A 54,127-nucleotide genomic window follows, 5' to 3' on the forward strand; every position below is an offset into this window, starting at 1 on the left:
TTCACGTCGTTGAACGGCGCCGAGGTGACCGACATCTGGATGGCGACCTGGCGGTTGCTGGGGGCCGAGATGACCTTGATCCCAGGCGTCTTCTTGAGGTCCTGGATGTCGCGCTGGCTGATGCCGAGGGCGACGTCGACGTCACCGGCCTGCAGTTGCAACCGCTGGTTGGACGCGGCCGGCACGACCGAGATCCGGATGGTCGGCGTCTTGGCCGGGTCGGGACCCGGGTAGTCGGTGTTCGCGCTGAGCTCGATCTCCTGGCCCTGGGTGGCCTTCGCGACGTTGTAGTAGCCGCCGGTGGGCGGGTTCTTCGCGAACCACTCCTTGGCCCAGGGGTCGCCGGCGGTGGCGTGCTTCTTGGCCTCGACGGAGTCGAAGACGTACAGCGAGATCGCCTGGATCTGCCGGGTGAGGGCGCTGGGGAACGCCTGGTGGAACTCGACCGTGTAGTCGTCGACGACCTTGACCTGGTCGGCGCTCGTGAGGCCGATGGTGCGGTAGACGCCTGCCACGTTGGCCTGGGCGGCGAACGCGCGGTCCTTCGACCACTTCACGTCGGCGGCCTTCATCTCGTTGCCGCTCGCGAACTTCACGCCGCGACGCAGCTTGAGCGTCCACACCTTCTGCTCGGCGTCGGGCTCGAACGACTCGGCGAACGTCGGGGTGACGTTCTGGGTGTCGAGGATCTGGCTGCCGCTGGCTGTGGTGACCCCGTAGTCGATCAGGTACGGGAAGACGTTCTTGTAGAGCATCAGCGCGGTCAGGTCGAAGCCGACGAAGTCCTGGTCCCAGCTCGACAGGTAGCTCGAGACAGCGATGCGCAACGTCTTGGCGGCGGGGCCGCCCGACGCGCCGTCCTTCGGCTTGTTGCCACTGTCCGCAGCGCAGGCGCCGGTGGCCAGAAGGAGCGCGACGCTGCCGCCCAACTGCAGAACCCCGCGGCGGGAAAGCGCGGGCGAGGAGGCGCCCGAGCGGTGTGAACGAGCCATGAGTAGTCCTCCTAGAACCAGAGGGAGACGGGCCGCCCAGCGGACCCACCCCGAGTTCTACAGGATTAAGCGAGAGTGAACAAGCGGGTGAACGGTGTTCACGGGCCGTCTCTGCACCTTTGCCCGAAACCCTTCTCGAAGTGCGGGATTAGCAGGTAGGAAGCGTTCACACGGTTCACAGAATCGTTACCAAACCTGTTCACGGCGAGCCGCCTGAATGAAGGGCTCCAGCGGTTCCCCCGGTCGCCCCGTGTGCGACCCGACGCCCTGTGAGCGCTCACACGCGTCCGGGCGACCACACCTCTGGAATTTGCGGTCGGCGGCGCGATAGTTACGGCGGAGGAACGTGCCGCCAGGATGCCCTGGACCGGCTCGGCGAGGCGGTGCCGCGTCCCCGGGAGACAGCAGCCGTCACCCTGCTTTCCGCAAGACGACGGCTGGAGATGTTATCGATAAACTGCTATCTTTCGGCGCGGGAGCGCAGGGCACGCTCCCGTCACCCCAGTCAATCGGCAGGGCGCTCGTGGGCACCACCACCGCGCCGCCTGGCCGGTCGGCGACAAGTCCGGGCCGCTCCGCCGATGTTGGCTGACCGCAGGCGGCCGTCGGGCGATTCCGACCCGGCCACATGCCCAGCCTCCCCCCGCCCGTACGGGCGCCCCCGCATCGACGGAGAGCCCGGGCACGAACCGGCTCGTCGACGGCGGGCGAGCCGCACACAGCCGGCGGGTCGTTCGGTCGACGTCGTGCGCACCACCGGCCCAGACGAACAAGGGCAAGGAGGCAAGCAATGGTCAAACGTACACAGCTGTTGTCAACGATCGCCGCTGCGGCCGTTCTCCTCGCGGCGACCACCGGCGCGGCGCTGAGCGGCGCACTGGGCGCCACGGCGGAGGCCGCGACCAACGGCACGCTCGCGGCGACCGCCGGCTGCGGCAAGGCGCCCACGCTGACCAGCGGGACGCGCACCATCTCCAGCAGTGGGCAGAACCGCACCTACATCCTGCGGATCCCGGACAACTACGACCGGAACCGCCCCTACCGGCTGATCTTCGGCTTCCACTGGCTGAACGGGTCGGCGAACAACGTCGCCTCGGCCGGCTACTACGGTCTGCTGCCGCTGTCGAACAACAGCACGATCTTCGTCGCGCCCCAGGGCATCGACAACGGCTGGGCCAACACCAACGGCCGCGACCTGACCCTCTTCGACGACATCTCCCGGCAGGTGGAGAACGACCTCTGCGTCGAAACGACCCAGCGCTTCGCCCTCGGCTGGAGCTACGGCGGGGCGATGAGCTACGCGGTGGCCTGCGCGCGACCCACCGTCGTCCGGGCGGTCACCGTGATCTCCGGCGCGAACCTCAGCGGATGCAACGGCGGCACCCAGCCCGTCGCCTACTTCGGCATCCACGGCACCTTCGACAGCGTCCTCAACATCTCCATGGGTCGATCGCTGCGGGACACGTTCGTCCGGAACAACGGTTGCACCGCGCAGAGCCCACGCGAGCCGAGCCGAGGCAGCCTCACTCACATCACCACCACCTACTCCGGCTGCCGGGCCGGATACCCGGTGCAGTGGGCGGCCTTCGACGGCGACCACACCCCGAGCCCTGTCGACGGGTCGTCCAGCCCGAACGACTCCCGGACGTGGACCTCTGCGGAGATCTGGCGGTTCTTCACCCAGTTCGAGACCACGCCGCCGCCCACCACCGCGCCGCCGACGAGCCCGCCACCCACGTCCACGCCGCCCACCACGCCCCCGCCCACCACGCCGCCACCCACCACCCCGCCACCCACCACCCCGCCACCCACCGGCGAACCGGGCGTCTGCACCGCCACCTACCGCACCGTGAACACCTGGCCCGGCGGTTTCCAGGCTGAGGTCACCGTGGCCAACACCAGCACCGCCCCGCTCAACGGCTGGACCGTCCGCCTGGGCCTGGCCTCCGGCCAGGCCATCAGCAGCCTCTGGAACGGCGTCAACACCGGCACCACCGGCACCGTCAGCGTCCAGAACGCCGCCTACAACGGCTCGTTGGGCCCGAACGCCTCCACCACCTTCGGATTCACCGCCACCGGCAACGGCGCCACGCCGCCCAGCGGCGTCACCTGCACCAGCCCCTGACCGACAGCGACACGTGTGCCCGGGGCCAGCCGGCTCCGGGCACACGGCGCGGCAGGTCTGTCCGACATGGACAACGTGTACCGCGAGTACGTCCGATCAGAGACGACGACCGGCGACGCCACCTGAGCGAACGCGGGCAGCGCACAGCCCTCCGGCGACGCCTCCTGACCGATCGGCCACCGCCACCCGCCCAGGTCTGCACCGGCCGGTGTACGCCAGTGCCGACCCACCCGTGCGTTCGGTGCAAGAGGCCCTCAGCCACCGGTCGAAAGGGCGATCGGCGGCGGCGAATCGGTGTCCAAGACTCGCTTTTCGCAGGTGGCGGGGGGTTGCTATGGTCGCCGCGACGCCGGACCTCGGCGCCGACGGGAGGGTGTGCGATGGGGCTGATGGACAAGCTCCGGGGCGAACTCGTCGACATCGTTGAGTGGCTGGATGACAGCCGGGACACGATCGTCTGGCGGTTCCCCCGGTACCAGAACGAGATCAAGATGGGCGCCCAGTTGGTCGTCCGGGAGTCCCAGACGGCGGTCTTCGTCAACGAGGGGAAGATCGCCGACGCCTTCCCTCCGGGAACGTACACGCTGGAAACCCGGAACATGCCCATCCTGTCCACGCTCAAGGGCTGGAAGTACGGCTTCAACTCGCCGTTCAAGGCCGAGGTGTACTTCGTCAACACCCGGCAGTTCACCGACATGAAGTGGGGCACGCAGAACCCGATCATCCTGCGTGACGCCGAGTTCGGCGTGGTGCGCGTGCGGGCGTTCGGCGCGTACGCGGCCCGGGTGGTGGACGCGTCACAGCTCCTGCGGGAACTGGTCGGCACCGACCCGCAGTTCCGCACCGAGGAGGTGCAGGAATACCTGCGGCAGCTCATCGTGGGACGACTGGGCAACGCGCTCGCCACGGCGGGCGTGCCGCTGCTGGACCTGGCGGCGCACCAGGACGAGATCGGCCGCCGCCTCGCGGGCGTGTTGACAGCGGAGCTGGCCGAGGTCGGTATCGCGATCCCCAAGTTCGTCATCGAGAACGTCTCCGTGCCGCCAGAGGTGGAGCAGGCGCTCGACAAGCGAACCAGCATGGGCGCGGTCGGCGACCTGGGCCGGTACACCCAGTTCCAGGCGGCCAACGCCATGGAGGCCGCCGCCAAGAACCCAGGCGGCGAGGCGGGCGCCGGCATCGGGCTGGGCATGGGCATGGCCATGGGCCAGCAGATGTCCCGGGCGATGGCGGGCGGCTCGGGCGCGCCGCAGCCGGCACCGGCCGCCGCGCAGCCGGCCCCCGCTCAGCCGTCCGCCGCCGAGCCGCCGCCGCTACCGAACCAGGCGCAGTGGTACGTCGGCGTCGCCGGGCAGCGGCAGGGCCCGTACGACCTCGGTGGTCTGGCCGAGCAGGTCGGTGCGGGCACGTTGGGCCCGGACACGCTCGTCTGGCAGGCCGGCATGGCCCAGTGGCAGCCCGCCGGGCAGGTGCCGGAGCTGGCGGCGGTGCTGGCAAGCGTCCCGCCACCGCTGCCGCCGCAGTGAGGAGGCGAGTGCCGGCATGAGCGAGATTGCGGTTTCCCCGCCCTCGTACGGGTGCGGGGGCTGTGGCGCACGCGTGGAGTACACGCCGGGCGCGGCAGCGCTGAGCTGCCCGTACTGCGGGTACCGGCAGGAGGTCGCCGGTGCCGGCCGGGAGGTGCGCGAGCACGCGTACAACGAACTGGCGAGCCTGCCGCGCAAGCCGGTGGCGAGCGTCGCCGCGCACGCGTACGTCTGCCCGGCCTGCGGCGCTCACACCGAGAGCGACGCTATCGCGAAGCGCTGCCAGTTCTGCGCCACCCCGCTTGTGGCGGAGAACGTGACCGGCGAGTTGATCGCGCCGGAGGCGGTGCTGCCGTTCGCTGTGGACCGGGCGGGCGTGCGCACCGCCCTGGGCACCTGGTGCCGCAGCCGCTGGTTCGCGCCGGGGAGCCTGAAGAAGGTAAGCGAGGCGGAGACCCTCAAGGGCACCTACCTGCCGCACTGGACGTTCGACGCGCGAACCGTGTCGGACTACCAGGGTCAGCGCGGTGAGCACTACTACGTCACCGAGACGTACACGGTGACTGTGGACGGCCGGCAGGAGACGCGCACCCGACAGGTGCGCCACACCCGGTGGCACCCGGCGAGCGGCACCGTCCGCCGGGACTTCGACGACGTGCTGGTGCCCGCCACCACGCACCTGCCGGCGAAGCAGCTCGACGAGCTGGCCCCGTGGCCGCTGACCGAGGCGGTCGCCTACCACAGCGACTACCTGGCCGGATATCACGCGCTGCGCTACGACACCGAGCCCGAGGCGGGGCTCGTCGAGGCGAAGTCGCGGATGGCACCGGTCATCGAGGGGGACTGCCGGTCGGACATCGGCGGGGACGAGCAGCGGGTCTCCTCGGTGGACACCGCCTACTCGGACGTGGCGTACAAGTTGATGCTGCTGCCGGTGTGGATCGCCGCGTACCTGCACGCCGGCAAGTCGTACCAGGTTCTTGTCAACGCCCGGACCGGTGAGGTCATCGGTGAGCGTCCGTACAGCGCGGCGAAGATCGCGGCGGCGGTCCTGGCTGCGCTGGCGCTGGTCGCGGCGCTCGTGGTGGCGTACGTGATGAGCCGCTAGCGCCCCCACAACGCGGCACGGGCCACCGGGAACGGATACCGGTTGCCCGTGCCGTTGGCGCTTTCCTGCCGCCGCGGTGATTCGGCGGGCGCGGCGAGGATTGTCCGAGTGGGCGATTCGCGACCGCCGCGATCCGCAGGAGGGTGACGGCATGACCACAATCGATTGAGCGGCAGCGACGGGAAGGTGCCCCGATGGATCCACTGCGAAAGACCTCGCTGACCGCGGGCGTGTTCTACCTGCTCACCTTCGTCTCGATCCCCACTCTCTCCCTGTACGCGCCAGCGCGCGAGGCGGACTTCATCGTGACCGCCACGTCGGACACCTCGGTCGCCGTGGGCGCCGCCCTCGAGGTGATCGTCGCCCTCGCCTGCATGGGCACCGCCATCGCGCTGTATCCGGTGCTCAAGCGGCAGGGTGAGGGCCGTGCGCTGGGTTTCGTCGGCGCCCGGGTTCTCGAAGCCGCAGGCATCTTCATCGGCGTCGCGAGCCTCCTGACGGTCGTGGCCCTGCGGCGGGCCGACGCCGGAGCGGACGCGCTCGTCACCGGTCAGATGCTTGTCGCCTTCTACGACTCGGTCTTCCTGCTCAGCCAGAGCTTCCTGCCGGCCGTGAACGCCCTGCTGCTGGGTTCCCTGCTGTACCAGTCACGCCTCGTGCCACGGGTTCTGCCGCTGCTCGGGCTCGCCGGAGCGCCACTGCTCGTCGCCGCCGACCTCGGCATCCTGTTCGACCTCTGGGACCGGCTGTCCCCGGTGACGGCGGTCGCCGCCCTCCCCATCGCCGTATGGGAGTTCTCGCTCGGCGTCTATCTGATCGTCAAGGGTTTCAAGCCCTCGCCGGTCACCGCCGACCTGGCTGTCAACGGCGTCCGGCCCGTCCAGGACGCCACCGTCTGACCGAGGGGCAGCGGCTGCCGCCGGCCGCGGTTCAGGCCCGCGCGCCGCCGGACCTCGCTCATCGGCTGGCTTGTCGAATCAGGTGGCCCGCTCCGCCGACGTGGGTGGCGGACGGGTCGGCACCTGCCCGGGTGTGGCCGCCCCGGACGTCCTCCTCGATGCGCTTCGCGGCGGCCAGCAGCGGCGGGAGCAGGTCCCGACGGATCGTCTCGAACGACCCGCGGCTGGCGTGCGCGGAGACGTTCACCGCGGCGATCACCGTCCCGTTCTCGCCGTGGATCGGCGCGGCGAGCGACCGCAGTCCCTCCTCCAACTCCTGGTCCACTATCGCGTACCCCTGGGCGGCGATCTTCGTCAGGACGGCGCGTAGCTTGGCCTGGTCGGTGATGGTCCGCCGGGTCAACGGCCGCAGGTCCGCCGTGGCGAGGTAGGCGTCCAGCCAGTCCGCCGGCTGCGCGGCGAGCAGCACCCGGCCCATCGACGTGGCGTACGCGGGGAAACGTGTGCCGACGCTGATCCCCACCGTCATGATCCGCTTGGTGGGTACGCGGGCCACGTAGACAACCTCGTCGCCGTCGAGCACCGACATCGAGCAGGACTCGCGCACCTGCGCGACAAGCGCCTCCATGTGCCGCTGCGCGACCTCGGGCAGGCTCAGGCTCGACAGGTACGCGTAGCCGAGGTCGAGGATCCGCGCCCGCAGCGAGAAGAGCCGGCCGTCGGTGTGCACGTAGCCCAACTCGACCAGGGTGTGCAGGAACCGGCGCGCGGCGGCCCGGGTCAGCCCGGTCCTGCGGGACACGTCGCTGAGCGTGAGCTGCGGGTGGTCGGCGTCGAACGCCCGGATCACCGCGAGCCCGCGCTCCAGCGATTGGACGAACTCCGGCGATCTCGTCGCCTCCGCGCGTACGCTCACCCGGCCTCCTGCCGCAGGGCCTCCCGGGCCACCTTGAACGCCCGGTTGGCCGCCGGTACGCCAGCGTAGACGCCGACCTGGAGCAGGACCTCCGCCACCTCCGCCGGGCTCAGTCCGTTGCGCAGCGCGGCGCGGACGTGCATCGCCAACTCCTCGTCGTGGTGCAGGGTGGCGAGCACGGCGAGGGTGATGCAACTGCGGGTACGTCGGTCGAGGCCGGGCCGGCTCCACACCTCCCCCCACGCGTAGCGGGTGATGAAGTCCTGGAAGTCGGCGGTGAACTCGTCGGTGCCGGCCACCGCGCGGTCGACATGCGCGTCGCCCAGCACCTGCCGGCGTACCGTCATGCCTGCCTCGTGCCGTTCCCTGTCGTTCATCGGTCTCCCGGTCTCTTGTCGAAGTGGTCCAACAGGAGTCGGCTCACCTGCTCGGGTTGCTCGACGTTTGCCAGGTGCGCCGCCGCGCCGACCACTGCCAGCCGGGCGCCGGGGATGCGCCCGACGATCTCGCGCGCGTGCTCCACGGGGGTGGCCGGGTCGTCGGCGCCCGCGACGACAAGTGTCGGCACGTCGATGCGGGCCAGATCGGGGCGCAGGTCCATTGTGGCTATCGCCTCACAGGACGCGGCGTAACCGGCGGGCGACGTCGCGGTGAGCATGGCACGGTGGGTGGCGACCACGCCCGGTTGGTCGGCGGCGAAGCCGGGAGTGAACCAGCGGGCCACCACAGCGTCGGCGACCGCCTCCAGCCCGGCGGCTCGTACCGTCGCCGCCCGATCCCGCCACTGCTCGGGTGGGCCAAGCGACGCCGACGTGCAGAGCAGCGCCAGCCGCCGCACCCGGTCGGGCGCGTGTACGGCAAGCCACATGCCGACCATGCCGCCGAGGGACAGGCCCGCGTAGTGGACCCACGGCACGTCGAGGTCGTCAAGCGTCCGCAGCACCTCACGGCCCAGAAGATCCATCGTGTACGGGCCGGACGGCACCGCCGAGCGGCCGTGGCCCAGGTGGTCGTACCGGATGACCCGGAACCGCTTTGCGAGGGCCGCCACCTGGGGCTCCCACATCGCGCCCGTGGTGCCGAGGGAGCTGCCGAGCAGCAGCACCGGCGCGGCGGCCGGACCATCCTCAGAGTTGTGTAGTCGCGATGTCACGTCTGCGGCCCTCGCACGGCGGCCAGGGCGCTGTCGACGAACCGGCCGGCCGAGCCGAGCCAGTGGTGCGGGTCGAGCGCCTCGTCGACCTGCGCCTCGGACAGGTGGGCGCGAACCTGCGGGTCGGCGAGCAGTGCCGCCCGGAACGAGGGCGCGGCGGCGGCGCGGGTGACCAGGTCGTGTGCGGCGCTGCGGCCGAGGGCGGGCGCCAGCCGCGCGGCGACTGCCTCGGCGAGAACGAGCCCACCCGTGGCATCGAGGTTCCTGCGCATCCGCTCCGGGCGGACCTGGAGCTCGGCCAGCATCCGCGCACACCGGCTGGCCGCGCCGCCGGCAAGGTGCAGCAGGTCGAGCAGGGGCTCCCACTCGGCGTGCCACGCGCCGGCGGCCCGTTCGTGCTCCTGCACGGCGGCGGCGAACAGCGTGGCGACGAGGCCTGGACCGCGCCGCGCGGCGGAGCCGATGAGCACCGAGTCCACCGGGTTGTGCTTGTGCGGCATCGCCGAGGAGCCGCCCCGCCCGGCCCCGCCCTCGGCGACCTCGCCGATCTCGGTCTGGGCCAGCAGCCCGACGTCGAGCGCGACCTTGCCGGTGGCCGCGAGGAGCCCACCGAGGGCGGCGGCCAGGTCGAGCCGGGGCTGCCTGCGGGTGTGCCAGGGCAGCGGGCTGGCTGGTAGACCCAGGTGCGCGGCGAACCGCTCGGCGATGTCCGGGCCGGCCGGGCCGAGCGCGGCAAGGGTGCCTACCGCGCCGCCGAGTTGCGCGGGTTGGGCGGCACCCGCCTGCCGGAGCCGGTCCCGGACGTCGACAAGGCCTGTCATCCAGCCTGCGGCCTTGAGCCCGAACGTGGTGGGTGCCGCCTGCTGCCCGAGGGTCCGGGCGACCAGGACGGTGTCCCGGTGGGTGTCGGCGAGCCGGACGGCGGCATCCACTGCGGCGTCGAGGTGGCGCAGCAGCGGTCCGAGCGCCCGTACGGCCACCAGGCTCAGCGCGGTGTCGAGGATGTCCTGGCTTGTCGCGCCGATGTGCACCCAACCCTGGGCGTGCTCCGGCACTGCTGCGGTCAGCTCCCGCACCAGCGGGACGACAGGGTTGCCGGCGGCGTCGGCCGCCCGGCCGAGGGACGCCGCGTCGTACCGTTCGGCGCGGCACTGCTCGACTATCGCGTCGGCCGCGGTAGCGGGTAGGACACCGGCGTCCGCAGCGGCGTGGACGAGCGCGGCCTCCGCGTCGAGCAGGGCCCGCAGCACTGCCGCGTCGCCGAGTTCCAGGTCGACGTCGGATGCGCCGGAGAGGCTGCTCAGCAGCCCGTCAGACGGCGAAGAAGACTGTCTCACGGTCACCCTGGAGGCGGATGTCGAAGCGGAGCCCGTCCGGCGCGGGACTGGCGATCAGTGTGCCCCGGCGGTCGGCGTCGACGCTGCGCAGCACGGGGTCGTCGCCGTTCGCCGCCGGCTCGTCGGGAAAGTAGAGCCGGGTCGCGAGACGGTGCAGCAGCCCTCGACCGAGGACCGACAGGGCCAGGTGGGGTGCCTCGGTGCCGCCGTCCGGGTCGGGCAGCGGCCCCGGCTTCACGGTCAGCAGCTCGTACCACCCCTGCCCGTCGGTTTCGCTGCGCCCGAAGCCACGGAAGCCCGCCAGCGCTGGCGGTCGTGCCCCGCGCGGGTCGTCCGGGTGGTCGAAACGGCCGTCCGGGTCCGCCTGCCAGCTCTCCACGAGCGCGTCGACAACCGGCTCCCCGGCGCCGTCGAGGATCCGGCCGCGGATCCAGAACGCCCCGGGCGTGCCCTCGGGGACGGCGTACGGGCCGTCGGGCCAGCGCAGACCGATGTGCAGGTACGGCCCGACGGTCTGCGCCGGCGTCACACCCAACCGCTCACTCATCGTCGTCCTCGCCCTCGAAGGGAGTGCTCGCCCGGCCCCGCAGCACTATGTCGAACTCGTACGCCAGCGCCCACTCCGGCACCGTCGTGGCGTGGTCGTACCGGGCGACCATCCGGTTGCGGGCGTCCGGGTCGCGGACCGAGTTGAAGATCGGATCCTGGAAGAAGAGCGGGTCACCCGGGAAGTACATCTGCGTCACCAGGCGCTGGGTGAACGCGCGGCCGAAGAGAGAGAAGTGGATGTGCGCCGGCCGCCAGGCGTTGTCGTGGTTGCGCCAGGGGTAGGCGCCGGGCTGCACTGTGATGAACCGGTAGCGCCCCCGCTCGTCGGTGAGCGCCCGGCCCACCCCCTCGAAGTGGGGGTCGAGCGGTGCAGGCCAGGTGTCGCTCGCGTGGCGGTACCGGCCGGCGGCGTTTGCCTGCCAGATCTCGACGAGCGTGTGGGGCACCGGTTGCCCGTCGCCGTCCCGGACCCGGCCGTGCACGATGATCCGCTGCCCCTGCGGCTCCCCGTCGTGTTGCCGGGTCAGGTCGTGGTCGAGGTCGCCGAGCCGACCCTCCCCCAGGAGCGGCCCGGTGATCTCGGTCAGCCGCTGCGGCAGGTAGGTGAGCGGCTGCTTCGGCGCGCGCCCCACTGTCGACTTGTAGCCGGGACTGAGCAGCGGCGGGTGGGCGTCGATGTCGTCGCGCCGGTACTGCGGCAGCACCAGGCCGGCGTCGGCAGGGTGGACGGAGTTCTGGGTCATTGTCGTCTCCCGTCAGGCTTCCGGTGCCACGGCCTGCCGCTGCGGCAGTGGCTGCTTGGTCGCCTCCAGCGCCCGCAGCACCGCCAACTCGTGTGCCGTCGGCGGCTCGCCGGTGGTGAGCGGCTCCGCGACGGCGAGGTCCCAGCCGGTGGCCGCGCGCGCCTGCTCCCGGGTCACGCCGGGGTGCAGGCGGGTAAGCGTCAGCTCGCAGGTGACCGGGTCGGGTTCGAGGACGCCGAGATCGGTGATCACCAGGCGTGGCCCGCCGCCGCGTAGACCGAGACGTTCCCGGTCACCCGGGCCCGAGCCGTAGCCGACCGAGGTGACGAAGTCGACGCGTTCGGTGAACGTCCGGCGGTTCTGCCTGACGATCACCACGACCTCCCGGCAGGAGGCGGCGATCTCCGGGGCTCCCCCGGCGCCGGGCAGGCGGACGTCCGGGGCGTCGTAGTCACCCCCGACGACAGTGGTGTTGATGTTGCCGTACCTGTCGAGCTGCGCGGCCCCGAGGAAGCCCACGTCGATCCGGCCGGGTTGGAGCCAGTAGTTGAACACCTCCGGCACCGACACCACCGCGTCGGCCGTGTCGGCCAGCACGCCGTCCCCGATGGACAGTGGCAGCCGGTCCGGCTTGGCGCCGAGGCAGCCGGACTCGTAGACGAGCACCAGGTTCGGGGCATGGGTGGCCCGGGCCAGGTTCGCCGCGGTGCTGGGCAACCCGATCCCGACGAAGCAGGCGGCGCCGTCGCGCAGTTGGCGGGCCGCCGCGACGGTCATCATCTCGTCAGCGGTCCAGGCCGCCGAGCCGTCACTCACGCTGTCGCCCCGGCCCGGTGCACGTGCTGGTCCAACCAGTCGCGAAAGGTGTCGCGGTGCCGGCTGACGGCGTCCCACGCCCGGTAGAAGTCGTTGTCGCGTACGGAGTAGCCGTGGGCGTAGGAGGGGTGTGCGCCGCCGGGCACCTCGGCCACTGCCGTGATCGCCCAACCCGGCAGGACCACCTGCCCCGGGACGGGCGGCAACTCGTCCACGATCTCCTCGACTGTGACAAGCGAGCGGTGGGCGGCGAGCACCGCTTCCTTCTGCACACCGGTGATGCCCCACATCTGCACGTTGCCGGCCCGGTCGGCGCGCTGCGCGTGCACCACTGTGACGTCGGGGCGCAGGGCGGGAACGGCGGTGAGGGTTTCGCCGGTGAAGGGGCAGGTGATGGGCCGGATGTTGGTCGTGTGGCGGAGCAGGTCGGTGCCCGAATAGCCGCGCAGGACGGCGAACGGCAGCCCGGACGCCCCCGCCACGTAGCGGTTCGCCATGCCCGCGTGGCTGTGCTCCTCCAGCTCCAGCGGACGCGGCCAGCCGTGCTGCACGGCGTCGCGGAAGCGGTGCAGCGACCCGACCCCGGGGTTGCCGCCCCAGGAGAAGATCAGGCGGCGGGCGCATCCTGCGCCGATGAGCTGGTCGTAGATGACGTCGGGTGTCATCCGCACCAGGGTCAGATCCTGCCGCCCCTGACGGATGATCTCGTGACCGGCGGCGAACGGGATGAGATGCGTGAACCCTTCGAGGGCCACCACGTCGCCGTCGCGGACCAGATCCGCAACGCCGTCGGCCAGCGAGACGAGCTTTGCCATGACCCTCCCCGACCCGCCGACTGTTCGCTATACGCACTGTCGTACTGATGTCGAACGTACGGCCGGGACCGGCATCCGTCAACGGCACGCCGTTGACGCGAGCGGGACCGCGTGCCACCGTTCTACAAGAGAACGGTCGTTCGGCAAGCGAACACGCTGCCCAGCGACCGCGCCATCGCGCGTCACCCGTTCTGACATCTCGAAAGAGGGGAGGATGCCGCGGATGCGTACCCAGGTCGGCATCGTGGGAGCCGGGCCGGCAGGACTTCTGCTGTCGCACCTGCTGCACCTGCACGGAATCGACTCCGTGGTGTTGGAGAGTCGCAGCCGTGACTACGTCGAGCACCGGGTGCGGGCGGGCGTCCTCGAACAGGGCTCGGTCGACCTGCTGACCCGCGCCGGCCTCGGTGGACGCCTGCACCGGGAAGGGCTGCGACACGAGGGCATCGAGCTGCGGTTCGCCGGCGAGTCGCACCGGGTGCCGATGACGGAGCTGACCGGGCGGGCGATCACCGTCTACGGCCAGCAGGAGGTGGTAAAGGACCTGATCGCCGCCCGACTCGCGGCCGGCGGCTCGATCCTCTTCGACGCCGACGTCGTACGCCTTGACGGCCTCGACTCGGACTCGCCCGTCGTCCACTTTCGACGGGACGGGCGCGACGAGGAGCTGCGGTGCGACTTCGTGGCCGGCTGCGACGGGTTCCACGGTGTGAGTCGTGGCGCGGTGCCCGACGGCGTGCTGACCACCTACGAGCGGACGTACCCCTTCGCCTGGCTGGGCATCCTCGCCGCCGCCGCGCCGGCGGTGGAGGAACTCATCTACGCCAACCACGAGCGGGGTTTCGCCCTCTACAGCATGCGCTCGCCGGAGATCTCGCGGCTGTATCTCCAGGTAGCGCCCGACGAGGACATCGCGGCGTGGCCGGACGAGCGGATCTGGGCGGAGCTGCGGGCGCGGCTGGAGACGGTGCCGGGTTGGTCGCTCAACGAGGGGCCGATCCTGGAGAAGTCCGTCACCCCGATGCGCAGCTTCGTTGTCGAGCCGATGCAGTGGCAGCGGTTGTTCCTGGCCGGTGACGCCGTGCACATCGTCCCGCCGACCGGCGCGAAGGGCATGAACCTGGCCCTCGCCGACGTCGCGCTGCTCGGGGACGCCTTCGCCGCGTGGTACGACAAGGGGCGCACCGACCTGCTGGAGGCCTACTCGGCCACCGCACTGCGCAGGGTCTGGCGGGCCCAGCACTTCTCCTGGTGGATGACCTCGATGCTGCACCGGCTGGAGCGCGACGACCCGTACGAGGCGAACCTCCAGACCGCCACCCTGAGGTACGTCGCCACCTCACGCGCCTATGCCACGAGCCTCGCGGAGAACTACGTGGGCCTGCCGGAGGTCTGATCACCCGACGGGAGCACCACCCGCCGATGTGGACGCTGGAGGTGCCGGTTCGGCTACGGGCGACGCCCTCGGGGCGCAGCATTATTCAACTTATTTCTGACGGGCGTCAGAAATTCTTGACATTCAATGCCGAGGTGACTGACCATGGCCAGCACAGCGGCGTGCCCCCACGCAGCGGTAGTCCACCTGCAGATCCGAGGCATCCGCCGGCTCTTGACGCACCCCACCACCCCTGCCCAGGAAGGGCCTCGTCAATGAAGAAGGTTCTGGCTCTCGGGCTGATCGCCGCTACCGCGATCGCCCTCACCGGATGTACCGACTCCGACGCGTCCAACCCGTCCGAACAGACCTCTGGCGAGCTGCGCAAGGTACGGGTCGCCGCGCTGCCCATCACCGAGACCGCCGCGCTGTGGGGCGGCATCAAGGCGGGCATCTTCGCCGAACGCGGGCTCCAGGTCGAGGTGCTGCCCGCCCAGGGTGGCGCGCAGGCCATTCCCGCCCTGCTCAACGGCGACATCGACTTCGCGATCGGCCAACCCTTCGGGCCGTTCCGGGCCGACCTGCGCAACCTCGGCGTCGTCATCATCGGCAACTACGCCTCGTCCTACGCCAGCGGCGACGACATCAACGCAGTGGTGGCCTCCGCGAAGTCCGGCATCAAGCGGCCGGCCGACCTCGCGGGCAAGCGGGTCGCCGTCAACAGCCTCGGCGCGGCCGGTGATGTGACGATCATGGCTGCGGTCGAGAAGGACGGCGGCGACCCATCCAAGATCAAATTTGTCGAGGTCGCCTTCCCGGACGCCCCGGCCCAGCTCGAAGCCGGCAACATCGACGCCGCCTGGGTGCCGGAACCCTTCGTCACGCAGCTCAAGAGCCGCGGTGACACCTTCGTCGTCGCTCCCTACCAGGCGGTCGTGCCCGGTCTCACCACCCTCACCACGATCACCACGAAGGAACGGACCGAGAAGGACGCCAAACTGGTCGAGGACTTCACGGCGGCGATGAAGAAGACCCTGGAATGGGCGAAGGACCCCGCCAACGAGGCAGCCGTCCGACAGGCCATCAAGGACAATCTTCAGCTGCCGCCGCCGGTGGCCGACTCGGTGAAACTCCCGGAGTTCGGTTGGGAGATCGACCGTTCCAGCCTCCAGACGCTCGCCGAACTCGCGCAGAAGTACAAGGTGCTCGACCAGCAACCCAACCTCGACCGCCTCATCCAACAGCAGTAGCCGGCGCGCTCCCGCCCTCCCCGACTCCCGGGCCCGGGAGGGCGTCGCCGGTCGCGCGACACCGGAGGTGACATGCGCGTCCATTCCGCCCGACGTCTGCGCACGTTACGCAAGGCGTCACTGGGCGTCGCCGGCCTGGCCGGGTTCCTCGTCGTCTGGCAGATGGTCCCGACGCTGGGTCTGATCAACCCGCAGTATCTGCCGTACGTGACCGACGTGCTGGCGCGACTTGTCGAGCAGATCGTCGACCTCGCCTTCTGGCGGCGACTGGGCAGCACCATGACGTCCTGGGCGATCGGCCTGACGGTGGCGACGGTCGCCGCGGTCGTCCTCGGCACGATCGTCGGCCTGGTGCCGTTCCTGCGGCGCGCGACCCACACGGTTGTCGAGTTCCTACGACCGATCCCGTCGGTCGCCCTCATTCCACTCGCCGTCCTGATGTTCGGCATCCAGATGCGGGCCGCCCTCGTCATCATCATCTACGCGTCGTTCTGGCAGGTGTTCGTTCAGGTGATCTACGGCGTCGCCGACGTCGACGCGGTCGCCCGGGACACCGCCCGCAGTTTCGGCCTGACCCGGCGCGAACAGTTGACGCACCTCGTGCTGCCGACCACCCTGCCGTACCTCATGACGGGCCTGCGGCTCGCGGCGGCGGTCGCGCTCATCCTCGCCATCACGGCGGAGATGGTGATCGGCAACCCCGGTCTCGGGCGCATGATCGAGCTGTCCCGGTCCGCCGGAGACGCCACCGGCCTCTACGCCCTCGTCGTGGTCACCGGCCTGCTCGGGCTGCTGGTGAACCTCGTCTTCCGGTTCGTCGAGCGTCGGGTGCTGTCCTGGCACCAGTCCGTACGAGGGGAGGAGGTGCTGTGACCGCGTACACCGGTCGGATCGCCGCGACGCCGCGCGGCCGTACCGTCGGATCCCGCCTCGTGGTGAGCCTGCTCAACGCGTTCGGGCTACCGATGCTGCTCCTGGTGATCTGGGGGCTGGCGTCGACGAGGGCGACGAGCGGGTTCTTTCCCGACCCGTTGACGATCGCCCGGGCGTTCCTGGACACGTGGGTGGGCCCCGCGTTCGTGGAGGACGTGGTGCCGAGCCTCGCCCGCCTCGGCCTCGGCGTCGCCGCGTCGGTAGTGCTCGGCATCGCCGCCGGCACCGTCATCGGCCTGGCCCAATGGTTGCGCGAACTCCTCGAACCTCTGCTGGAGTTCGTCCGGGCCATCCCGCCGCCGGTGCTGATCCCCGTGGCCATGCTCCTGCTGGGCATCACGGACACCATGAAGGTTGTCGTCATCGTCTCTGGCGCGGTCTGGCCGATCCTGTTGAACACGATCGAAGGCGTCCGGGCCACTGACAGCGTCATGAAGGAGACCGCCGACTCGTTCCAGGTCACCTGGTGGGAACGGCTCTGGTTCCTCGTACTCCCGGCCGCCAGCCCGCGCATCATGGCCGGGGTCCGCCAGGCCCTCTCGGTAGCGCTCATCCTGATGGTGATCTCCGAGATGTTCGCGTCGTCCTCCGGACTCGGCTACCGGATCGCCTACTTCCAGCGCAACTACCTCATCGCCGAGATGTGGAGCGGCATCCTCCTGCTCGGTCTCGTCGGCATCCTGCTCGCCGTAGTTTTCGGACTCGTAGAACGGCGCGTCCTGCGCTGGTACCACGGAATCAGGGAGGTCAACCGTGCCTGACCGGAGCACCCTGCTGCGGGTGGAGCACCTGCGAAAGGTCTACGAGTCGACGACAGGCGACGTCGAGGCGATCGGGGACATCAGCTTCACGATGGAAGCCGGTCAGCTCGTCTGCATCGTCGGGCCGTCCGGCTGCGGCAAGACCACCCTGTTGAAGTGCCTCGCCGGCCTGCTGCGGCCGACAAGTGGCGTGGTCGAGATGGACGGCTCACCGGTAACGGGGCCGAGCCCCGCCATGGCCGTCGTGTTCCAGGAGTACGGCCGCAGCCTCTATCCGTGGCTGACGGTGCGCGGCAACGTCGAGCTCCCGCTGCGGCACAAGAAGCTCTCCCGGACGCAGCGCAACCAACTGGTCGTCGACGCGCTCGACGCGGTGGGTCTGGCGCACGCCGCCCGCAGCCACCCGTGGCAGCTCTCCGGCGGGATGCAGCAGCGCGTGGCAATCGCCCGGGCCCTCGCCTACCAGCCGGAGATCCTGATCATGGACGAGCCGTTCGCCGCGGTGGACGCGCAGACCCGGGCGGACCTGGAGGACCTGGTGCGTGAGCTGCACACCAGCCGCGAGATATCGGTCCTCTTCGTCACGCACGACATCGACGAGTCGGTGTATCTCGGTCAGCGCGTTCTAGTATTGTCCAAGTCGCCGACCTGGATCCAAGAGGATCTCACGGTCGATCTGCCGCCGGAGCGCGATCAGATCACCACCCGCGCCCTACCCCGTTTCACGCAACTGCGGACGCACGTCTACGACCAGATCCAGCGGGCCAAGCGCGGGCAGGCTGTGGCACCGGGGGCCACGTCGTGATCGCGCCAGGGCAACGGCTTCGTCGGAGGGAGGGCCGTGGGTAGTCGGCAGCCGAAACAACTGCTGCTCGCCTTCTTCGGTGAGCATGTCGTCGACAACGCCACGGGACCGATCCGGGCGAGCGCCCTGATCAGCGTGCTGGAGGGCGCCGACGTCGCGGCACCGGCGACCCGTGCGACCCTCGACCGTCTCGTGCACAGCGGCATCCTGGCGCGCACCAGAAGTGGTCGGGAGACGCTGTTCTCGCTGACCGAGCACGGGGCCGCTGTGCTCCGCGAGGCGACGGACCGCGTACGTGGCCCACGGCCGTTCGACCCACAGGGCAGCGGGTGGACCCTCGTCACCTTCTCGATCCCCGAGGGCCAGCGGACGCTGCGGCACCGGCTGCGCTCGATCCTCACCTGGGAAGGCTTCGCGCCGCTGCGCGACGGGCTCTGGCTGGCACCCGGAGAGGTCGACCTCGCCGGGTCGCTGGAGCCGCTCCAGCAGGATCTCGCGCCCAACGCCGTCGTCGCCTTCCACGCCCGCGAGCTCGCCGGGTTTCCGATCGCCGAGAGCGTGCGCGCCGCCTGGGACATCGAGGCGATCCGGCGCGCACACCTCGCGTTCATCGAGGTGTGGGACGACCCGGCCGCCGCGACAATGGCACTGAGCGCCCTGACAGTGCGCACGATGCTGGTGGCCGACTGGCTGGCGCTGCTGCGCGCCGACCCGAGACTGCCGGCCGAGTTCATGGACGCACAGTGGCCAGCCACCCGGTCGGCGGAGACCTACCGCCGGATGCACGACAGGCTGGCCGAAGCGTCCGCAGCGGAGTTCGCCGAACTCGTCGCCGCCCGTCCGACGGCTAGGCGCCGAAGCGGGCCCTCAGGTCAGCCTTCCGCACCTTCCCCGAGGCGGTCCGCGGCAACTCGTCCACGATGACGACGTTCTTCGGCAGCTTGTAGCGCGCGATCCTGCCGTCGAGAGCAGCCCGTACCGCGTCGGTGTCCAGAGACACCCCCTCCCGTACGGTTAGGATGGCCCACGGCACCTCCCCCCAGCGGTCGTCCTGCACGCCGATGACCGCCGCCGAGGTGACGCCGTCGATCTCGCCGAGCAGGTGTTCGAGTTCGGCCGGGTAGATGTTCTCGCCCCCCGAGATGATCATGTCTTTGAGGCGACCGGAGATGTAGAGGTAGCCGTCGTCGTCCAGATGGCCCAGGTCGCCCGAGCGGAACCACCCGTCGGAGGTGAACGCCTCGGCGGTCGCCTCCGGGAGCCCGTGGTAGCCGGGGAAGACGTTGGGCCCGGCTATCTCGATCTCACCGACGACGCCGGTGGGCACCACGGCACCGGTGCCGTCGGTGATTCGTACGTCGGTGAAGAAGTGCGGCAGGCCGACGCTGCCCTGCTTGGCGCGGGTCATCGCCGGTGGCAGCGCTGTCGCACCCGGTGCGGCCTCGGTCATGCCGTAGCCCTGCGAGAACGACAGGCCCCGCGCCTCGTACGCGTTGAGGATGCGGGCCGGCACGGCCGAGCCTCCGCAGGTGAGCTTGGCAAGCGTCGACAGGTCGGTGCGGGCCCAGGCGGGATGGTCGGCGATCAGCTGGTAGGTGGTCGGCACGCCGCTGAGCATCGTGACACCGTGCCGCTCGATCTGCGCGAGGGCGCGGCCCGGCTCGAAGTTCTTCTCCAGGACCATCGTGGCGCCCTTGAGGATGACGGGGAGGGCGCCCATGCCGAGCGAGGCGACATGGAACAGCGGCGAGATCATGAGCGCGACGTCGGTCGAGACGACGTCGTAGTCGACAACGCAGTTGAGCGCGACCCAGGTGAGGTTGCCATGGGTCAGCACTGCCCCCTTGGCCCGGCCGGTCGTGCCCGAGGTGTAGACGATTGCCGCTGGATCCTGGTGGGTGGTGACGGCATGGTCGGTGAACCCGTCAGCTGCCCGCGCCAGATCGGCGAGCCCCGGGCTGGTCGCCGTGCCCTCGCCGGTGACGACGACGTGCGGGGTCCCGGCGGCCGGCGCGGCGGAGGCCACCGGCGCCGTGAAGTCCGGGTCGTGGATCAGCACCCGCGCGCCGCAGTCGCCGAGGATGTAGGCCATCTCCGGTGGTGCCAGCCGGGTGTTGACAGGCACGAAGACGGCCCCGATCTGCGCCGCCCCGAACATCGTCTGGAGGAGGTCCGGGCTGTTCTCGCCGAGGTAGGCGACGGCGTCGCCCTTGCCGACGCCTCGCTCCCGCAGCACAGCCGAGATGCGGTCCACGCCGTCGGTGAACTGCCCGTACGTCATGGTCGCCCCCTCGCCGTGGATGAGGGCGACCTTGTCCGGGGACTTGAGGCGGCGCTTGGCCATCCACGCGCCGATTCCGTGCTCGTGCATCAGCAGTCTCCTGGTGGTGGAGGTGGTGTGCTCACGCAGCTCGGTGCACGCCCGGGTTCAGGCGTAGAAGCGGTACAGCCCTCGCGCCACGACGGCGGGCTTGGTGCCACCCTCGATCTCGATCGTCTGGTCGACGACAAGCTGGTAGCCGCCGCGGACCTCGACGACCTCGACGACCGTCGCCTGCATGCGCACCCGCGACCCGACCACTACCGGCGCGGGGAAGCGCACCTTGTCCAGGCCGTAGTTCACCTTCGTGGACACGCCTTTGACCTCGAGCAGCTCGGTCCAGAACGGCACTGCCAGCGAGAGGGTGAGGAAACCGTGGGCGATCGGTGCGCCGAACGGCCCGGACTTGGCCCGCTCGGGGTCGACGTGGATCCACTGGTGGTCGTCGGTGGCGTCGGCGAACAGGTTCACCTGGTCCTGGGTGACAGTCCGGTATTCGCTGTGGCCGAGGTCGGTGCCGCCGAGGTGGGCGAGCTGGTCGTAGGTGATTGTCGTCGTCATGGCGCTTCCTCTCGTCGTTCCCGGGCAAGACCCAGCAGCCGCGCCGCGTTGTCCTTCAGGATGCCCGGGAGCACGTCCGGCTTGAGGTCGGTGGTTGCCACGTCGCGCAGCCACCGGTCGGGGGTGAGCAGTGGGTAGTCGGTGCCGAAGAGCACCCGTCGCTTCAGCACCGAGTTGGCGTAGCGCACCAGCTCGGCCGGGAAGTATTTCGGGCTCCAGCCGGACAGGTCGATCCACGTGTTGTGCTTGTGCGTGGCCACCGACAGGGCCTCGTCCTGCCAGGGCACCGACGGGTGGGCCATGATGATCTGCAGGTCGGGGAAGTCCGCCGCGATCGGGTCGAGCAGCATCGGGTTCGACAGGCCGAGCCGCAGGCCGTAGCCGCCCGGTGTGCCAGCCCCGATGCCGGTCTGCCCGGTGTGGAAGAGCGCCGGAACGCCCGCCCGCTCAAGGAGGCTCCACAGCGGCGCGTACTCGTCGTGGCTGGGGTCGAAGCCCTGCACTGTGGGGTGGAACTTGAAGCCGCGTACGCCCTCCTCCTCGATCAGCCGGGTGGCGAGTTCGACTGCCGCTTCGCCGGTGCGTGGGTCCACCGACCCGAAGGGGATGAGCACGTCGGCGTGCTCGGCTGCCGCGCGGGCGATGTCGGCGCTGGACAGCGGCTGGTGCCTCAGTTGCGTCCGCGCGTCCACTGTGAAGACCACTGCGGCCATGCTGCGCTCGCGGTAGTACTGCGCCACCGCGTCGACGGCAGGTCGTGGCCCGTCCGTCCGGAAGTACGCCGACACGGCCGCCACGAGCGGCTCGGGCAGTGAGCTGTGACCGTGGTCGTCGACCTCGATGTGCACGTGCATGTCGATGGCGGTGACGGTGTCGAGGTCGATCGCGGGCTGGTACATGGGCGGCAACCTTCGTCGGGCGGGCCTCGTCGCACGGCCTCGTCGGGCGGGTCAGTCGGTCGCGGGCTTGAACTCCTCGGGGAGTTCGGGGAAGTGCTCACCGACGCTCTGTGTGGCCCCGGCGAACGTCGTCGGCCAGGCCTCTTCCAGCGCCTCGTAGGTCCAGCCGCCCTCGCGGTGGGCGGAGAGCGCCGGCTCGGGGTGGGTCCAGATCTGGATGCGGTCGCCTCCCACACCGATCACCTGGCCGGTCACCGACGCCGCCGCGTCGGAGCCGAGGAAGGCGATGAGCCCGGCCACGTCGTCCGCGGTGCCGAACCCGAGTTCCTGCCGGAAGAAGGTGGGCATGGGCTCGCCGTTGGCATCGGCCCGCACTGCTGCGGCGAAGTAGGGGACGGTGGCGGTCATCGCGGTCGCGGCGACCGGAACGACAGCGTTGGCGGTGATGCCCGCGCGTTTGAGTTCGAGCGCCCAGGTGCGGACCATGCCGACGATGCCCGCTTTGGCGGCGGCGTAGTTGGTCTGGCCGAAGTTGCCCCGCTGCCCCGTGGGTGACCCGATGCAGATGATCCGGCCGCCCTCGCCGGCCTGCCGCATGTGTTGCGCCGCCTCGCGCACTGTGGTGAAGGTGCCGCGCAGGTGCACGTTGACGACGGTGTCGAAGTCGTCGTCGCTCATCTTCCACAGCACGGTGTCGCGGAGGACCCCGGCGTTGGTGACGAGGATGTCCAGCCGCCCGAAGTGCTCGACAGCAGTGCTGACGAGCGCCTTGGCGGTCTCGGTCGGGCCGACCGGTGCGACCACTGCGACGGCTCGGCCGCCGGCGGCCTGGATCGCCTCCACGGCGGCCGTGGTGACCTCGGCGTCGACGTCGTTCACCACGACGGACGCGCCCCGCCGGGCCAGCTCCCGCGCGTAGGCGAGGCCGAGACCCCGCCCGGAACCAGTGACGATCGCGACTTTGCCGGCAAGTGACATGGGGCAACGTTATGCAGAATTTGATCGGGCGTCAACGATTTGCAGTATGTCTACACCAGACCCGCGCCTGAGCCGCCAAGCGCCCGCGACAGCGCCCGGCCCGCTGCCTGGACCAGTGGGGCAAGCGCCACCGGATCGGCCCGGTCCTGGGCGACCACCAGCGAGAGCGCCGCCACCACACCCTCCGGCGCGCGGATCGGAGCGGCCACCGAGAGGGCGTCCATGGTGACCTGACGATCGCTCACCGCGTACCCGGCCCGCCGCACCTCGGCCAGACAGCGACGCAGCCGCACCGGGTCGGTGATCGTCAGGTCGGTGTACCGCTCCAGCGGCGCGGCCAGCACCTGCTCCTGCACGTCGACTGGCGCGTGCGCGAGCAGGACCAGCCCGACGCCTGTGGCGTGCAGCGCGAACCGGCCGCCGACCCGGGTGAGCACTGGCACCGCGTGCCGTCCGGCGATCCGTTCGATGAAGACGAGTTCGAGGTCCTGCCGGACGGCGAGCTGGACGTTCTCGTGGGTCACCTCGTACAGGTCCTCCATGACCGGAAGGGCCAGCTCCCGCAACCCCAGACCGCGCGGGGCGAGCGAGCCCACCTCCCACAGCCGCAGGCCGATCCGGTAACGCCCGTCGTCGCCGCGCTCCAGCGCCCCCCACTCGACGAGTTCGGCGGCCCGGCGGTGCACAGTGGACAGTGGCAATCCGGTGCGGCGGGCCAGCTCGCTCAGTGTCAGCGCCGCACTCGCGGGACCGAACGCGCCGAGCAGCGCCAGCACCTTGCTCGTCACCGACCGCCCCGGCTGCGCCCGCATCCCGCAATCATCCCCGCCCGCGCCGGCCGGTCACAGCTCCAGCACGAGCCGGGGCGTACGGGCCCGGGAAACGCAGATCATCATGGTGTCCCCGGCGGCCCGCTCCTGCTCGGTGAGCAGGCTGTCGCGGTGCTCCGGCGTACCGGCGAGCACCGGAGTCTCGCAGGTGCCGCAGGTGCCCTCCCGGCAGGACGACAGGACCTGCACCCCGGCCTCCTCCACCGCCTGGAGGATCGGTGTGCCCGGCGGCACCGTCACCGTCCGCCCGGAGAGCGCGAGTTCGACCTCGATCGCCGTCTCCTGCCCGCCGGTTACCTCCAGCGGGGTGAAGCGCTCGACGTGCAGGCAGCCGGGCGGCCAGCCGCGGCAGTGCTCCTCCACCGCCCTGATCAGTGACTCCGGCCCACAGCAGTAGACGAGCCCGGTGTCGGGCCGGCCGAGCAATCCGGCCAGGTCGAGCAACCCGCACTCGTCCTGCGGGTGCAGGCTCACCCGGTCGCCGTACTTCTCCCGCAAGGCTGCCGCGAAGGCCATCGTGGCGCGGCTGCGTCCCCCGTACACGAGTTTCCAGTCGGCACCGGCGGCGTCGGCCGCCGCGACCATGGGTCTGATCGGCGTGATGCCGATGCCGCCGGCCACGAAGAGGTAGCGCCGCGCCGCGACGAGCGGGAAGGTGTTGCGGGGCCCGCGCACCCGGACGTGCGCGCCGACGGTGAGCCGCTCGTGCGCCAGCCGCGAGCCGCCCCGCCCGGAGGGCTCGCGCTGCACGGCGATCCGCAGGGCGCTCCGGTCCGCCGGATCGCCACAGAGGGAGTACTGGCGTACCAGTCCGCCGTTCAACTCCAGGTCGACGTGCGCCCCTGGCGTCCACTCGGGCAGGTCACCGCCGCCCGGACGGCACAGGCCGACCTCGACCACCTCCGCCGCCACCTGGTCCCGGCTGGCGACCACCAACTCCGTCCCGGCGAGGTCGTCGGTCACGCCCGCACCGCCATCCTGCTCGGCGGGGCGGGTGCCGGTACGGTCTCGATCCGATGGCCCTGCGGATGGGCGAGCAGCCACTCCCACAACTCGACAGGCTCCTCGGCGACGCGCTCGGCGCCGCAGTGGCAGATCCCCCGCAGGGTGTCGGTGCCCGGCACCCAGTGGATCCGGTAGACCCGATCCCCGGCACGCGCGCCGGCTGGGACGCTCACCGCGCCGCTCCCACCGTCCCCGATTCGACCATCCGGGCCAGCAGGCGCCGCGCGGCGAGCCCACCGGTGTCGATGTTGATGCTCAGCTCCTGGTACCGGTCCGGCTCGGTCGAGATCACCTGCTCCAGGATGTTGAGCGCCGTCACGTCCTGCATGACCACCGTGTGGTTGCTCTGGTGCAGGTACTCGCTCACCGACTCGTCGTCGATCGCGAAGTCGCGCGCCACAGCCCAGAAGTCGTACGTGGTGTTCTCGGTCGACGGCGTGATCGCGTACACGATCTCGGCGTGGAACGCTTCGCTGTCCTCTCCCTCGGCGGGTGGGAGGACGCCCTGCGGCGCGATCCGGCTGTGCAGCAGATAGAGGCAGGGCGGGTGGTACTCGATGTCCTGCCACCGGGTGATCCGACCCTCGATGCCTGTCGAGCGCGCGTAGAACGGTGGGCACTCGGCGTCGTCCATGTGCCGGCTCACGTAGACGACGCCCCGGTCCTCGTCGACCTCTGTGGTGATCGGGGTGTTCGCCACCTCCGGCGTGCCGATGTAGCCGCCGTGCAGGTAGGTCTCGTGGGACAGGTCCAGGAGGTTGTCCACGAGCAGGCCGTACCGCGCGTTCAGCGGCGCCATCCCCCGCACCACCGCGTACCGGGGGTCGGCCAACCACGGGGCGCGGGGAATGGCCGCCGGTTCGGCCCGCTCCCGGTCACCGATCCAGACCCAGATCAGGGAATCCTGCTCCACCACCGGGTACGAGGCGACCCGCGCGGTCCGCGGGATCCGCTGTTGACCGGGTACGAAGACACACGCTCCCGTCGGATCGTAGGTGAAACCGTGGTAGCCGCAGACGATCGTGTCGCCGTCGAGGCGGCTCTCCGACAGCGGGAAGCGCCGGTGTACGCACCGGTCGGCGAGCGCCACCGCCTCGCCGGCACCGGTGCGATACAGCACCAGCGGCTCACCGAGCACCGTGCGGGCGAGCAGGTTCCGCCCGACCTCGCTGCCGTAGGCCGCCACGTACCACTGGTTGCGCGCGAACGTCATGCGACAGGACCTCCCTGAACGGACGTCGATGAAGCCGCATCATCCCGCGCGCTCCCCACCGCCGGGACTGGCTCTTTCACTGGGTGAAAGAGCGCAGCCACCGGTACACGGATCGGCGTCCGCGTCGCCTGAAACGGTCAGCAGCCGATCCGGCTGGACCCGACCGCGACATCGTCGTACCAGAGGGTGTCGGCTCCGCCGCCGTAGCTCTCCCAGCCCAGCTTCAGGTCGGTGAGCTGCGGTCGCCAGGTGCGGTTGTACCACTGACCGTCGATGTCGTGGGTCGGTACGCCGTCCGCGGTCAGACCGGTGACGGCGGTGCCGTCCAGCCAGGTACGGAGCTGACCGGCCGAGCCGTCGACCATGAACTCCACGCAGGTCCACCTGTTGACGGGCAGCGGCACGCTCTGCGCCACCCCGGCCGGGCTCTGCTCGGGCAGTGTCGCGTCGTCGGAGGCGCGGTTCCACTGAAGTGCGCCGTTCTGGCCGCCCAGCCGCAGGTCCTTGTTGCCGTCGGCGGCGTCGGTCATCGCCAGCATCGTGGTGTGCTCGGTGGGTTGGGCGGTTGTGTGCCGCACCCAGATCCGGGCGTACCGGACGCTGCCGACACTGCCGAGGTTCGCCGTGGACCTGACAAAGACGTGGTTGCAGTACCCGGCGGCACCGTTGATCCGGACCGACCGGCTGCCGCTGTGCGCTGTGGTCGTGTCGATGGTGGCCGTGCCGGAGCCGGAACAGTCCGGGCTCACCACGGTCCAGTCGCCGGACGGCGTCGAGCCGGTCTGGTTCTCGAAGCCGTCGCAGAGCACCGCCCCGGCGCACCCGACAGGCGGCGGGGTCGTCGGCGGCGGCGTGGTGGGCGGAGGCGTCGTGGGCGGCGGGGCCGTGGTCGGGGGCGGCGTGGTGGGCGGAGGCGTCGTCGGCGGCGGGGCCGTGGTCGGCGGCGCGGTGGTCGGGGTCGGCCCGGCGCCGTTGCACGGTACGCCGTTGAGGCTGAACCCGGTCGGTGTGCCGCCGCTGGAGCCGAACGTGCCCTGTACGCCGAACTCGGTGGATCCACCGGCGGAAATGCTGCCGTTGTACGACATGTTGCGGGCTGTCACTGTCGACCCGCTCTGACTGACCGTGGCGTTCCAGCCGTTGGTGACCCGCTCGTCCCCCGCGTACGTCCAGGTGACGGTCCAGCTGGAGACGGCGGTGTCGCCCGGGGAAACCTTGATGTTTGCGGTGAATCCGCCGGGCCACTGGTTGGGCGTGTAGTCGACCCGGCAGCCCTGGGCGGCAGTGGCCGGGCCTGCGAGCACTGCCATACCTGTCGCGGTCACGGCGGCGGCCAGTGCGACGACGACCGCAAGGGTCGGTGCGGGCCGGGCGCGATAAATCGTCATGAAGGGTCCTTCTGTCATCGAACGGAACGGAGGCGGCGCAGCGGCGCCCGCCCTGCGTGGACGCGGCGCGCCACCACGCTGGGGATGCGGCGCGACAGCACGCGTGGGTGTGGGCGCGGCGATGCGCTGGGGATGCGGCGCGGCGATGCGCTTGTGATGTGGAGCGGCGATGCGCCACAGCGACCGGTCGGCGCGTACGACCTCATTGCCCGGCTCGGGTGGACCTGTCAGCCACCGACGGCCCAGTCACCCGAAGCCCCGGCGGCGCCCGCATTCAATCTATTGACCTGCCTCGATCTGGGCAAGCGGCGGGACCCGGAGGTTTACGTGTTTCCCCGCGGCCGGTCGACACGATCTTGCTCCTGCCGGGAAGGCCACCTCATGACGGAACCGAAGCGGACAAAGAGATTCGACACCGTCGAGGCCAGCACGTCACCGACGGTGTGAACCAGCTCTCAGACAAACCGCATTTCTGAACTGACGGCGCGAGACCGCATCTGTCCAGGTAGGCACGTCCCAATTCGGCGGAAGGCGAAGACTCGATGACCTCGATCAACAATCCAGCTCAGGGCGACACCCCGCGCGGGGAGGGTGCCGTCGCACCGCTCACCGCCCAGACGGTCGGACCGGTCCTGTTCCCCAGCGACGAGGGATACGACGTCGAGTGCGAGTCGTACAACCTCGCCGTCCCGCAGCAGCCGAAGCTCGTGGTCGGCGCCGCCAACGCCGCAGACGTCCAGGCCGCTGTCCGCTTCGCCGCCACGCAGAACCTGCCGGTCGCGGTGATGGCGACCGGCCACAACGCGCTCTCCTCGGCCGGAGCGCTCCTGATCACGACCCGGCGGATGGACGCTGTCACCATCGACGCCGAGGCACGTACGGCCCGGGTCGAGGCCGGCGTCCGGTGGCACCAGGTCGTCGCGGCGGCGGCCAAGCACGGACTGGCGCCCATCAACGGAGCGGCTCCGACGGTCGGCGCGGTCGGCTACACGCTCGGCGGTGGTTTGAGCCCGATCGGGCGCACATTCGGTTTCGCCGCCGACCACGTACGCCTGATCGAGGTCGTCACCGCGGACGGTGAGCTGCGCACTGTGAACGCGACCGACGAGCCGGAGTTGTTCTGGGCGCTGCGCGGCGGCAAGGGCAACTTCGGCGTGGTCACGGCGCTGGAGTTCGCACTCTTCCCGGTCAGCCGGATCTACGGCGGTGGGCTCTTCTTCTCGGGCGAGCAGGCGTCCGAGGTGCTCAAGACGTGGGGGCGGTGGACCGCCGGCCTGCCGGACGAAATGAACTCGTCGGTCGCGTTGTTGCAGCTGCCGCCGATCCCCGAGGTGCCCGAGCCGCTCCGCGGTCGGCTGGTGGTGCACGTGCGGATCGCCTACGTCGGCCCGGCGGAGGAGGGCGAGCGGCTGGTCGCCCCGCTGCGCGCGATCGGCCCGACGCTCATCGACTCGGTGGCTGACATGCCCTACAGCGAGGTGGCCTCGATCCACGCAGACCCGACGAGCCCGATCCCGATCGTGGACCGCTCGGCGTTGCTGCGGGAGTTCACCCCGGAGCTTGTCGACACGCTCGTCGCCAAGGCCGGCCCCGGCAGTGACAGCCCGCTGACCATCCTGGACATCCGCCGTCTCGGCGGGGCTCTGGACCGCCGCCCGGAGCCCACGAACGCTGTCGACCTCGGAGACGCCGCCTTCACCTTCTACGCCGTCGCCATCGGGGCTCCGGACCAGGCCGCTGCCTTCAAGGAGTTCCTGACCGGTGTGGTCGACGCCATCGCGCCGTGGAGCACCGGCGGGCGGTTCGTGAACTTCCTGGGCGACGGCGACGCCACAGCGGAGGGGGTCGCGGCGACCTACCCGCCGCAGTCGCTCAAGCGGCTGGTCGAGGCCAAGCGCAGCTACGACCCGACGAACATGTTCCGCGTGAACCACAACATCGTCCCGGACCAGAACCAGTAGCTCCAAGCCACGGCCGGGCCGGGCGGCGGACACGACGCCCGCCCGGCCGCCGGTGCCCGCAGGGTGCCGGGCCGGGGACTATCCCAGGCTCAGGTTGTGCTGCTCCAGCGCGCTCTGGATGATCCCGAGCGCCTTCGGGCCCACGCCGTGCAGTTTGGCCAGGTCGGCGCGCGGCACCCCCGCCAGGTCACGCAACGTCGAATATCCGGCGTTGTTGAGGGCCCGTGTCGCTGGCGCACCGATCTTCGGCAGAGTGTCGAGGGCGGGGGGCATGCCGCCGATCCTAAGCCTCACCGCCGGACCCGATCTGACACCGGCGAGATCTGACGCGGGACTGCTGCCGTTCGGGTCAGCTTCCGCCACAGGAACTCGTAGATCAGCGCCCGGACGAAGGCCCGTTGCTCGTTGTTGGCCGCCGCGCCGTGCCCTCCCTCGACGTTCTCGTAGTACGCCACCTCATGGCCGAACTCACGCAGCCGGGCCGCCATCTTGCGCGCGTGTCCCGGCTATCCCGACGAACGACCGGTACGGATGCCCGGATGTCGGCATGGCGACTCAACGTCGGGAGTACGCGCCGTCACGTCGCAGATCAGCCGCGAGGCAGCACGCCCAGGAGGATCGCGGTCAGGGCCTGCCTCAAGTGGTCCTTCATCGACAGGTGCAGCGGGGCCAGATCGGGTGCGGCCTCGTACGCAGCCAGCAGGCTGGGTGGGGGTGTGCTGTACGCCGACAGCGCGCCGGCCATGACCATTGTCTGGAGGCTGAACAGCGTGGCGTCGCCGCCCAGCTCCGGTAGGCACCTCTCGATCAAGGCGGTCATGGTTGTCAGGCGCTCCAGTGAGGCGCGCTTGTAGCGCGTCACGACCTCGACGGAGACGTTGTGTTCCAGAACGCTCACCTGCGCGCCGAAGAGGTCGCACATCACCACTCGGCCGGAGAGTGAACGGCTGAGGATCTCGGCCACCGCTGCCGCCCGCTCGGCCATTGGCAGGTTCTCGTCGACGCCGGCGGCCAACTCTCCCGCCAGGTCCGTCAGCCACTCCTGTAGATAGCGGTTCAGCAGTTCCAGCAACACCGCTTCGCGGGATTCGAAGTAGCGCAGCACGTTCGGCTTCGCGAGGCCCACCCGGCGGCTGAGTTCGTTGAGGGTGACAGCGGCCACCGGCATCTCGTCGAGCATCGCCGATGCCGCGTCGAGGATCGCCCGTCGGCGAATCTCCCGCTGCTCTTCGGTTCGCGCCCGCTGGAAAGTCACTCTGTCACAACCCAACTTAGGTACCGGCGGTACGTTGACAACGTACCGTAGGTACTCTAGCGTAGCCGGAACAAGATACCTTCGGTACGTTAGACACGTTGGGAGCCTGACATGGGCGAGAAGTGGACGACCGCCAACATCCCCGACCAACGCGGGCGGGTCGCGGTGGTGACCGGAGCTAACACCGGCCTGGGATACGAGACCGCCAGGGCGCTGGCCGAGCACGGAGCGTCGGTGGTGCTCGCCGTCCGCAACGTCGAGAAGGGCGAGCAGGCCGTGGCCCGCATGAGCGGCGACGTGACAGTGCAGGCGCTTGACCTGACCTCGCTCGAATCCGTCCGGAGCGCGGCGACGGCGCTGCGGTCCCGGTTCGACCGGATCGACCTGCTGATCAACAACGCCGGCGTGATGTACACCCCGAGGCAGACCACAGGGGACGGCTTCGAGATGCAGTTCGGCACCAACCACCTCGGTCACTTCGCGCTCACCGGGCTGCTGCTGGACCTGATGCTGCCGGTGCCCGGCTCGCGCGTGGTGACAGTCAGCAGCGCCGGCCACCGCATCCGGGCCGCCATCCACTTCGACGACCTCCAGTGGGAGCGGTCGTACAGCCGGGTCGGCGCCTACGGTCAGTCCAAGCTGGCAAACCTGATGTTCACCTACGAGTTGCAGCGCCGCCTTTCCACCCACGGCACCACAGTCGCGATGGCAGCGCACCCCGGTGTTTCCAGCACCGAACTGGCCCGCAACATCCCCGCCGCCCTCCGAGTTCCGCTCACCCGGCTCGCACCGCTGATCCTCCAGTCGCCGGCGATGGGCGCATTGCCGACCCTGCGCGCCGCCACCGACCCCGCCGCACTCGGCGGCCAGTACTACGGTCCCGACGGATTCAACGAGATCAAGGGCCACCCCCGACTTGTCACCTCCAGCCCGCAGTCGCACGACGTAGCCGTCCAGCAGCGGCTGTGGGCCGTCTCCGAAGATCTCACCGGGGTGCGGTTCCCCATCGGTCAGTCCGTCCGATCGGCCGCCACGGCGTAGCCCGCGCCGGCCCGGCGGCGTCACAGGGTGATCGTGTCCCACAGGTGTGGGTGCCGGGTCAGGTGGAGTAGCCGCTCCGCCAACCGTTGACGGGCGGGCTTCTGCGTCGAGGCACCCCACAGGGGCGCGGTGCTCATTCCGTCCGCCGCTGCCACCACAAGCGCCAGCACGTCGGTGGGCAGCCCGTCGGCGGCGAGCGCCGCGTCCAACTGTTCCGCGTCGGCTCGAGCGAGTTCGGCGACCGCCGGCAGCGTCATGAGCTGGGTGATCAGAGCCAACGATTCGCGTACGTCGGCGTCGTCGTCGGGCGCCACCGCCGCCCGGATGTAGGCGCGGGTCAGCCGTCCGGGGGCGGTGTCCGACGGGTCCAGCGCCGCGTCGATGCTGGCATGGAAGGCGGCGAGCTGATCCCGGGCCAGTTCCAGGATCAGCTCCTCCTTGCTGGCGAAGTGGTAGATCAGTCCGCCCTTCGAGACGCCGGCGAAGCGGGCGATGTCGTCCAGGGAGGCGTGGATCCCCCGGGTGCGTACGGCGTCCGCTGCCGCGTCCAGCAGCGCCCGTCGGGTGTCCTGCGGTGAACGGCCAGCAGTGCGTCCCACGCCGTCACCGTACCGACGGTCGCGACGTGCGCGGCGACGGGAGCAGCGTCCAGGCCAACACCGCCGCCGCAAGGGTCAGCGCCGCAGCGACAAGCGAGGTGACCTGCATGCCGGTGATGAACGCGTCCCGCGCACCGGCTGCGGCCTGCGGTTGCAACACCTGAAGCGCCGAGCCCAGTGAGTCACGGACCCGTGCCGCGTCCTCGGATGGCAGCCCGGCCGGCACCCTCACGTTGCTGCGGTACACAAGCGACAGCAGGGAGCCCAGCACCGCGATGCCGAGCACCACGCCGAGTTCGTTCGCGGTCTCGGTGATCGCCGAAACGGAGCCGGCCTTGCGCGGTGGCGCGGCCGAGAGGATGGCGTCGCCGGTCAGCGCCATCGCCAACCCGATCCCGAGGCCGATGGGCACGAGCGCCAGACCTAGCCACAGGTACGGCCCGTGCGCGGCTGCCGCCACCGCTGCCAGTCCCGCGGCTGCCAGGCCCAGTCCGAGCGCGATGGCCCGGCCCCGGCCGAGCCGGGCCACGACCTGCGCGATGATCGCGATGACAACGATCGAGGCCAGAGTCGCGGGCAGCTCGGCGAGCCCTGCCTGAAGCGGGCGGAGCCCGCGCCCGAACTGGAGGTACTGCGAGAAGAAGAACAGCAGCCCCACCAACGCGAAGATGGAGATGACGTTGGCGACGACCGCCCCGGAGAACGCCGCGTTGCGGAACAACTCGACGTCGAGCATCGGCTGCTCCAGCCGCCGCTGACGCCGTACGAACAGCACGCCTGCCACCAGCCCGGCGAGCACACACGACACCGTCACGCCGTCGACGCCAGCCCCGACCACGTGCTTGATGGCGTACACCATGGGCACGATCGTCGCCATTGACAGCACCGCGGACGGCACGTCGAAGCGGCCCGGTTGCGGATCGCGTGACTCCGGCAGCAGCAGAAACCCGGAGACCACGACGAGGATCATCACGGGGACGTTGATGAGGAACACCGAACCCCACCAGAAGTGCTCGAGCAGGAACCCGCCCACGAGCGGCCCGATCGCCGACCCCGCACCGAAGGCTGTGGACCAGATCGCGATCGCCCGGGTCCGTTCGGCGCTGTCGGGGAAGATGTTGCGGATCAGCGACAGCGTGGACGGCATCAGCGTCGCGCCCGCCACACCGAGCAGCAGGCGCGCCCCGATCAGGGCCTGCGCGCTGGGGGCGAACGCGGCAAGCAGCGACGCCGCACCGAACGCCACCGACCCGATCAGCAGAATGCGCTTACGCCCGAACCGGTCGGCCAGGTTGCCCATGAGCACGAGCAGGCCCGCAAGCGTCAGCGAGTAGATGTCGCCGATCCAGAGAACCTGTTCCGCGCTGGGTGCCAGGCTCGCTGTCAACGCGGGCACCGCCAGCGAGAGCACCGTCCCGTCGATGGCGAGCAGCAGCACAGCAGCAGCCAGCACAGCGAGCGCCGCCCACCGTCGGCGGGCCGACAGCACCGGCCCGCCGGTCGAGGTCACGGAGGAAGTCACGGGGGAAATGTACCGACCAGTCGGTGCAGTTCGTCAGAGTGACCTGTAGCACTTGCCGGGTTCGCGGAACCAACTGGAATACATGATTCGTCATGTAAGTTGAGTCGGGTGCGTCGCTCTCTGACGCAGGGCGCACGACACTCACGGAGGACACGGATCATGTCTGAGCTTCGGACAGTAGCCATCACCGGCGCGGCAAGCGGCCTGGGACGCGAACTCGCCCTTCAGTTCACGGGACTGGGCTACACGGTCTACGGGACCGCCATCTCGGCAGAAGAGGCCGCTGGCCTGGCGGGCGAGCAGGGCATCATCCTGAGCGTCGTCGACATCACCGACGACGCGGCCGTCCGTACCTGGGCGGACGAGGTCGGTGAGGCCGTGGGCGACCACGGCCTGGACATCCTGGTCAACAACGCCGGCATCCTCACCCCCGGCCCGCTGGAGGCACTGCCGATCGACGAGGTACGTCGGGAGTTCGACGTCAACGTCTTCGGCACCATCTCGGCGACAAACGCCTTCCTACCGCTGCTGCGCGCCGCCCGCGGGCGCATCGTGCTGATCGGCGCGATGACCGGCCGCTTCCCGCTTCAGTTCAACGGACCGTCGAGCGCGACGAAGGCGGCACTCGAGGCGATCGCCGACGTCTACCGCAACGAACTGCGCCCGTTCGGCGTCAACGTCGTGATCGCCCAGGCCGGAAACATGCTCACCGGCGGCCCCGCCAAGACCGCCGCAGCCCTGGAGCGCGTCGCCGCGACCTTCACCCCGGAGCAGGCCGACCTCTACGGGGAGAACTTCACCGCCTTCGCGGACGCGCTAAACAGCATGCAGAGCTCCGGCCTGCCCGCCGTGGACGCCGCAGCGTGGGTCATCCGCCTGGCGACCGAGCAGCCCGCCCCGAGCCGCGCCCCCGTCGGGCACGACGCCGAGGACATCCTGCGCCGCGTCGCGACCGAGAGCGACGCGCAGCTCGACGCGCTGCGCACCGAACTGCTCGGCCCCCGCGCCTCCTGACCGCCGCCCCGGCACCCTCAATGAGCCGGGCCAGGGACACCCTCACCAGCACCGGAAAGGCATCGCCATGCAGTTCGGCATTTTCTCCGTCAGTGACGTCACCCGAAACCCGGTCACGGGCGTCACCGTCAGCGAGGCGGAGCGCATCGACGCCATGACGCGGATCGCTGTCAAGGCCGAGGAGGTCGGTCTGGACGTATTCGCGATCGGCGAGCACCACAACCCGCCGTTCTTCTCCTCCTCCCCGGCGGCTTTCCTGGCCCACGTCGCGGCGCTGACCAAGCGGATCATCCTCTCGACGTCGACCACGCTGATCACCACGAACGATCCGGTGCGGATCGCCGAGGAGTACGCGATGGTCCAGCACCTGGCCAAGGGCCGGCTGGACCTCACACTCGGCCGCGGAAACACGGTGCCCGTCTACCCCTGGTTCGGTCAGGACATCCGTCAGGGACTGCCTCTGGCTCTGGAGAACTACAACCTGCTGCACCGGCTGTGGCGCGAGGATGTCGTGGACTGGGAGGGCTCGTACCGCACGGCCCTGCAGGGCTTCACCTCGACGCCTCGGCCGCTGGACGACGTGCCACCGTTCGTCTGGCACGGCTCGATCCGGACGCCCGAGATCGCCGAGCAGGCCGCCTACTACGGCAACGGCTTCTTCGCCAACAACATCCTCGCGCCGACCGGCCACTTCCTGCCATTGGTCAACCTCTACCGCAAGCGCTTCGCGCACTACGGCCACGGCACCGAGGAACAGGCGATCGTCGGCCTGGGCGGTCAGGTCTTCCTCGCCCGTAACTCCCAGGACGCCTTCCGCACGTTCCGCCCGTACTTCGACGAGGCCCCGGTCTACGACCACAGCATCTCGTTGGAGACCTATGCCGAGCGCACCCCACTCAGCGTCGGCAGCCCGCAGCAGGTCATCGACAAGACCCTCGAATTCCACGACCTCTTCGGTGACTACCAGCGCCAGCTCTGGGTGGTGGACCACGCTGGCCTCCCTCTGAAGATCGTCCTCGATCAGCTCGACCTGCTCGGCGAGGAGGTCGTCCCCGTGCTGCGCAAGGAGTTCGCCTCCCGCCGATCCCCGCACGCCGCCGAGGCCCCCACCCACGAGCGCCTGGTACGGCAGAAGTACGGCGACACGCCGCCGCGCCAGCCCCGCCCCAACGCCAATCGGGGCGACAACGTCACAGGCACCTCGCCGTACCAGGACAGCGACCCCAGCGCGCCCGCGGTCTACCCGGTGATCAAGTGAACGCCGAGGCACGCCTGGCTAACGAGGCATGGGAAGCCCTCTTCCGGGCCCAGGTCGTCCTCGCCCGCCGGTTCACCGACGACGACATCTGGCACGAGCTCACACCCAACGAGTACGACGTCCTCTACACCCTCAGGAAGTCACCTCAGGGCATGAGCATGACCGAGATCAACCGCGGCATTCTCCTGACCCAGGCCGGGGTGTCGCGGCTGTGCAGCCGTCTCGTCCAGCGCGGGCTCGTCAGCCGGGACTGCGATCCACGCGACCGTCGCGCCTCCGTGCTCACGCTCACCGAGGCGGGGGTCGAACTCCAGCGCGCCGTCGGCGCCCGCCACGCCGCCGCCGTCACGGCCGCCATGACCGAGGCCCTCGCCCCGGACCAGCTCGTCCAGCTCCGCGCCCTCGCCCAGCAGATCGTCGACAGCGCCGACCCGGGCCCGCCCCGGCACGACAGTCAGGAACCCTCATGACCGCCCTCCCCTCGGCCCTCGAAGCCGGCGACACCCCGCCCCGCCGCATCGTCGTCGTCAACGCGGGCATCGGCACTTCCTCGTCGTCGCGTCGGCTCGCTGACCGCATCGCCCAGAAGGCGCTCGACCAGCTCACCGTCCAGCACGTCCCGGCCACCGTCGCCGTCATCGACCTGGGACCGCTCGCCGGTGAGATCGCCCACGCGATCGTCGGCGGCCACCCACAGGGCGAACTCCTCACCGCAATCCAGACCCTGGCCGCGGCCGACGGCGCAGTCGTCGCCACGCCCGTCTACAAGGCCGGCATCAGCGGTCTGCTCAAGTCTTTCATCGACATCCTCGACAACGACCTGCTCATCGCCACACCGATCGCCCTCGCCGCGACGGCGGGCACCTCGCGCCATGCCCTTGTGATCGACGACCAGCTGCGTCCGCTCTTCGCGTTCATGCGTTCCCTGCCGGTCCCGACCTCGGTGTTCGCGGCCCCCGAGGACTGGGCCGACCCGACACTCGGCCGGCGGATCGACCGCACCGCCGTCGAGTTGGCGACCCTCGTCGCGAGTTCGATCCGCAATGCCATCACCGGGCAGGGATGGGACCGCTACCAGCACACCTGGGGCGGCAACGCCCGACCGGACCAGCCGCAGGAGGTCGACTTCGACACTGACCTCATGCGCCTCGCGACCGGCGGCTCGACCCTGACCGACCGCAGGGCCGGCACCACCTGACGTGACGCGGGCGCGGAGCCGTCGCGCCACCTCACGTTCCTCGACCGCGCGTCCTGCGGAGTCGCGCCGAAATCACGCTGCGGAGGTGCCTGCGGCTGGCGAACGGGTAAAGGTGGACGATGAAGTCCACCTGGAAGCCCCACGAGCAACACGGCAGCCTCACCGACAAGGACAAGCGCGAGCTGCCGGCGACAGTCTTCGCGTTTCCGGACGAACGCAAGGAACCGCTTACCGACGCGGCGCACGTCCGTAACGCCATCGCCCGCTTCGACCAGGTGCAGGGCGTGGACGACGCCGATCGCGACCTGGCGTTCCAGAACATCCTCGCCGCGGCCGCACACTATGGCGTCGAGGTCGCCGAGACCGACTGGCACCAGCTGGGTCGCCTGCCCCACACGCCGAACCCCGCCCACTGACCGGACGACCGCTCGGCGGGCGGTGGCTCGGTGCCAGGGTAGTTTCCTGCAATGAGTGATGACAGCTTCCGCTCGGTGACAGTCGAGCGCACCAGCGTGGGGCGATACGTCGCGCGCAACGTCCGTGGCGGATCGATGCCGATGGGCACCGGCGAGGACGCCAGCTTCACGCCGGTGGAGCTGCTCCTGGCTGCCCTCGGCGGCTGCACGGCGGTGAACGTGGACCACATCACCAGCCGTCGCGCCGAGCCGACGCAGTTCTCCGTGACGATCAGCGGCGACAAGATCCGGGACGAGGCCGGCGGTAGCCGAATGCGCGATCTCACCGTCGAGTTCACAGTGACGTTCCCGGAGGGCGCGGACGGTGACCGGGCACGCGAGGCGCTGCCCCGGTCGATGCGGCAGTCGCACGAACGACTGTGCACCGTCTCCCGTACCGTCGAACTGGGCACTCCCGTCACGGTCGTCGAAGCGGCTGGAACCGCCGCCGGCTGAGCGGTCGGGCCGGGACGAAGGCGACGGCGCCACATCCCGTACGGCCGAGGGAAGGCTGCGATGATCGTGGCCGTGGAGGTGCAGGAGCAATGACGGCGGACAGCGGAGCGGCACCTGGTCTGTTGGCTGTCTATCCCGGCACGTTCGACCCGTTCACGCCGGGACACCGCGACCTCGTGGCCCGCGCTCGCGTGATGTTCGATCGGATCATCGTGTTGCTCGCGGTGAACGCGGACAAGCAACCAACCGCCGAGGCCGCAGCCAGGGCGGTACAGGTTCGTGACGCAATGCCAGCAGCCTGGGACAACGTCGAGGTCGACATCTGGACGGGCCTTACCCAGGCCTATTGCCTACGCCGCGGTGCCACGGTCATCGTTCGCGGCGTGCGCACGGCTGCGGACCTTCGCTACGAATACCAGCTCGCCGCGATGAACGAACAACTCGGCATGCAGACCGTCTGGCTGCCGCCCCGTACGCATCTCGCTGCCGTCTCGTCGACGGCGGTACGCGCCTACCGTGCGGCGGAGTCCGCACCGCCGGTCTCATGACGGTGACGAGCGCCGCACTCGGAAGCGGGTGACGATGACGCGACGCTGGGCCTGCTTATCGCCGTGGCTGCCCGATCGTGGTTCAGGCCAATGCCTGGGCGATGGCGAGGGTGTGCTGATATTCGCGCCAGTGGGCCAGTTTGCCGTCCCGGGTCCGCAGCACCCCGATGAACGGCGCCGAGGCGGTTACCCCGGTCGCCGTGTGCGTGCCGACCAGTTCGTACTCGACGACGATCACCTCCGGGTCGGCGGTCTCGTGCACAACCAGGTTGCGGCAGTCGTGGAACTGGACCGGGAACCCCGCCCTGCCGGCTTGCGTGTACTCGAGAACCCGTTGCTTCCCCTCGGTTCGCGTAGGGCTGCCGGGTGCGGCGAACGGTGTCTCGATCACCACGTCGTCGGCGAGCGAGTCCTCCTCGTAGGTGGGCAGGTTCGCGAGCCACCGGGCGCGCATGCTGTCGAAGATCTCGGCTGGTGTCATGGCGTCCCCTGATAATGAGTCATGACTCAACTTGTACGCCGAGGATAGTGAGTGGAGGCTCATTTTGATAGAGGGGCCGCCGTTGCGTGTCGACGCGCAGCGCAACCGGGCACGCATCCTGGACGCCGCCGAGGCGGTCTTCGCCGAGTTCGGCGCCCGCGCCTCCACCGAGGAGGTCGCGCGGCGAGCCGGCGTTGCCATCGGTACGGTCTTCCGTCACTTCCCGACCAAGGACGACCTGCTCGTCGCGATCATGAAACGACTGCTCGCGCAGCTCGTCGAGGATGCCGGAGACCTCGACCTCTTCGCGTTCTTCACGCACACGGTGGCACAGGCCGCGGCGAAAAAGACCGCCGTGGACCTGCTCGCCGGGTCCGGGGTGGACATCCGGCTTCCGGACGCGGTGGGCCACCTGGAGGAAGCGGTGGGCAGGCTTCTGACACAGGCGCAGGCCGCCGGAGTCGTCGGCGATTCGGTACGGCTACCCGAGGTGATGGCGCTCCTTGCCAGCGTGTGCCAGGGCGCTCTGCACGGTGGGTGGGACAAGCAACTGCAAGCCCGTACGCTCGCTGTCATCTTTGCGGGCCTGAGCCGCGACTGACCGTCGGCCTCGTGTTTCAGGCGGCCGTGACATGCACTCCGGTCGCGCCTTGACCTCAACCGCGCTTCAGCTTGAACACTGGCCGGGATGCTGTCTCGGTGAAGGGCGTTACGCATGCGCGCAATTCAGGTGGCCGTGTTCGGCGGTCCGGAGGTGCTGTCCCCCAGCGAGTTGCCCGACCCGGCACCCGGCCACGGCCAGGTCGTCGTCGGCATGGCCGCGGCGGACGTCATCTTCCTCGACACCCTGCTGCGCAGCGGCTGGGGTCAGGACTTCTTCCCGAAGGTGTTGCCGTACGTGCCAGGTGGCGGAGGTGCGGGCGCGGTGGTGGAGATCGGCGAAGGGGTGGACCCGGCGTGGATCGGCAGGCGTGTGGTCGTATGGGCCAGCACCGGGTACGCCGAACGGGTCGTTGCGGACGTCGAGGAGACCATGCCGGTGCCTGACGGGCTGGCCATCGAGGCAGCGGCGGCGCTGGTACACGATGGCGTGACCGCACTGCGGCTGGACCGGCTGGGTCGGCCGCAGAAGGGCGAATGGGTGCTTGTCTCAGCAGCTGCCGGCGGGGCCGGATCGTTGCTGGTGCAGTTGGCCGTCGACGCCGGCGCCCGGGTGGTGGCCGCCGCGTCCAGCGACGTCAAACTGACGCTGGCAAGCGAGTTGGGCGCCGAGGTCGGCATCGACTACACACGGCCGGACTGGATCCACCGGGTACGGGAGGTGACCGGTGGTGGTGCCGCGTTGGTCTACGACGGGGCAGGTGGCCCCCTCGGCACCGCCGCGCTGGAGGCGGTGGCCGACGGCGGCAGGTTCGTCACCTACGGCACAGCCGACGGTTTCGCCGAACCGGACCCCGAGTCGGCCGCGCGCCGCGGCATTCGGGTGCTCGCACCGTTGCTGGACGGCCCACCGGACCAGGCGACCGTACGCGAACTGCTCGGCCTGGCACTGGAACGGGCCGCGCAGGGTCGGTTGCGGCCGGCGATCGGTGCCACCTACCCGCTGGAGCGTGCCGAGGATGCCCACCGTGCACTTGCCGAGCGGGCAACGGTGGGCAAGTCGCTGTTGGTGATCGGCGACCGGACGGCTGGTTGAGCAGGCCACCCCCGCACGGTCGGCTGTGTCGAGGGCAGGCGCTGGGGGCGGCCTTCGTCCCGGTGAGAGGCTGCACGCGTGGGGATGGACAAGGAGATAGCGGCAGGGCTTGCCGACGCGCGTTTGGCTGACTGGCGACGTGTGGACTACGACGGCTGGCTGACGATGGTCGACGACAAGGACGTACGCCAGGTCGTCGGCGAGGACGGCAGGCGGTACACCGTTGTCAGCTACGCCGTTCACGACGGCGATGGGCGCATCCGCATGTCGGTGGCCGTGGACCACGGAGGGCTGTCGGCATTCGTACCGCTGGTGCGAGACCAGATCATGAATCCGGACGGCACGTTCGTCGAGTGAACGCTTCGGCGTGACTACACTGCACGACCGTGCGCTCCGCCGAGATTCTCGACCAGCTCGACACCGCTGCCGAAGAATTCATGTTTCCGGACCTGGGCCACGGCTACAACTACGCGGTCGATGCCAGGCTTCACGCCTACCGCGACGCGCAGCGGTGGGCGCTCATCGTCGAGACGTTGGGATATTCGCCCAGGGCTGGCAATCTCATCGACATCGTTCACGTCTTCGGCAACTGTCTGACCGAGGGCGAGCCGGGCTACGGCAACGACGACTTTCTCAGCCGGGTCGACAACTGGGACGAGATCGAGGACGTAGACGAGCCTGAGATCTACAACGGTTCGTCGATTGTGGTGCGAGGCCAGCGGATCACGGTGGCGGCCGAGCCGGGCGAGGAACTTGTCGACGTGCTTCGCCGGCTCGTCCCGGATCACCGGGAGCTGCTTCTTGCCGACGAGGTCGAGCTGCGGCGGCGGATCCCGGCTGACCTCCCGGAGATCGTACGGCTGGACCTGTGGCACCACCCAGACCCGCTCCAGGCACCTCCCAGTGAGTCGACGACCTTCCGCCAGCTAGCCGAGGTGCTGGCGACAGGAGATGTGACACGGTACGCGCCGGACCTGCCACCCAACACGCACTGGTCGAACTGGCCAGAGTCCGGAAGCCTCTAGCGGGCGGCAGGCAGCAGCAGGCTGTTGAGGGCACACCGTCGGCTGCGACCGGTGGCACGATGCGACTGTGTCGACTTCTGCGGAGGGCTCCTCCAAAGCGCGCATCGTCACGGCGTTGCTGCGCGACGGCGACCGGGTGCTGCTGTGCCACCGATCTCCCCGGCGTCGGTGGTATCCGGACGTCTGGGACATGCCCGGTGGACACGTGGAGCCTGGGGAACCGCCCGGCGTGGCACTTGCACGAGAGCTTCGAGAGGAGGTGGGCATCGAGATCGCGGTGCCCTCGGGCCCGCCCCTGCACGAGGTTCATACCGACACGTTCGACATGCAGATCTGGCTGATCGAGGCGTGGACGGGATCTCCGGTCAACGCCGCGCCGGACGAACACGATGCCATCGGGTGGTTCACCGAAGAGGCGCTTGGAGAACTGTCGCTGGCTCATCACAGCTACCGTGCGATGTTGGGCAAGGTTCTCGCCGAACCCCGAGCCTGACCAAGTCCATCTCCGGATACGCCGCCGCAGCAGCCGCACCGCTCAGCCGCCGAAGGCAGGGCGACGTCCTCGGAGCGGTTGGACTACGGTGCGCCGGTGAGTAGATTTCGCCGCACCTACCGCACCGTGGACGGCCGACGGATCGAGGGCACCTGGCGGCCCATTTTCACCCGCAACATGGACACGTACTTCCTTGCCGATCTGGTCGTCTACGCCGACGGCGCGATCGACTGCGGCACCGGCGGGCTCACCGACCTGGACGGGCTGACCGAGCAACTCCGCCAGGGCAGGGTCGCGACCACCATCGAAGACGGCGCGTGGGCATCAGCGCACCATTTGGCGGGGTGGCGGTTCACCGAGGCTCGCTCCGCCATCGACGACAAGATGCTTCTCGGCGAGGTCGCGGACGAAATCGATCGGCTCAACGATCGGCCGGGTTCCACCGGCCGCTGCCTGCAAGCAGTGGCGGCCTACCTGGCCGACCCCACCGAAGACAACCGGCGTACGGTTCGCGAGCGCTACCTGGCAATCCCCGTACACCTGCGCGTCTACGCCCTCGGCGACATGGACCGCAAGGACGCTCCGCTGCAGATGTTGGCCACCGACCTGGGTGAACCACTGCTCGGCCGACCGAACGGACCGATCGTCACCGAGCAGACGCGGGCGGAGGCAGTCGCGTACTTCCGCGAGCGGGAAACCGCGATCGAGACCTGGGAGGCGCGGGTCCCCGCCGATGGTCCCGAGCACCCGACACAGCCCACATTGACGATCCAGAAGACGGTCTACCCGCAGGGCTGGCCGGATCCTCCCGGCGTCGAAGTCCTCCAGAACGACTACCCGGCCGTCATCGCCCTCGGCGAGAACACCTACCCGAGCGTCACGCACGCCTATTGGGCGCTCTCAACCCCCGACCCGCACTGGCACGACCAGATCACCGCGGCCCCGAGGGGGTACGACGCCGGCAAGCTCGCCGAGCAGGCACCCCGCCGCGCCGACTGGGCCTCGGCGCGCCTTGCCGTCATGGCCGCCCTGCTGCGCGCCAAGTACACCCAACACCCGCAGATGGCACAGACCCTGCTCGCCAGCGGTGACGCCCACATCGTCTACGTCGACTTCTCCGCCTACTGGTCCGTCGGCAGTGAACGAGCCACCAACTGGATCGGCCGGCTGCTGGAAGTCATCCGCTCCGAACTCGCCGCCGTCAGGGCCGGGATTTCCCTTCCGGCGTTTCATGGCGACGGCTCGCGGGACTTCTGACATTCCTCACCATCGCAACTCCTAGCCCTTTGGGCGTTGGAGTCGGCACCAGCAGGCGACGCTTCGTGGATCTCGTCGCGGCTCTCCCAGCGAATGCGTGGGCGCCGGCCGTCGAGTGGGGTTATCCCTCGGCGCCGGGTCGGCTGTGCACCACCAGTTCGTCGATCTCCAACCGGCCGACGCGCAGTTCCCGCACGACCGCCCGGCGGATGGCGAGCCGCCCGATGACGAGCACCCCGACAGCCACGGCCCCGACAGCCAGCGCCCCGACAGCCAGGGCGCCGAGCGACGCCGCCCCCGCAGCCCGCGCGCCTGTAGCCGCCGCGCCCGTCGCCACCGCGCCGTTGGCGCGCGTCCCAGTCAACCGCATCAGGCGAACCTCTCGCTTCATACCGCCATTGTCCGCGTACCGCCGATCACCCGCGCTCCAAGTCCACAGTTCTGGCAGACACGGACAGCTGTCGCAACAGCCGAGCTGAGATCGTCAACGTGTGTCGGCATCCCCAGGCTGGGTGTCAACTCGTCCTGGCTAGGCGCCTCGCGGGAGCCGCGGGGCAGCCAGGAACGGATCAAGGGCTCCCCGCAGGCCACGCCGCTATGGCCATGGAGAGGTATGAGTTGTGTCGGTAGGCCGTGGGAAACTCTCGCGCCGTGAACGTTGATGAGTTCTGGGCGGTTGTGGAAACGGCCGGGGAGGGTCTCGACGGGCGGACCGGCGACGCCGGTGAGGCCGTTGCCGCGGCGCTGGTGACGCGCTTGGCTGCAACATCACCGGAGCGCATCCTCGAGTTCCAGGACCTGTTCGACCAGCTGCATGGTGCGCTCTACCGCTGGGACGTGTGGGCGGCTGCGTACCTGATCGGCGGGAGATGCTCGGACGACAGCTTCATGGACTTCCGGGCGGGAGTGATCACGCTGGGGCGCGAGTGGTACGAACGCGTCCTGGCCTCTCCCGACGTCCTGGCCGACCATGCCGTGGTGCGACATGCGGCGACCGAGGAAGACGGCGGCGTGTTGTTCGCCGAGTCGGTGAACTACGTGGCCAGCGTGGCCTACGAGCGGGTCACGGACGATGACCATGCCTTCTACGAGGCGATGGAAGCCCGTCAGCAAGTTGCGGTCGGCAGTGACGCAGGCCGCGAGCCCGACATGGGTGAGGACTTCGACTTTGATGACGATGACGAGATGCGGCGTCGGCTGCCCCGGCTGGCCGGGTTGTTCCTCGCCCCCGACGAGGATTGATCTCGGCCGTTGAACTCCGCCGCCGCTCGGGACGGCGTGGCCATACCAGAGCATCCTCGAGCAACCAGTTGCCAACGGGCAGGGTTTACGCTGTTCCTCGCGGCCACTGCACGATCTTCGGTTGTCCTCACAAACCAATCATGATCATGCAGCGGGCGCGCTCAAACGAGGCAGCGCACCGGAGACGACGTGGCGAACCGATTCCAGCAAGCCATGCGGTTGATGCGTAACCACGATGCACAGACCCAAGAGGACGGGTTTCACCAGCTGCGACCCTACGCCGCGCAGCACCTCGATGAGCTGATCACCGAGTTCAACAACGAGACCGCCCATGGCCTGCGCTGCTGGTTGCTCGAACTGATCGGCGAAGCCCACTCGGAACAAGCTCTGCCGGTGCTGGTCGAGCAACTTCACGGCGACGACGAATCGCTGCGGTCCTGGGCTGTCAGGGGCCTCGAAAAGCTCGATACCAGACCGGCACGTCGCCACATACACCAAGCCCGCGCTACAGGCTTGATCCCCTGACGGCGAAAGGGCACTGGCCTGACGTCAGCCCGGTCGCGATCTCGACTTCGGTGATTCAGCGCGCGCGGCGGTAGTGCATGGACATCACGCCGTTGCTCAGCGGCTCCGCCGAGAGCAGTTCGAGCCGGCGAGTGGCGGGTAGCCCGCCCTGATACAGCGTCGGGCCGTGGCCGGCGATCATGGGTTGAACAAGCAGCTTGTACTCGTCGATCAGGTCCAGCCGGTCGAGCTCGGTCGCGAGCTTGCCGCTTCCGACCAGGACCCCGTCCGGGGTCGCGTCCTTGAGCTTCTGCACGCCCTCACGCAGATCGCCGGTGATGTGGTGACTGTTGGTCCACGGGAAGTCCGTGCGCGTCGACGACACCACGTACTTGGGTTGAGCGTCCAGCTTGACCGCCCACTCGCGTAGGGCCGGCGGCGCCTCCACGTCACCGCGGGCGACGGCCGGCCAGTAGCTCTCCATCATCTCGTAGGTGACGCGACCCCACAGCATCGCGCCGCTCTCTTCCAAGAGACGGGTGAAGAAGGCGTGCGTTTCGTCGTCGGCGATTCCCTCCTGGTGGTCGACGCAACCGTCCACAGTGATGTTGATGCTGAAGGTGAGCAATCCCATGGCCGGGGAGTCTAGTGCCGCTGAGGCATCGGGCCGCACCATCATTAGCCGCGTCGCATCACATCCGGATATGCGTTGTCTACCTGTCCCTCCGCCTATACGAGAAAGTGCCGCGCCGTGAAGACCTGAAAGCCCGGAGCTGCGTGCACGGCAAGCATCGCCGGAGCGCCGCAATAGGCTGCCCATCGTGCACGGGTTCACCGATGTCGACGGACCGTGCAACACCTTGCCGACCCGCACGGCGCAATCGCAGAAATCATCAGGGTCGTCCGTCCCGGCGGTCGCGTCGTGCTGGCGGACCCCGACTACGACACTCAGCCCGTCGTTTCACGTACGCTGTCACGTTCTTCCTCACCGCCGCCACCGTGGGGCGGCGACCACGACACCACCGAGTAGGACGTGCGCCGGGTACCCTTTGTGCGATTATGACCGACATGTCGTTTAGATCTCCCCCGGCCAGTGCCGCCTGGCGGCATCTCGACGCCCGTAACGGATTCGAGGTCGTCTACTTCCGCAGCGGCGACGGCCACCTCATGCAGGGCTGCACGACGGCGGTCGAGGACGGCGAGCCGTGGATCGTCGACTACACCGTCGAGGTGGACGACTCGTGGCTCACCCGCCGCGTGTCGGTGACCCGCCGCGGCCCCTCCGGGCCCGACGAGGTGCGGCTGGAGAGCGACGGCAACGGTCGGTGGTGGGTGAACGATGAGCACGCGCCGCACCTGGACGGCTGTCTGGACGTCGACCTGGAGTCCTCGGTGATGACAAACGCCCTGCCCGCGCACCGGATGGGGCTGCCGGTGGGCGGGCAGGCGGAGGCGCCTGCCGCGTACGTCCGGGTCGGCGAGATGCGCGTCGAGCGCCTTGAACAGACCTACCTGCGCGCCCCCGACGCCGACGGACGCCAGCAGTACAACTACGCCGCGCCGGCGTTCGAGGTCGAGTGCCGCCTGGTGTACGACAGGTCCGGTCTGGTCCTGGACTACCCCGGCCTGGCGGTACGCGCCGGCTGAGCCAGGCCGGGTGGCCCCGCCGCGGAGGCCCTGTGGAAAACGTGTGTCCCGACGCCGGACGAGCCGTAACGCCGGCCGGGGATTCCGCCACCGAACAGGGGCGGGACGAGCACGTCCCGAGGGGACCACAGGCACACGGAGGTGCGGCATGTCCACCCGACTGGAGACGATCCGGGCCGAGGCGCTGTTCGTCTCGGACCTGCAGTGCTCGCAGCCCATCCGGCCCGGGGAGGTGCGCTGTGTCGTCGCGTCGACGCTACGGCGCTACCGGGTCGGTGGCTGCGCCGCCCGGCTGGCCAGCGAGTTCGGCGACCATCCAGAGATCGCGGTGCGACGGATGGCGTGGGCGCTGGCAGCGGTACGGGCGGTCTACCCGACCGCGCCGCCGGCCACCGCGCCGAACCAGACCGTGGCAGCGACCACCACGCTGGACCAGAGCGCACCGCCGGCCACCGCGCCGGACCGGACCGTGGCGGCGACCGGGACGGACGGTACCCCGCGGCCGGTGTCGTCCCTGCGGCTGGCCGAATGAGCGTCGCCGGCAGCGCGGCGGGCGCGCCTCCCATTCAGCGGGAGGCGCGCCCGTCGTGCTGCCGGACCGTCGGGTCAGCCGGCACGCAGCGCCGCCGCGCCGAAGGACACCGAGAAACGCTTGCACCAGACGCTCACGCTCGTCAGCCCGTCGAGGTCGACCGAGGGATCGATGTCGTACACCTGGTCTCCCCGGTTGCCCTTGAGCCGGGCGACGTCCACGAACCGGCCCTCGCTGAAGGCGTCCCATCCGGCGGTACCCCGGACCACCCGCTGGTCGCTCAACCGCACGAACAGGTCCGGGCCGTTGGACGTGTCCAGGTCCCGCAGTACCAGTTGCCTGCGCCCGTCGGCCAACTCGACGAGCTGGGCGGTTCCGCTGGTGTCGTGCTCGTGGTCGATGAACTCGCCGGCCAGCAACAGGCGGTTGCCGTCGTCGCCGCTCGACGTACCGCCGGAGTCCCGCTCGGCGTCGCCGCCGGAGTCCTCCGATTCCCGCCGGTCGGCGTCGGCACCGGACTCCGCGTCCGGTTCGGCGCTCCCGTCGGCCGGTTGCTCATCCTCGGTGTCGCCCGACTCGTCCTCGGAGGCATCGTCCCCGGCGGGGGTCTCCGCAGCCGGATCCTCCTGCGCGCCGTCGTCATCGGTCTCCGGGCTGGCCGGCGGAGCGTCGGGCACCGACGGCAGTGTCTCCTGCACCGTCCGGTCGGTGACGAGCTTCCACGGCTGGAACCAGTAGGCGCCAGCACCGACCATTCCGCCGAGCAGGGCCAGCACCAGCAGCACCACCAGCGGCGAGCGTCCCCGCCGGCGGTCGGCGCGCGGGCCGTCGGCATCCCGCCCCCGGTCGTGTACCGGCGGGAACTGGCGGGTTGCGTTCGCGCCGGCCGGCGGTGGGCCTCCGAACGGCGGGCTCACCGGCGGCCAGCCGTCCGACGGGCGCCCGGGTCCCGCGCCGACCGGCGGCGGTGGCCCCGAGGTTGCGCCGCCGGAACCCGACGGCGGCGGGCCGGCCGGGCCGGAGCCGGGCGAGTCGAAGCTGCGCCAGCGCTCGTGGTCACTCATGACGTCACCCCTGTCGTCGTTTCGGCCTTGCCCCGCACCAGCTCGACGAACTCGTCTCGGCGCACCACGGCCCGGGTGTGCCGGCCCTGGAACACCAACTCCCAGTCGTCGTACGCGGATACCTCGAAGACCAGCCGACGGCCCCGCCGCTCGACCAGCCGGGCGCTGATCCGCACCTCCCGGCCCTGCGGGGTCGGTGCCAGGTGCGCGGAGTCGTGGGACACCCCGACGGTCATCTCACCGTCCTCCAGGTGCCCCTCGACCGCCCGCATCGCAGTGGTCTCGCCCAGCCACAACAGCACCGGCGTGGCGAGCACGGACAGGTCGTTGCCCCAGTGGGCTGCGGTGTCCCGGTCCGCCACCCGGTGGCGGACCGTGCAGCTCAACTCCGTCGTCGACGGCTTCATCACCAATGTCCCTTCGACTCCGCGGCGGCGGGTGCCGCCGGCAACGCCCGCAGGGCCTCATCCCAGCGGGCCACCATGTCGTCCAGTTCGCTTTCGGTCACCGTCAGCGGCGGGGCGAGCACCACCGCCGAGGAGTACGCCCGCACCAGCAGACCCCGCTCGGCGGCCAGCTCGGCGGCCTCGTGGGCGACCGCGTCGTACGGCAACTCCCGGTCCCCTGGGTGCAGCACGTACGCGGCGAGCAGCCCCTCCTGGCGGATCTCCCGTACGGCGGGATGGTCGGCCTGACCGGCGAGACGGCCGGCCAGGTGGTCGGCCAGGGCGGCCACGCGGCGCCCGGTCTCCGGGTCAGCCAGGATGTCCAGGGCCCGGTCGGCGACGGCGCAGGCCAGCGGGTGTCCGGCGGTCGGGCCGCCGTGTCCGAGACCGCCGATCATCGCCGCTCCGGCGACAAGCGAGGCGCTCACCTCCGGGCCCACCAGCACCGCGGCCAGCGGGACGTGCGCCGAGGTGAGGCTGGGACCGAGCACCAGCAGGTCGGGCGGCGGGTCCAGCACGCCTGTGCAGGTCAGTGGCCCGGTCCGGCGCAGCCCGGTCACCGACTCGTCGGCGATCAGCAGGATGTCGTGGCGGGCCAGCACCGCGCGGATCGCCGGCAGGTAGTCCGCCGGAGGCACGAGCGCGCCTGCGGCGGTAAGCACCGGCTCGACGACGCAGGCCGCCACGGTGTCCGGCCCCAGCTCGTGGATCACAGCTGTCAGCTCGTCGACCAGTTCGGCGACGACGGCGGCGGCACCGGCGGCGGCCCGATGCGGCGGCCGGCGCAGGTGCACCGTACCGGCGTCCGGGTCGGCGAAGCCGTGCGACACCGCCGGCTGCGCGCTGGCCGCCGCGCTGAAGCCGGTGCAGCCGTGCAGCGCGCCCTCGACCGCGAGGATCCGCCGCCGCAGCGGCCGGCCCTGGGCGCGGTGGTGGTAGCGGGCGAACCGGACCGCTGTGTCCACCGCTGCCGAGTCGCAGCTGTCCAGGTAGACCTGGTCGAACCCGGGCACCGTCGCGGCCAACCGTTCGGCGAGGTGGTAGGCAGCGTCGCTGGCCTGCCGGTGCCCCACCGGGCCGGCGGGCAGCCGGCGCAGTTGTCGCGCGGCGGCGTCCACCAGCTCGGGGTGGGCGTGGCCGAGGCTCACCCCGTCCAGCCCGCCGGCGGCATCGAGGTAGGTTCGTCCGGCGCGGTCACGGACCCGCACCCCGGCGCCGTCGCACAGCAGCCGGGCGGGGTGGGCGCCGGGTGGACCGCCGTGCGGCAGCACCAGCGCGGACGTCGCTGTCGTCGCTGTCATGTCGTCTCCTCCTGGTCGGTCCTGTCGTCGCACAGGTCGGCGTACGTGGCCTCCACCAGGTCGAGCAGCGCCGCCAGCTCACCGATGGTGGTGTACGGGTTGAGCACTGTGACCTTCAGCCAGGACTCGTCGCCGTGTGGTCCGGGCAGGGTGGCCCGCCCGAGGACGGCGACGCCCCTGTGGAGCAGCCGTCGGCGTACCTCGGTGATCAGGTCGTCGGCCACCCGGCCACCCGGGCGAGCTGGCGCCGGCCGGAACAGCACGGTGCTCAGCATCGGCACCTCCCGCAGTTGCACACTGGGCCGCGCCCGGACCTCGGCGGCGAACGCGCGGGCCAGGTCGCAGCAGCGGTCCACGAGGTCGCCGAGCCCGGACCGGCCGAGTGCCCGCAGGGTCACAGCGATCTTCAGCACGTCGGCCCGCCGGGACGTCCGGATCGACCGCCCCAGCAGGGATGGCAACCCGGCTGCCACGTCGTCGTCGGCGTTGAGGTAGTCGGCGGTGAGGTCCAGCGGTGCGAGCCAACCGGCGTCCCGTACCGCCAGCAGGCCGGCGGCCAGCGGCTGCCACCCGAGCTTGTGCAGGTCCAGCCCGACCGTGTCGGACCGGTCCAACCCGGTCAGCAGGGCGCGCCGCCGCTCGGACAGCAGCAGAGCCCCGCCGTAGGCGGCGTCGACGTGGAACATCGCCCCACGGGACCGGGCCAGGCCGGCCAGCGCGGGCAGCGGGTCCAGCGCGCCCCGGTCGGTGGTGCCGGCGGTGGCTACCAGCAGGACCGGCGTGTCCACCCCGGCCAGCGCCGCGGCGACGTCGACGGGGTGCAGGACGCCGTCGCGGCTGGGCACCACCAATGCCGGCGGCAGGCCGAGCTGCCACGCCGCCCGTGGCACCGAGTGGTGCGCGTTGTCGCCGCACACCAGGCGCAGGGCCGACTGGGCGTCCGGCCGCCCGGCGAGCCGCACCCGCTCGCGGGCCAGCAGGGTCGCCACCAGGTTCGACTCGGTGCCCCCGGTGGTGACCAGGGCGTCGGGCGCGGGCGAGACCGGGTACGCCAGCCGGGCCAGTTCCCCTGTGACAGTGCGCTCCAGCGCGCTTGTCGACGGCGCCTGGTCCCACGAGTCCAGGGAGGCGTTCAGGACGCCTGCCACCAGGTCGGCGGCGACGGCGACGGCCAGCGGCGGAGCGTGCAGATGCGCGACGCAGTACGGGTGGGCGGGGTTGACCGAGCCGACGGCGACCGACCGGGCGAGGGTGCGCAGCGCCGGGTCGGCGCCCACTCCGACGTCGGGCAGGACCGGGCCGAGGGCCGAAGCCGTGCCGGCGGTGACGGTGTCCGGTCCGCCGGCCGGAGCCGGGCCGCCCCGGCTTCGGTCACCGGCGGCGGTCTCGGTCAGTGCCGCCGTCACCAGCCGCAGCACCTCGGCCATGCCGTCCGGCGTGCCGGCCAGAGCCGGTGCCGGGCGGGCGGCGGTGGATGGTGCGGGGCGATCGTAGGTCCCGGGCCGGGTCATCAGGTCTCCTCACCGTGCCGGGCCGGTCGGGGCGGTCCCGGCCGGCATGGATGCCGCCGGGTCGCCCGGCTGGCCGGTCGGTGCGCCACCGGCGTCCGGACCGCCTGCCGCGCGCCGTCGGTCGCGGATCAGCAACGCGTAGCCGAGGACGGCGGCGCCGGCGAAGACCAGCCACACGCCCGGTCCCCCGTCGCCGATCAGCGCGGTGCCCGCGAAGTAGCCGATCGTGCCGCCGACGGCCCAGAAGACGTCGTGACCGCCGAAGAAGGCCGCCGCGTCGCGGGTGTCGGCAACCTCGGCGATGTAGATGTCGGCAGTGACGAAGACCAGCGTCTCGCCCACTGTGTAGACGGCGACGCACGCCAGCAGCCACCACAGCTGCGGCACCAAAGCGATGGCCGCCATGCTGACCGCCACCACGGCGAAGCCGGTGGCGCTCAGCGACAGGGCCGGACGCCGCTCGAACTGGCGGCGCAGCAGCAGCAACGCCACCAGGCCGGCCAGGCCGTTGACCACCAGCACCGTGCCGGCGAGTTCCAGCCGTCCGCTGAGGTCCGCCGCGTAGATCGGCAGCGAGGTCTGGAACTGGGCGTCGATGAACCAGAACAACGCCATCGCCGCGCCGAACCGCAGGAACCGACCGTTTGTGAAGACCCGCCGCAGGGACTGGTGCACGGGCACGTCGGTGGCAGTGGTGCGCAGGTGCCGGCGCTGCGCGGCGAACGCCAGCGCGGTGGCGAACATGAGCGCGCCGGCCACCAGGAACAGCGCGCGGGCGTCGATGACGACAAGCGCGCCGCCGATCAGCGGCCCGGTGGTCGCGCCGATGTTCTGGCCGAGGTTGAGCAGGGTGAAGCCCCGGGCCCGGCGCTGCTCGTCGGGCTCCGCGGCGAGCACCGCGTACGCGTTCGGCTCGTAGCCGGCGCCACCGATGCCGACCAGGGCCGAGCAGACCAGGAACCACCCGACGTCGTCGTTGAACGCGAACCCGGTCAGGCCGAGGCCGCGTACCGCCAGGCCGAGAATCATGACCCGGACGTGGTGCGCCCGGTCGCCGAGCAGCCCCGCGGCAAGCGGCAGCAGCCGGGCCGCGACCAGGTTGGCACCGAGGACCAGAGTGACCTCGGCGGCCGTGTAGCCGAGCCGGACCATCAGGACCGCCAGGAACGGCGCGACACCGAAGGTGCCGATGTTGGTCAGCGCGCCGCCGACCACGATCAGGCGCGCGGCGGGTGTCAACCTCTGCATGTCGTTCCCTCCTGGTTCAGGCGCCCAGCACGGCCGCCGGGCTGCGACGCGTGGTCATCGCGTCCCCGACGAGGTCTGCGGTCTCCCGCCACTGGGCGACGGTCATGGTCAGGGCGGGGAAGAACTTCAGCACCAGTCCCCCACCGGAGGTCTCTGCGATCACCCCGCACTCGAACAGCCGCCGCTTGAGCTGGTCGGCACGGCCGGGCTCGTCGAACCGGAGGCCACTCATCAGCCCGCGTCCGGTAACCGTCGCGCCGCCGCCGGGTTCGGCGTCGGCCAGTTCGCGCAGCGACCCGCCGACCTCCGCGGCCAACCGGTCGACGTGAGCCAGGAAACCTGAGTCGGTCCAGTGGTCCAGGGCCGCCTCCGCAGTGACGAAGGCCAGGTTGTTGCCCCGGAAGGTGCCGTTGTGCTCCCCCGGCTGCCACGCGTCGAGCTGCCGGCGGATGAGGACCATCGCCATCGGCAGTCCCAGCCCGGACAGGGACTTCGACAGGCAGACCATGTCGGGCCGCAGGTCGGTCCCGTCGAAGCTGAAGAAGCTGCCGGTGCGGCCGCAGCCGGCCTGGATGTCGTCGACCACGAACAGGGCGCCGGCCTCGCGGGCCAGCCGCTGCACGCCGCTCAGCCAGGCGGCGGACGCCGCGGTCAGGCCGCCCTCGCCCTGCACGGTTTCCACCACCAGCGCGGCCGGCGGGTCGATGCCACCTCGGTCCTGGAGCATCCGCTCCAGGTGGTCGAGCGCCGTCGGGGACCCGTCGTCGTACGGCAGGATCGTGGCCGCGCTGAGCGGGGTACCGGCCGCGCGACGCAGCAGCGGCGAGGAGCTGAGGGCCAGAGAACCCAGCGACGCGCCGTGGAAGCCACCGCTGAACGCGATCACGTTGGTCCGTCCGGTCACCTTGCGGGCCAGCTTGATCGCGGCCTCGACGGCGAGCGTGCCGGCGGGTCCGGGGAACTGCAGGACGTGGTCCATCCCCCGGGGACGCAGCACCACGTCGACGAAGCGTTCCACGAACCGCGACTTGGCCACCGTGTACAGATCCAAAGAGGTGACCGGGCCACCGGAGAGC

At 70.4% G+C, this 54,127-nt stretch carries 62 protein-coding genes (2 of these 62 cut by a window edge); 30 read left to right on the plus strand and 32 right to left on the minus strand.

Going from position 1 to position 54,127, the window contains the following annotated elements; genetic code table 11:
• Nucleotides 1-992: the 5' portion of an ABC transporter substrate-binding protein gene (locus ACLQ23_RS09545; RefSeq protein ID WP_355596217.1), read on the minus strand. 664 nt of this gene lie to the left of the window's left edge; 992 of the gene's 1,656 nt are visible here — the first part of the coding sequence; the start codon lies at nucleotides 990-992; the stop codon falls past the left edge of the window.
• A gap of 790 nt (nucleotides 993-1,782) precedes the next feature.
• Here ACLQ23_RS09545 and ACLQ23_RS09550 point away from each other — a divergent pair.
• From ACLQ23_RS09550 to ACLQ23_RS09565, 4 genes are all read left to right on the plus strand, one after another.
• On the plus strand, nucleotides 1,783-3,117 hold the full coding sequence (locus ACLQ23_RS09550; RefSeq protein WP_355596219.1) for a cellulose binding domain-containing protein: 1,335 nt from the start codon (nucleotides 1,783-1,785) through the stop codon (nucleotides 3,115-3,117).
• 389 nt (nucleotides 3,118-3,506) lie between these two features.
• The gene (locus ACLQ23_RS09555; RefSeq protein ID WP_425880544.1) at nucleotides 3,507-4,643 is read left to right on the plus strand and encodes an SPFH domain-containing protein; all 1,137 of its coding nucleotides are present in this window, start codon (nucleotides 3,507-3,509) and stop codon (nucleotides 4,641-4,643) included.
• Nucleotides 4,644-4,716: 73 nt separating this feature from the next.
• Nucleotides 4,717-5,751, plus strand: coding sequence for a hypothetical protein (locus ACLQ23_RS09560; protein WP_425880545.1), 1,035 nt, complete (start codon nucleotides 4,717-4,719; stop codon nucleotides 5,749-5,751).
• A 194-nt stretch (nucleotides 5,752-5,945) separates the two neighbouring features.
• The gene (locus ACLQ23_RS09565) at nucleotides 5,946-6,650 is read left to right on the plus strand and encodes a DUF4386 domain-containing protein (protein WP_355596225.1); all 705 of its coding nucleotides are present in this window, start codon (nucleotides 5,946-5,948) and stop codon (nucleotides 6,648-6,650) included.
• 58 nt (nucleotides 6,651-6,708) lie between these two features.
• Here ACLQ23_RS09565 and ACLQ23_RS09570 read toward each other — a convergent pair whose 3' ends face one another.
• The 8 genes from ACLQ23_RS09570 to ACLQ23_RS09605 are packed head-to-tail and all read right to left on the minus strand — an operon-like array spanning nucleotide 6,709 to nucleotide 12,979.
• A complete protein-coding gene (locus tag ACLQ23_RS09570) occupies nucleotides 6,709-7,566 on the minus strand; it encodes an IclR family transcriptional regulator (protein WP_355628765.1) in 858 nt (285 codons plus the stop codon).
• A complete protein-coding gene (gene pcaC / locus ACLQ23_RS09575) occupies nucleotides 7,563-7,943 on the minus strand; it encodes a 4-carboxymuconolactone decarboxylase (RefSeq protein ID WP_355596229.1) in 381 nt (126 codons plus the stop codon). Before pcaC ends, ACLQ23_RS09570 begins: the two co-directional genes overlap by 4 nt.
• On the minus strand, nucleotides 7,940-8,719 hold the full coding sequence (gene pcaD / locus ACLQ23_RS09580; RefSeq protein WP_425880546.1) for a 3-oxoadipate enol-lactonase: 780 nt from the start codon (nucleotides 8,717-8,719) through the stop codon (nucleotides 7,940-7,942). Before pcaD ends, pcaC begins: the two co-directional genes overlap by 4 nt.
• The gene (gene pcaB / locus ACLQ23_RS09585) at nucleotides 8,716-10,056 is read right to left on the minus strand and encodes a 3-carboxy-cis,cis-muconate cycloisomerase (RefSeq protein ID WP_355628762.1); all 1,341 of its coding nucleotides are present in this window, start codon (nucleotides 10,054-10,056) and stop codon (nucleotides 8,716-8,718) included. Before pcaB ends, pcaD begins: the two co-directional genes overlap by 4 nt.
• Nucleotides 10,031-10,603, minus strand: coding sequence for a protocatechuate 3,4-dioxygenase subunit alpha (gene pcaG / locus ACLQ23_RS09590; protein WP_425880547.1), 573 nt, complete (start codon nucleotides 10,601-10,603; stop codon nucleotides 10,031-10,033). The genes pcaB and pcaG overlap by 26 nt, the downstream gene beginning before the upstream one ends.
• Nucleotides 10,596-11,348, minus strand: a complete 753-nt coding sequence (gene pcaH / locus ACLQ23_RS09595; protein ID WP_355628756.1) for a protocatechuate 3,4-dioxygenase subunit beta — start codon at nucleotides 11,346-11,348, stop codon at nucleotides 10,596-10,598. Before pcaH ends, pcaG begins: the two co-directional genes overlap by 8 nt.
• Before the next feature lie 12 nt (nucleotides 11,349-11,360).
• Nucleotides 11,361-12,164 (minus strand): CoA-transferase subunit beta, encoded by an 804-nt coding sequence (locus tag ACLQ23_RS09600; protein WP_425880548.1) that lies wholly within the window; start codon nucleotides 12,162-12,164, stop codon nucleotides 11,361-11,363.
• On the minus strand, nucleotides 12,161-12,979 hold the full coding sequence (locus ACLQ23_RS09605) for a CoA transferase subunit A (RefSeq protein WP_355596239.1): 819 nt from the start codon (nucleotides 12,977-12,979) through the stop codon (nucleotides 12,161-12,163). Before ACLQ23_RS09605 ends, ACLQ23_RS09600 begins: the two co-directional genes overlap by 4 nt.
• 223 nt (nucleotides 12,980-13,202) lie before the next feature.
• Between ACLQ23_RS09605 and pobA the strand changes: the two genes are divergently transcribed.
• The 6 genes from pobA to ACLQ23_RS09635 all read left to right on the plus strand — a co-directional run bounded on the left by pobA (nucleotide 13,203) and on the right by ACLQ23_RS09635 (nucleotide 19,027).
• Nucleotides 13,203-14,375, plus strand: a complete 1,173-nt coding sequence (gene pobA, locus ACLQ23_RS09610) for a 4-hydroxybenzoate 3-monooxygenase (protein WP_355596241.1) — start codon at nucleotides 13,203-13,205, stop codon at nucleotides 14,373-14,375.
• Nucleotides 14,376-14,629: 254 nt separating this feature from the next.
• Nucleotides 14,630-15,604: an ABC transporter substrate-binding protein gene (locus ACLQ23_RS09615; RefSeq protein WP_355596243.1), complete on the plus strand. Its 975-nt coding sequence runs from the start codon at nucleotides 14,630-14,632 to the stop codon at nucleotides 15,602-15,604.
• A 72-nt stretch (nucleotides 15,605-15,676) separates the two neighbouring features.
• The gene (locus ACLQ23_RS09620) at nucleotides 15,677-16,477 is read left to right on the plus strand and encodes an ABC transporter permease (protein WP_425880549.1); all 801 of its coding nucleotides are present in this window, start codon (nucleotides 15,677-15,679) and stop codon (nucleotides 16,475-16,477) included.
• On the plus strand, nucleotides 16,474-17,298 hold the full coding sequence (locus ACLQ23_RS09625; RefSeq protein WP_355596247.1) for an ABC transporter permease: 825 nt from the start codon (nucleotides 16,474-16,476) through the stop codon (nucleotides 17,296-17,298). Before ACLQ23_RS09620 ends, ACLQ23_RS09625 begins: the two co-directional genes overlap by 4 nt.
• Complete coding sequence (locus ACLQ23_RS09630; RefSeq protein WP_355596249.1) at nucleotides 17,291-18,103, plus strand: ABC transporter ATP-binding protein; 813 nt, start codon at nucleotides 17,291-17,293, stop codon at nucleotides 18,101-18,103. The genes ACLQ23_RS09625 and ACLQ23_RS09630 overlap by 8 nt, the downstream gene beginning before the upstream one ends.
• 36 nt (nucleotides 18,104-18,139) lie before the next feature.
• Complete coding sequence (locus ACLQ23_RS09635) at nucleotides 18,140-19,027, plus strand: PaaX family transcriptional regulator (protein ID WP_355596251.1); 888 nt, start codon at nucleotides 18,140-18,142, stop codon at nucleotides 19,025-19,027.
• Here ACLQ23_RS09635 and ACLQ23_RS09640 read toward each other — a convergent pair.
• The 9 genes from ACLQ23_RS09640 to ACLQ23_RS09680 all read right to left on the minus strand — a co-directional run bounded on the left by ACLQ23_RS09640 (nucleotide 18,951) and on the right by ACLQ23_RS09680 (nucleotide 27,297).
• On the minus strand, nucleotides 18,951-20,474 hold the full coding sequence (locus ACLQ23_RS09640; protein ID WP_355596253.1) for an acyl-CoA synthetase: 1,524 nt from the start codon (nucleotides 20,472-20,474) through the stop codon (nucleotides 18,951-18,953). The two genes, ACLQ23_RS09635 and ACLQ23_RS09640, sit on opposite strands and share 77 nt — an antisense overlap.
• Nucleotides 20,475-20,531: 57 nt before the next feature.
• Nucleotides 20,532-20,984, minus strand: coding sequence for a MaoC family dehydratase (locus ACLQ23_RS09645; protein ID WP_355596255.1), 453 nt, complete (start codon nucleotides 20,982-20,984; stop codon nucleotides 20,532-20,534).
• Nucleotides 20,981-21,883, minus strand: a complete 903-nt coding sequence (locus ACLQ23_RS09650; protein WP_355596257.1) for an amidohydrolase family protein — start codon at nucleotides 21,881-21,883, stop codon at nucleotides 20,981-20,983. Before ACLQ23_RS09650 ends, ACLQ23_RS09645 begins: the two co-directional genes overlap by 4 nt.
• Before the next feature lie 51 nt (nucleotides 21,884-21,934).
• Nucleotides 21,935-22,861, minus strand: coding sequence for an SDR family oxidoreductase (locus ACLQ23_RS09655; RefSeq protein ID WP_355596259.1), 927 nt, complete (start codon nucleotides 22,859-22,861; stop codon nucleotides 21,935-21,937).
• 50 nt (nucleotides 22,862-22,911) lie between these two features.
• Entirely contained in the window at nucleotides 22,912-23,673 is a 762-nt protein-coding gene (locus tag ACLQ23_RS09660; RefSeq protein WP_425735454.1) for an IclR family transcriptional regulator, read from the minus strand.
• Between the two features lie 30 nt (nucleotides 23,674-23,703).
• A complete protein-coding gene (locus ACLQ23_RS09665) occupies nucleotides 23,704-24,654 on the minus strand; it encodes a PDR/VanB family oxidoreductase (RefSeq protein WP_425735453.1) in 951 nt (316 codons plus the stop codon).
• Nucleotides 24,651-24,869: a hypothetical protein gene (locus ACLQ23_RS09670; protein WP_425735452.1), complete on the minus strand. Its 219-nt coding sequence runs from the start codon at nucleotides 24,867-24,869 to the stop codon at nucleotides 24,651-24,653. The genes ACLQ23_RS09665 and ACLQ23_RS09670 overlap by 4 nt, the downstream gene beginning before the upstream one ends.
• Nucleotides 24,866-25,909, minus strand: coding sequence for a Rieske 2Fe-2S domain-containing protein (locus tag ACLQ23_RS09675; protein ID WP_425735451.1), 1,044 nt, complete (start codon nucleotides 25,907-25,909; stop codon nucleotides 24,866-24,868). The genes ACLQ23_RS09670 and ACLQ23_RS09675 overlap by 4 nt, the downstream gene beginning before the upstream one ends.
• Nucleotides 25,910-26,046: 137 nt before the next feature.
• Complete coding sequence (locus ACLQ23_RS09680; RefSeq protein WP_355628742.1) at nucleotides 26,047-27,297, minus strand: cellulose-binding domain-containing protein; 1,251 nt, start codon at nucleotides 27,295-27,297, stop codon at nucleotides 26,047-26,049.
• A gap of 542 nt (nucleotides 27,298-27,839) precedes the next feature.
• Here ACLQ23_RS09680 and ACLQ23_RS09685 point away from each other — a divergent pair.
• The gene (locus tag ACLQ23_RS09685; protein ID WP_355628740.1) at nucleotides 27,840-29,258 is read left to right on the plus strand and encodes an FAD-binding oxidoreductase; all 1,419 of its coding nucleotides are present in this window, start codon (nucleotides 27,840-27,842) and stop codon (nucleotides 29,256-29,258) included.
• Nucleotides 29,259-29,336: 78 nt separating this feature from the next.
• On the opposite strand, the gene ACLQ23_RS09690 is transcribed toward ACLQ23_RS09685, so the two are convergent.
• The 3 genes from ACLQ23_RS09690 to ACLQ23_RS09700 all read right to left on the minus strand — a co-directional run bounded on the left by ACLQ23_RS09690 (nucleotide 29,337) and on the right by ACLQ23_RS09700 (nucleotide 30,513).
• The gene (locus ACLQ23_RS09690) at nucleotides 29,337-29,531 is read right to left on the minus strand and encodes a helix-hairpin-helix domain-containing protein (RefSeq protein ID WP_355628737.1); all 195 of its coding nucleotides are present in this window, start codon (nucleotides 29,529-29,531) and stop codon (nucleotides 29,337-29,339) included.
• A 17-nt stretch (nucleotides 29,532-29,548) separates the two neighbouring features.
• Nucleotides 29,549-29,746, minus strand: coding sequence for a hypothetical protein (locus tag ACLQ23_RS09695; protein WP_355596275.1), 198 nt, complete (start codon nucleotides 29,744-29,746; stop codon nucleotides 29,549-29,551).
• A gap of 101 nt (nucleotides 29,747-29,847) precedes the next feature.
• Nucleotides 29,848-30,513 carry a TetR/AcrR family transcriptional regulator gene (locus tag ACLQ23_RS09700; RefSeq protein ID WP_355596277.1) on the minus strand — a complete coding sequence of 222 codons (666 nt, stop codon included), beginning with the start codon at nucleotides 30,511-30,513 and terminating at the stop codon, nucleotides 29,848-29,850.
• 111 nt (nucleotides 30,514-30,624) lie between these two features.
• Between ACLQ23_RS09700 and ACLQ23_RS09705 the strand changes: the two genes are divergently transcribed.
• Nucleotides 30,625-31,554 carry an SDR family NAD(P)-dependent oxidoreductase gene (locus ACLQ23_RS09705; protein WP_355596279.1) on the plus strand — a complete coding sequence of 310 codons (930 nt, stop codon included), beginning with the start codon at nucleotides 30,625-30,627 and terminating at the stop codon, nucleotides 31,552-31,554.
• A gap of 20 nt (nucleotides 31,555-31,574) precedes the next feature.
• Here the strand turns inward: ACLQ23_RS09705 and ACLQ23_RS09710 are convergent, their stop codons facing one another.
• A complete protein-coding gene (locus ACLQ23_RS09710) occupies nucleotides 31,575-32,153 on the minus strand; it encodes a TetR/AcrR family transcriptional regulator (protein WP_355596281.1) in 579 nt (192 codons plus the stop codon).
• 4 nt (nucleotides 32,154-32,157) lie between these two features.
• The gene (locus ACLQ23_RS09715; RefSeq protein ID WP_425880550.1) at nucleotides 32,158-33,675 is read right to left on the minus strand and encodes an MFS transporter; all 1,518 of its coding nucleotides are present in this window, start codon (nucleotides 33,673-33,675) and stop codon (nucleotides 32,158-32,160) included.
• A 159-nt stretch (nucleotides 33,676-33,834) separates the two neighbouring features.
• Between ACLQ23_RS09715 and ACLQ23_RS09720 the strand changes: the two genes are divergently transcribed.
• From ACLQ23_RS09720 to coaD, 7 genes are all read left to right on the plus strand, one after another.
• Nucleotides 33,835-34,689, plus strand: a complete 855-nt coding sequence (locus ACLQ23_RS09720; RefSeq protein ID WP_425735449.1) for an SDR family NAD(P)-dependent oxidoreductase — start codon at nucleotides 33,835-33,837, stop codon at nucleotides 34,687-34,689.
• A 67-nt stretch (nucleotides 34,690-34,756) separates the two neighbouring features.
• Nucleotides 34,757-35,947, plus strand: coding sequence for a CE1758 family FMN-dependent luciferase-like monooxygenase (locus tag ACLQ23_RS09725; RefSeq protein ID WP_355596287.1), 1,191 nt, complete (start codon nucleotides 34,757-34,759; stop codon nucleotides 35,945-35,947).
• Nucleotides 35,944-36,417: a MarR family winged helix-turn-helix transcriptional regulator gene (locus ACLQ23_RS09730; protein ID WP_355596289.1), complete on the plus strand. Its 474-nt coding sequence runs from the start codon at nucleotides 35,944-35,946 to the stop codon at nucleotides 36,415-36,417. Before ACLQ23_RS09725 ends, ACLQ23_RS09730 begins: the two co-directional genes overlap by 4 nt.
• On the plus strand, nucleotides 36,414-37,145 hold the full coding sequence (locus ACLQ23_RS09735; RefSeq protein WP_355596291.1) for a CE1759 family FMN reductase: 732 nt from the start codon (nucleotides 36,414-36,416) through the stop codon (nucleotides 37,143-37,145). Before ACLQ23_RS09730 ends, ACLQ23_RS09735 begins: the two co-directional genes overlap by 4 nt.
• A 119-nt stretch (nucleotides 37,146-37,264) precedes the next feature.
• Nucleotides 37,265-37,561: a DUF6582 domain-containing protein gene (locus tag ACLQ23_RS09740; protein ID WP_355596293.1), complete on the plus strand. Its 297-nt coding sequence runs from the start codon at nucleotides 37,265-37,267 to the stop codon at nucleotides 37,559-37,561.
• Between the two features lie 51 nt (nucleotides 37,562-37,612).
• Nucleotides 37,613-38,056, plus strand: a complete 444-nt coding sequence (locus ACLQ23_RS09745; protein ID WP_425735448.1) for an OsmC family protein — start codon at nucleotides 37,613-37,615, stop codon at nucleotides 38,054-38,056.
• A gap of 89 nt (nucleotides 38,057-38,145) precedes the next feature.
• Nucleotides 38,146-38,604, plus strand: coding sequence for a pantetheine-phosphate adenylyltransferase (gene coaD / locus ACLQ23_RS09750; protein WP_425735447.1), 459 nt, complete (start codon nucleotides 38,146-38,148; stop codon nucleotides 38,602-38,604).
• An 82-nt stretch (nucleotides 38,605-38,686) separates the two neighbouring features.
• Here the strand turns inward: coaD and ACLQ23_RS09755 are convergent, their stop codons facing one another.
• Nucleotides 38,687-39,085: a nuclear transport factor 2 family protein gene (locus ACLQ23_RS09755; protein WP_355596298.1), complete on the minus strand. Its 399-nt coding sequence runs from the start codon at nucleotides 39,083-39,085 to the stop codon at nucleotides 38,687-38,689.
• An 82-nt stretch (nucleotides 39,086-39,167) separates the two neighbouring features.
• Between ACLQ23_RS09755 and ACLQ23_RS09760 the strand changes: the two genes are divergently transcribed.
• The 6 genes from ACLQ23_RS09760 to ACLQ23_RS09785 all read left to right on the plus strand — a co-directional run bounded on the left by ACLQ23_RS09760 (nucleotide 39,168) and on the right by ACLQ23_RS09785 (nucleotide 43,556).
• Nucleotides 39,168-39,686: a helix-turn-helix domain-containing protein gene (locus ACLQ23_RS09760; protein WP_355596299.1), complete on the plus strand. Its 519-nt coding sequence runs from the start codon at nucleotides 39,168-39,170 to the stop codon at nucleotides 39,684-39,686.
• A 114-nt stretch (nucleotides 39,687-39,800) separates the two neighbouring features.
• Entirely contained in the window at nucleotides 39,801-40,781 is a 981-nt protein-coding gene (locus ACLQ23_RS09765) for a zinc-binding dehydrogenase (RefSeq protein WP_355596300.1), read from the plus strand.
• 84 nt (nucleotides 40,782-40,865) lie between these two features.
• A complete protein-coding gene (locus ACLQ23_RS09770; protein ID WP_355628823.1) occupies nucleotides 40,866-41,138 on the plus strand; it encodes a hypothetical protein in 273 nt (90 codons plus the stop codon).
• 29 nt (nucleotides 41,139-41,167) lie between these two features.
• Entirely contained in the window at nucleotides 41,168-41,806 is a 639-nt protein-coding gene (locus ACLQ23_RS09775) for a DUF7003 family protein (protein WP_425880551.1), read from the plus strand.
• 67 nt (nucleotides 41,807-41,873) lie between these two features.
• Complete coding sequence (locus ACLQ23_RS09780) at nucleotides 41,874-42,299, plus strand: NUDIX domain-containing protein (protein ID WP_425880552.1); 426 nt, start codon at nucleotides 41,874-41,876, stop codon at nucleotides 42,297-42,299.
• Nucleotides 42,300-42,395: 96 nt separating this feature from the next.
• The gene (locus ACLQ23_RS09785; protein ID WP_425880553.1) at nucleotides 42,396-43,556 is read left to right on the plus strand and encodes a DUF7638 domain-containing protein; all 1,161 of its coding nucleotides are present in this window, start codon (nucleotides 42,396-42,398) and stop codon (nucleotides 43,554-43,556) included.
• A 121-nt stretch (nucleotides 43,557-43,677) separates the two neighbouring features.
• On the opposite strand, the gene ACLQ23_RS09790 is transcribed toward ACLQ23_RS09785, so the two are convergent.
• A complete protein-coding gene (locus ACLQ23_RS09790; RefSeq protein WP_053655874.1) occupies nucleotides 43,678-43,926 on the minus strand; it encodes a hypothetical protein in 249 nt (82 codons plus the stop codon).
• Between the two features lie 281 nt (nucleotides 43,927-44,207).
• On the opposite strand from ACLQ23_RS09790, the gene ACLQ23_RS09795 reads away from it, so the two are divergent.
• Nucleotides 44,208-44,798 (plus strand): DUF4240 domain-containing protein, encoded by a 591-nt coding sequence (locus ACLQ23_RS09795; protein ID WP_425880554.1) that lies wholly within the window; start codon nucleotides 44,208-44,210, stop codon nucleotides 44,796-44,798.
• Nucleotides 44,799-44,987: 189 nt separating this feature from the next.
• Nucleotides 44,988-45,323, plus strand: a complete 336-nt coding sequence (locus ACLQ23_RS09800; RefSeq protein WP_355628722.1) for a HEAT repeat domain-containing protein — start codon at nucleotides 44,988-44,990, stop codon at nucleotides 45,321-45,323.
• Nucleotides 45,324-45,378: 55 nt separating this feature from the next.
• On the opposite strand, the gene ACLQ23_RS09805 is transcribed toward ACLQ23_RS09800, so the two are convergent.
• Nucleotides 45,379-45,936, minus strand: a complete 558-nt coding sequence (locus ACLQ23_RS09805) for a dihydrofolate reductase family protein (protein WP_355596312.1) — start codon at nucleotides 45,934-45,936, stop codon at nucleotides 45,379-45,381.
• Nucleotides 45,937-46,152: 216 nt separating this feature from the next.
• On the opposite strand from ACLQ23_RS09805, the gene ACLQ23_RS09810 reads away from it, so the two are divergent.
• The 3 genes from ACLQ23_RS09810 (at nucleotide 46,153) to ACLQ23_RS09820 (ending at nucleotide 47,481) form a co-directional block, all read left to right on the plus strand.
• Nucleotides 46,153-46,332 (plus strand): methyltransferase domain-containing protein, encoded by a 180-nt coding sequence (locus tag ACLQ23_RS09810; RefSeq protein ID WP_355596314.1) that lies wholly within the window; start codon nucleotides 46,153-46,155, stop codon nucleotides 46,330-46,332.
• A 29-nt stretch (nucleotides 46,333-46,361) separates the two neighbouring features.
• Nucleotides 46,362-46,949: a putative glycolipid-binding domain-containing protein gene (locus ACLQ23_RS09815; RefSeq protein WP_355596316.1), complete on the plus strand. Its 588-nt coding sequence runs from the start codon at nucleotides 46,362-46,364 to the stop codon at nucleotides 46,947-46,949.
• 148 nt (nucleotides 46,950-47,097) lie between these two features.
• The gene (locus tag ACLQ23_RS09820) at nucleotides 47,098-47,481 is read left to right on the plus strand and encodes a hypothetical protein (protein ID WP_355596318.1); all 384 of its coding nucleotides are present in this window, start codon (nucleotides 47,098-47,100) and stop codon (nucleotides 47,479-47,481) included.
• Between the two features lie 74 nt (nucleotides 47,482-47,555).
• On the opposite strand, the gene ACLQ23_RS09825 is transcribed toward ACLQ23_RS09820, so the two are convergent.
• The 6 genes in view from ACLQ23_RS09825 to ACLQ23_RS09850 are tightly spaced (at most 16 nt apart) and all read right to left on the minus strand, a layout consistent with a single transcriptional unit that may run on beyond the window.
• On the minus strand, nucleotides 47,556-48,545 hold the full coding sequence (locus ACLQ23_RS09825; protein ID WP_425880555.1) for a DM13 domain-containing protein: 990 nt from the start codon (nucleotides 48,543-48,545) through the stop codon (nucleotides 47,556-47,558).
• Complete coding sequence (locus ACLQ23_RS09830; RefSeq protein WP_425880556.1) at nucleotides 48,542-48,952, minus strand: thioesterase family protein; 411 nt, start codon at nucleotides 48,950-48,952, stop codon at nucleotides 48,542-48,544. The genes ACLQ23_RS09825 and ACLQ23_RS09830 overlap by 4 nt, the downstream gene beginning before the upstream one ends.
• Entirely contained in the window at nucleotides 48,952-50,292 is a 1,341-nt protein-coding gene (locus ACLQ23_RS09835; RefSeq protein WP_425880557.1) for an aspartate aminotransferase family protein, read from the minus strand. Before ACLQ23_RS09835 ends, ACLQ23_RS09830 begins: the two co-directional genes overlap by 1 nt.
• Nucleotides 50,289-51,803, minus strand: coding sequence for a pyridoxal phosphate-dependent decarboxylase family protein (locus ACLQ23_RS09840; RefSeq protein ID WP_425880558.1), 1,515 nt, complete (start codon nucleotides 51,801-51,803; stop codon nucleotides 50,289-50,291). The genes ACLQ23_RS09835 and ACLQ23_RS09840 overlap by 4 nt, the downstream gene beginning before the upstream one ends.
• A 9-nt stretch (nucleotides 51,804-51,812) precedes the next feature.
• A complete protein-coding gene (locus tag ACLQ23_RS09845) occupies nucleotides 51,813-53,051 on the minus strand; it encodes an MFS transporter (RefSeq protein WP_425880559.1) in 1,239 nt (412 codons plus the stop codon).
• 16 nt (nucleotides 53,052-53,067) lie between these two features.
• Nucleotides 53,068-54,127: the 3' portion of a diaminobutyrate--2-oxoglutarate transaminase gene (locus tag ACLQ23_RS09850; protein ID WP_425880560.1), read on the minus strand. It continues 203 nt past the right edge of the window; only the last 1,060 of its 1,263 coding nucleotides appear in the window; the start codon falls outside the window, past its right edge; it ends in the stop codon at nucleotides 53,068-53,070.

The sequence above is a fragment of the Micromonospora sp. DT41 genome (genome assembly GCF_049841715.1).
Classification (GTDB): domain Bacteria; phylum Actinomycetota; class Actinomycetes; order Mycobacteriales; family Micromonosporaceae; genus Micromonospora; species Micromonospora profundi.

Bases quoted from the DNA above. Each gene is read 5' to 3' on its own strand.
- ACLQ23_RS09550 (WP_355596219.1), top strand. From the start codon at position 1,783: ATGGTCAAACGTACACAGCTGTTGTCAACGATCGCCGCTGCGGCCGTT.
- ACLQ23_RS09555 (WP_425880544.1), top strand. From the start codon at position 3,507: ATGGACAAGCTCCGGGGCGAACTCGTCGACATCGTTGAGTGGCTGGAT.
- ACLQ23_RS09565 (WP_355596225.1), top strand. From the start codon at position 5,946: ATGGATCCACTGCGAAAGACCTCGCTGACCGCGGGCGTGTTCTACCTG.
- pcaC (WP_355596229.1), bottom strand. From the start codon at position 7,943: ATGAACGACAGGGAACGGCACGAGGCAGGCATGACGGTACGCCGGCAG.
- pcaG (WP_425880547.1), bottom strand. From the start codon at position 10,603: ATGAGTGAGCGGTTGGGTGTGACGCCGGCGCAGACCGTCGGGCCGTAC.
- pcaH (WP_355628756.1), bottom strand. From the start codon at position 11,348: ATGACCCAGAACTCCGTCCACCCTGCCGACGCCGGCCTGGTGCTGCCG.
- ACLQ23_RS09605 (WP_355596239.1), bottom strand. From the start codon at position 12,979: ATGGCAAAGCTCGTCTCGCTGGCCGACGGCGTTGCGGATCTGGTCCGC.
- pobA (WP_355596241.1), top strand. From the start codon at position 13,203: ATGCGTACCCAGGTCGGCATCGTGGGAGCCGGGCCGGCAGGACTTCTG.
- ACLQ23_RS09615 (WP_355596243.1), top strand. From the start codon at position 14,630: ATGAAGAAGGTTCTGGCTCTCGGGCTGATCGCCGCTACCGCGATCGCC.
- ACLQ23_RS09620 (WP_425880549.1), top strand. From the start codon at position 15,677: ATGCGCGTCCATTCCGCCCGACGTCTGCGCACGTTACGCAAGGCGTCA.
- ACLQ23_RS09640 (WP_355596253.1), bottom strand. From the start codon at position 20,474: ATGCACGAGCACGGAATCGGCGCGTGGATGGCCAAGCGCCGCCTCAAG.
- ACLQ23_RS09645 (WP_355596255.1), bottom strand. From the start codon at position 20,984: ATGACGACGACAATCACCTACGACCAGCTCGCCCACCTCGGCGGCACC.
- ACLQ23_RS09650 (WP_355596257.1), bottom strand. From the start codon at position 21,883: ATGTACCAGCCCGCGATCGACCTCGACACCGTCACCGCCATCGACATG.
- ACLQ23_RS09655 (WP_355596259.1), bottom strand. From the start codon at position 22,861: ATGTCACTTGCCGGCAAAGTCGCGATCGTCACTGGTTCCGGGCGGGGT.
- ACLQ23_RS09660 (WP_425735454.1), bottom strand. From the start codon at position 23,673: ATGCGGGCGCAGCCGGGGCGGTCGGTGACGAGCAAGGTGCTGGCGCTG.
- ACLQ23_RS09675 (WP_425735451.1), bottom strand. From the start codon at position 25,909: ATGACGTTCGCGCGCAACCAGTGGTACGTGGCGGCCTACGGCAGCGAG.
- ACLQ23_RS09680 (WP_355628742.1), bottom strand. From the start codon at position 27,297: ATGACGATTTATCGCGCCCGGCCCGCACCGACCCTTGCGGTCGTCGTC.
- ACLQ23_RS09685 (WP_355628740.1), top strand. From the start codon at position 27,840: ATGACCTCGATCAACAATCCAGCTCAGGGCGACACCCCGCGCGGGGAG.
- ACLQ23_RS09690 (WP_355628737.1), bottom strand. From the start codon at position 29,531: ATGCCCCCCGCCCTCGACACTCTGCCGAAGATCGGTGCGCCAGCGACA.
- ACLQ23_RS09695 (WP_355596275.1), bottom strand. From the start codon at position 29,746: ATGGCGGCCCGGCTGCGTGAGTTCGGCCATGAGGTGGCGTACTACGAG.
- ACLQ23_RS09705 (WP_355596279.1), top strand. From the start codon at position 30,625: ATGGGCGAGAAGTGGACGACCGCCAACATCCCCGACCAACGCGGGCGG.
- ACLQ23_RS09720 (WP_425735449.1), top strand. From the start codon at position 33,835: ATGTCTGAGCTTCGGACAGTAGCCATCACCGGCGCGGCAAGCGGCCTG.
- ACLQ23_RS09725 (WP_355596287.1), top strand. From the start codon at position 34,757: ATGCAGTTCGGCATTTTCTCCGTCAGTGACGTCACCCGAAACCCGGTC.
- ACLQ23_RS09735 (WP_355596291.1), top strand. From the start codon at position 36,414: ATGACCGCCCTCCCCTCGGCCCTCGAAGCCGGCGACACCCCGCCCCGC.
- ACLQ23_RS09740 (WP_355596293.1), top strand. From the start codon at position 37,265: ATGAAGTCCACCTGGAAGCCCCACGAGCAACACGGCAGCCTCACCGAC.
- ACLQ23_RS09745 (WP_425735448.1), top strand. From the start codon at position 37,613: ATGAGTGATGACAGCTTCCGCTCGGTGACAGTCGAGCGCACCAGCGTG.
- coaD (WP_425735447.1), top strand. From the start codon at position 38,146: ATGACGGCGGACAGCGGAGCGGCACCTGGTCTGTTGGCTGTCTATCCC.
- ACLQ23_RS09755 (WP_355596298.1), bottom strand. From the start codon at position 39,085: ATGACACCAGCCGAGATCTTCGACAGCATGCGCGCCCGGTGGCTCGCG.
- ACLQ23_RS09765 (WP_355596300.1), top strand. From the start codon at position 39,801: ATGCGCGCAATTCAGGTGGCCGTGTTCGGCGGTCCGGAGGTGCTGTCC.
- ACLQ23_RS09770 (WP_355628823.1), top strand. From the start codon at position 40,866: ATGGACAAGGAGATAGCGGCAGGGCTTGCCGACGCGCGTTTGGCTGAC.
- ACLQ23_RS09790 (WP_053655874.1), bottom strand. From the start codon at position 43,926: ATGCGGTTGACTGGGACGCGCGCCAACGGCGCGGTGGCGACGGGCGCG.
- ACLQ23_RS09805 (WP_355596312.1), bottom strand. From the start codon at position 45,936: ATGGGATTGCTCACCTTCAGCATCAACATCACTGTGGACGGTTGCGTC.
- ACLQ23_RS09815 (WP_355596316.1), top strand. From the start codon at position 46,362: ATGACCGACATGTCGTTTAGATCTCCCCCGGCCAGTGCCGCCTGGCGG.
- ACLQ23_RS09820 (WP_355596318.1), top strand. From the start codon at position 47,098: ATGTCCACCCGACTGGAGACGATCCGGGCCGAGGCGCTGTTCGTCTCG.
- ACLQ23_RS09825 (WP_425880555.1), bottom strand. From the start codon at position 48,545: ATGAGTGACCACGAGCGCTGGCGCAGCTTCGACTCGCCCGGCTCCGGC.
- ACLQ23_RS09830 (WP_425880556.1), bottom strand. From the start codon at position 48,952: ATGAAGCCGTCGACGACGGAGTTGAGCTGCACGGTCCGCCACCGGGTG.
- ACLQ23_RS09835 (WP_425880557.1), bottom strand. From the start codon at position 50,292: ATGACAGCGACGACAGCGACGTCCGCGCTGGTGCTGCCGCACGGCGGT.
- ACLQ23_RS09840 (WP_425880558.1), bottom strand. From the start codon at position 51,803: ATGACCCGGCCCGGGACCTACGATCGCCCCGCACCATCCACCGCCGCC.
- ACLQ23_RS09845 (WP_425880559.1), bottom strand. From the start codon at position 53,051: ATGCAGAGGTTGACACCCGCCGCGCGCCTGATCGTGGTCGGCGGCGCG.